The organism is Larkinella sp. C7 (genome assembly GCF_006149005.1).
In the GTDB taxonomy this organism is placed as follows: Bacteria; Bacteroidota; Bacteroidia; order Cytophagales; family Spirosomataceae; genus Larkinella.
The window spans coordinates 288357-346027 of record NZ_VBSL01000007.1; the positions used below are offsets into that span (position 1 = coordinate 288357).

Here is a 57671-nt window from a genome sequence, read left to right on the forward strand (position 1 = left end):
GAGAAAATTTCCAGTTCGTATGAGAACCTGCGCTACAATGCATTCAAGAAAAATCCAAACAACAAATAGAACCATGAAATCCGTATTCACCACCCTCCTGATGCTGTTCGGTAGCCTGGCGTGGGCCGCTCCCGAAAGTCTGAAAGCCGATTCGCTGGTCATTTTATTCGGCAACAAAACCCGGCTGGTTATCCACTCCAACGACAAAGAAGGAATCCGGCAGTTGTCCAATTACGACATCAATAAAATTATCCGTGACATGGGCATGAAGCTCGATTCTGCCAAAGCGGGGGAGACGTTCATTGTGATCGACGAAAACCGGGTGCAGCGGTATTTGCAGGATACGGTTTTGATTGTAACCCAGCGGGATGGCGAAGTGAGCGTAACGATCAAAGAATCGGACGATCGGCGTTATGAGCGTTCGGATAGCGACTCGGACTGGTCGAGCCGGAACCACAACCGTCGTCGGAAAAAAGACAATTGGGACATCGGAGCCGAGGGGGGCGGTATTGGGCTGAACAGCCTGGTTGAGAAGAGCGCCAACCCGAATTATCCCGCAGAAAGTTACCGACTACGGCCGTTAGGTTCCCGCTACATCAGCCTGGCGCTGAGCCAGATGCCGACCATTGCCCGGAGCCAGCACGTAGGTTTCAAACTCTATTACGGAATAGAAGTATCGTGGAATAACTACATGTTTGAAAACGATGTCATTGCCCAAAAAGGGGCTGATGGGATTGTTTTTTCGGATGCCGGGCGGGATTTAAAAAAAAGTAAGCTGACGGTTTGTTCCGTGAATCTGCCGGTGGTGCCACGGCTCAGTTTTTACAACAGCAGTGGCCGTAAGATGGGCCATCTGGGTTTCGGTGGATACGTAGGGTACCGGGTCGATAGCTATACGAAAATCAAAGAGCAGGATAACAACAAAGAGCGGCAACACTCGAACTTTTACCTGAATGATTTTCGCTACGGTCTTATTGCCCACATCGGCATTGCCCGTACGAACTTCTTTATCAAGTACGATCTGAATCCAATGTTCCAGGACAACAAAGGGCCAAACGTTCGGGCGTTGAGTTTCGGAATCGGTTTATAAGAATTTCTGAGGGGTAAAAACCGTCGTTGGCGCAGGCCAGTGGCGGTTTTTGTTTGTTACTAAATTGGTTCAGCTAAATTTATTTTAAGCGAATAGTTGACTTAGCAAAAAAAGCATGTAATTTTGCAACTCCGTTGGCAGAAGTGCTGGTTGAGTGACATCAAAAAGTGCTTTTTAAGGACTGAAAGGGGAGTTTCCAGAGTGGCCAAATGGATCAGACTGTAAATCTGCTGGCGTACGCCTTCGGAGGTTCGAATCCTCCACTCCCCACCAAGTAAAAGTGAAGTTAGTTTATAGTTTTGAGTTTATCGTTTCCGGTTGAAACGGCGAGCACTAAAATTAAAAACGAAAAAAAGCGGGAGTAGCTCATTTGGTAGAGCGGTAGCCTTCCAAGCTTCAGGTGGCCGGTTCGAGCCCGGTCTCCCGCTCCAGATAATGAATAGTGTATAATGAACATGACGAGTCAATCATTTTCATTCTGCATTATTCATTTTTCTTAGTTTTGCGTATACAAAAGCCGTTGTAGCTCAGTGGTAGAGCACTTCCTTGGTAAGGAAGAGGTCAGGGGTTCAAATCCCCTCAACGGCTCAGAAACGGCAAATTTCAATCAATTAAAAATAACCAGTTCAATTTAAGCTTTTCCAACAATGGCTAAAGAAAATTTTGACCGTTCCAAGCCGCACGTCAATATTGGTACGATTGGTCACGTTGACCACGGTAAAACAACCCTGACCGCTGCCATCACGAAAGTGTTGTCAGAAAAAGGTTTGGCCGAAAAACGCGACTTCTCGTCCATCGACAACGCACCGGAAGAAAGAGAGCGTGGTATTACGATCAATACCTCGCACGTAGAATATTCGACGGCAAACCGTCACTATGCACACGTTGACTGCCCAGGCCACGCTGACTATGTGAAAAACATGGTTACGGGTGCTGCTCAGATGGACGGTGCCATTCTTGTTGTGGCTGCTACCGACGGCCCAATGCCCCAGACCCGCGAGCACATCCTGCTGGCTCGTCAGGTAGGTGTACCTCAGTTGGTTGTTTTCATGAACAAAGTGGATATGGTCGACGATCCGGAACTTCTGGAACTCGTTGAAATGGAAATCCGCGAACTGCTGAGCTTCTACGAATACGACGGTGACAACATTCCGGTGATCCAGGGTTCTGCTTTGGGTGGTCTGAATGGCGACGCCAAATGGGTTGCTACCATCGAAGATCTGATGTCTAACGTTGACAGCTACATTCCGCTGCCTCCACGTCAGACCGAACTTCCGTTCCTGATGCCGGTGGAAGACGTGTTCTCCATCACGGGTCGTGGTACGGTTGCTACAGGTCGGATCGAACGCGGAATTATCAACTCTGGCGAGCAGGTTGAGATTCTGGGTATGGGTGCCGAAAACATGAAATCAGTTGTTACGGGTGTTGAAATGTTCCGGAAAATTCTGGACCGTGGCGAAGCCGGTGACAACGTAGGTTTGCTGTTGCGTGGTATTGAAAAAACCGATATCCGCCGTGGTATGGTTATTTGCAAGCCAGGCTCCGTAAAACCACACGCTAAATTTAAAGCGGAGGTTTACGTTCTGTCGAAAGAAGAAGGTGGTCGTCACACGCCATTCTTTAACAAATACCGTCCACAGTTCTACTTCCGTACCACGGACGTAACCGGTGAGATCTCTCTGCCTGCAAACGTTGAGATGGTTATGCCCGGTGATAACATCACGATTGAAGTGGTTCTGATCAACAAAATCGCCATGGAGAAAGGTCTTCGTTTCGCTATTCGCGAAGGTGGCCGGACGGTTGGTGCAGGTCAGGTAACGGAAATCCTCGACTAATACAAGGCTATTGAAACAAGTGCATTTCTTTCGGGGAATGCACTTGTTTTTTCTGAATATTTAGTAACTTTGCAGTCCGTTTCGGCGGGCAAACCGGAACAAAGAGAAAAGAGCTAAGATAAAAGGCCTGATTCGCATCTTTTGTCTTACTTCTTTTCTCTTTCTTCTAACTAAACACGGGTGTAGTTCAAGGGTAGAATAGCGGTCTCCAAAACCGTTGATGGGAGTTCGAATCTCTCCACCCGTGCCAATCACATCACAGATGGACAAGGTTACCTCATTTCTGAAAGACTCCCTGGAGGAGGTTCAGCACAATGTTACATGGCCAAAGTTTGGCGATTTGCAAGCCAGCTCAACATTGGTCTTGATTGCATCGCTGATTTTTGCACTGCTGGTAGGAGGCATCGATTTCTTGTTTGAAAACGCGCTGAATCTTTTTTATCAGTCGTTTTGATGCCAGGTCATAATTGTCTCTGTGTGATTCGGAGTTGGTAATCATTCAGCAACAATTACAATTCGTAACGAATTCACGATGGAAAGCGGAATCAAATGGTATGTCGTCCGGGCCATTTCTGGCCAGGAAAAGAAAGTCAAGTCTTATCTGGAAAATGAGATTGCCAGACAAGGGTTGGGTGACTTTGTTCCTCAGATTCTGATTCCGTCTGAAAAAGTATACGAAATGCGGAACGGAAAAAAGCGGGTTCGTGAGAAAACGTTCTTTCCGGGCTATATTTTAATTTCAGCCGATCTCTCCAACGGTGAAGTTTCCCACTTGATTACCAGCATGCCTGGTGTTCTGGGTTTTCTGGGAAACGCCAACGGTCCGACCAAAATACCGGTTCCGTTGCGGCAGGCTGAGGTAAACCGTATTTTAGGGAAAGTCGATGAGGTGACTCAGGAAGTAACGACACCTACGGTATCGTTTATTAAAGGAGAGTCGGTAAAAGTGGTTGATGGCCCGTTCAGCGGCTTCATCGGAACCGTCGAAGAAGTGTTCGACGAACGGAAGAAACTGAATGTGGTAGTCAAAATTTTCGGTAGAAATACCCCTGTAGAGCTGAGTTACGCACAAGTAGAAAAGGAAAATTAACTGGCTATGCCCGAGACCATGCCGTCGTATGCTTCCCACTGGACGGACAGTCATTCGCAGGGCTTAGCGTAACAAACCAGAAGCAATGGCAAAAGAAGTAGTTGGCTACGTGAAATTGCAGGTGAAGGGTGGTGCTGCCAATCCCTCTCCTCCGATCGGACCAGCGTTGGGTTCCAAGGGTTTGAACATCATGGAATTCTGCAAGCAGTTCAACGGACGGACGCAGGATAAGGCAGGCATGGTCCTTCCAGTACTGATCACGTACTACAAAGACAAATCGTTTGAATTTGTCATCAAAACACCGCCTGCACCCATCCTGTTGATGGAGGCTGCCAAAGTAAAAACCGCTTCGGCTCAGCCGAACCGGAACAAAGTTGGCTCAGTAACCTGGGATCAAGTTCGGCAGATTGCTGAAACGAAAATGCCGGATCTGAACGCCTTTACCATCGAATCAGCGATGAAGATGATTGCCGGTACCGCCCGGAGTATGGGCATCACGGTATCGGGGAAAGCTCCCTGGGACAATTAATTTCAGCAGTCAAATTCAGAGAAGATAATGGGAAAATTGACTAAAAAACAAAAGGATGCTCTGAGCAAATACGAAGTTGCGAAAGAGTACTCATTGGCGCAGGCTGCCGAGATTTTAAAGACAATCTCGTATACGAAGTTTGACGCTTCGGTGGACATCGACGTTCGTTTGGGCGTTGACCCCCGGAAAGCAGATCAAATGGTACGGGGTGTGGCTACACTGCCCCACGGTACGGGTAAAACCGTTCGTGTGCTGGTATTGTGCACACCGGATAAAGAAGCTGAAGCGAAAGAAGCGGGTGCTGATTTCGTTGGGCTGGACGAGTATATTACCAAAATCGAACAAGGCTGGACGGACGTTGACGTAATCATCACGATGCCGAACGTCATGGCTAAAGTTGGTAAACTGGGCCGGGTTCTGGGACCGCGCGGATTGATGCCAAACCCGAAATCGGGCACGGTGACGCCGGAAGTAGGCAAGGCGGTTCGTGAAGTGAAAGCCGGTAAAATCGACTTCAAAGTCGATAAATTCGGAATCATTCACGCCGGTATTGGTAAAGTGTCGTTCGACCCGGACAAACTGGCCGAAAACGCACAGGAAATTATTGCAACCCTGCTGCGCCTGAAGCCTTCGTCCTCAAAAGGTACGTATGTAAGAACGATTCATTTGTCAAGCACGATGAGTCCGAGTGTAGTAATTGATAAAACGACGGTATCAGGACTGTAACATGACACGGGAAGAAAAAGGAGCGATTATTGAGGAACTGAGCGAGAAGTTCAAGACGGTTCCCTACTTCTATATCACCGATGCCAGTGGCATGTCGGTTGCCGAAGTAAACAAACTGCGTCGGATGTGTTTCGACCAGGGTATCGAATACCGGGTTATCAAAAACACACTGATCCGGAAAGCACTGGAAACGCTGGAAACCGATTATGCTTCCTTCGATGAGGCTGTATTAACGGGATTCTCCGGCGTAATGTTCCACGCAGAATCGGGTAAAGTTCCAGCCAAGCTGATCAAACAATACCGCAAAGAAGCCGGTAATGATAAGCTGAAACTGAAAGGGGCATCGGTGGATTACAGCCTGTTTATTGGTCACGACCAACTGGAGACGCTGTTGACGCTGAAGACCAAGAACGAACTCATCGGCGACGTTATCGCCTTGCTGCAATCACCTGCCAAGAATGTTATTTCTGGTCTGCAGAGTGGTGGCAACAAACTGGCCGGTATCCTCAAAACACTGTCGGAGCGGGAAGCCGCCTGACGCAATACAATGCTCACGGACTAACGGCTAATCGCCCCGGTCCCTGGGTACAGTTTTAAATCAATTTTGTAACAATCTAATCAAGAATACGAAAATGGCAGATTTGAAAGCGTTCGCGGAGCAGCTTGTCAACCTGACGGTAAAAGAAGTTAACGAACTGGCTGCTATTCTGAAAGACGAATACGGCATCGAACCAGCAGCAGCAGCACCAGTAATGGTAGCCGGTGGTGGTGGCGGTGAAGAAGTGGCGGCCGCTCCTGAGAAAACGTCTTTTGACGTGATCCTGAAAGCAGCAGGCGCCAGCAAACTGGCCGTTGTGAAATTGGTGAAAGACCTGACCGGTCTGGGCCTGAAAGAAGCCAAGGAATTGGTTGATACAGCTCCAAAACCAGTAAAAGAAGGTGTTGCGAAAGACGAAGCCGAAGCGCTGCGCAAGCAACTGGAAGAAGCCGGAGCAGAAGTTGAAGTGAAATAACCCTGCTTGGGGCATCACATTCTCCCCCGGGAATAGGCCTGGCATCTGTCAGGTCTTTTCCTGTTTGGGGAGTTTTGCGCTGTACACACGGGAAAGCAAACTATTTTCCTGTATATTACGTTGTCCGTTTACGCCCTTTTGTATACCAAAAGTAAGCGGACGAGTCAATCTCGATCACTATAACTAAACGCAACGAAGTCTTGGCTACGAAAACAACCACGCGTATAAGCTTTGCGAAAATCAAACCAGTGATCGAATATCCGGATTTTTTGGATGTTCAGATACAATCTTTCCAAGATTTTTTTCAGTTAGACACCCCTTCTGATAATCGTTCGAAAGAAGGTTTGTTTAAAGTTTTTCAAGAAAATTTTCCGATTTCTGACTCCCGCGAAAATTTCGTGCTGGAGTTTATCGATTATTCGGTGGATCCCCCGAAATATTCGGTCGATGAGTGTATCGACCGGGGTCTGACGTATTCGGTGCCTTTGAAAGCCAAGTTAAGGCTTTCCTGTAACGATGCGGATAACGAAGACTTCGAGACCATTGAGCAGGAAGTATTTTTAGGAAATATTCCGTACATGACCGCGAAAGGTTCGTTTGTCATCAACGGGGCCGAGCGGGTAATTGTTTCTCAATTGCACCGTTCACCGGGCGTGTTCTTCTCCATGAGCAAGCACACCAACGGAACGAAATTGTATTCAGCACGGATCATTCCGTTCAAAGGATCGTGGATTGAATTCTCGACCGACGTCAACAATGTTATGTATGCTTATATCGACCGGAAAAAGAAATTTCCGGTAACGACGTTGCTGCGTGCCATTGGCTTTGGTTCAGATAAGGAAATCCTGGATTTGTTCGGATTGTCTGAAGAGATACCGGCAACACCGGCAAACCTGAAAAAAGTAGTAGGCCGTCGGCTAGCTGCACGGGTTTTGCGGACGTGGACGGAAGATTTTGTGGATGAAGATACGGGAGAAGTGGTGTCAATCAGCCGGAATGAGGTATTGATGGAGCGTGATTCGGTTATTGCGGCCGATCACATCGACACCATTACCGATTCAGGACAGAAGTCGATCATCCTGCACAAGGAGGATATGAACGTCGCTGATTACAACATCATCTACAACACCCTGCAGAAAGATAGCTCCAACTCGGAGAAAGAAGCGGTTGAGCAAATCTACCGTCAACTTCGGAACACCGAGGCTCCGGATGAGCAAACCGCCCGTGAAATCATCCAGAGTTTGTTCTTCTCGGACAAACGCTATGACTTAGGCGATGTTGGCCGCTACCGGATCAATAAAAAACTGGGTCTGGACGTAGCGCCCGATACGAAGGTCTTGACGACGGAAGATATCGTTTCCATCGTGAAATACCTGATCGGTCTGATCAACTCCAAAGCCGTTGTCGATGATATTGACCACCTGAGCAACCGGCGCGTCCGGACGGTCGGTGAGCAATTGTATGCCCAATTTGGCGTCGGTCTGGCGCGGATGGCACGGACGATCAAGGAACGGATGAATGTTCGGGATAACGAAGATTTCAAACCGGTCGATTTGATCAACGCCCGGACCTTGTCCTCGGTCATCAACTCGTTCTTTGGTACGAACCAGTTGTCGCAGTTCATGGACCAGACGAACCCGCTGGCCGAAGTAACGCACAAGCGTCGGATGTCGGCACTCGGACCCGGTGGACTGTCGCGCGAGCGGGCCGGTTTTGAAGTACGTGACGTTCACTACACGCACTACGGTCGTCTGTGTACGATTGAAACGCCGGAAGGACCGAACATCGGTTTGATCTCGTCGCTTTGCGTCTACGCAAAGGTGAACAGCATGGGCTTTATCGAAACGCCTTACCGCATTATTGACAGCGGTAAAGTCGTGCCCGATATCCCGGTGAAATACCTGACTGCCGAAGAAGAAGATACGCATTATATCGCCCAGGCGAATACGCAGGTCGATCCGAAAGGGGTGCTGACGGGAGACCGGATCAAGTCACGTTTTGAAGGTGACTTCCCCATCTCGGAACCGTCGAGCATTACCTATATGGATATTGCGCCGAACCAGATTGTTTCGGTGGCTGCTTCGATGATTCCGTTCCTGGAACACGATGATGCCAACCGGGCCTTGATGGGATCGAACATGCAACGGCAGGCCGTTCCGCTGCTCCGCCCGCAGGCTCCGATCGTCGGAACCGGTCTGGAAGGACGCGTCGCGATTGATTCCCGCGCTTTGGTTATTGCCGAAGAAAACGGCGTGATCGAGTTCGTGGATTCGACCAAAATTGTGGTTCGCTACGATTTGGCCGACGATCAGCGGTTGATCAGCTTTGACGACGATCTGAAGACCTACAACCTGATTAAATTCCGCCGGACGAACCAGGATACCTGCATCAACCTGCGGCCGATGGTTCTGAAAGGTCAGAAAGTGAAAAAAGGCGAACCGCTTTGCGAAGGATACGCAACTGAAGGTGGTGAGCTGGCGCTGGGCCGGAACATGAAGGTGGCCTTCATGCCCTGGCAGGGTTACAACTTTGAGGATGCGATTGTGATTTCGGAGCGCGTTGTTCGCGAAGACATCTTTACGTCGATCCACATTGAAGAGTTCGAACTGGAAGTACGTGATACCAAACGTGGTGAAGAGGAACTGACGGCTGAAATTCCGAACGTTTCGGAAGAAACTGTGAAGAACCTCGACGAAAACGGGATTGTTCGCGTCGGTACGGAAGTGAAGGAAGGCGATATTCTGATTGGTAAAATTACACCAAAAGGAGAAAGCGATCCGACGCCGGAAGAAAAACTGCTCCGGGCCATTTTTGGTGACAAAGCCGGTGACGTGAAGGATGCTTCCAAAAAAGCACCGCCGTCGCTGAAAGGTGTCGTCATTGATACGAAGCTATTCTCGCGTCCGAACAAAGACGAACGCTCGAAACACAAGGATGAGATCAAGGCGTTGATGAAACGGTATAGCCGGGAGTTGATCGGTGTGCGCGAGCGCATGATCAACAAGATGTCGACGTTGCTGGAAGGGAAGACTTCGCAGGGAATCAACCACAAATTCGGCGATAACATCACGAGCAAGGGCGTTAAGTTTACCCGGAAGAACATCACGGATAACCTGTTCCCGGACAAAAACCCGTATCGTGACGAAAGCAGCTATTCCGTTCCGGAAGAAGTAAACCTGCTGGGTGACCTGTTGATCGAAGGATGGACAGATGATCCGCATACGAACAAGTTGCTGACCCAGATGGTTAAAAATTACAATAACCGTCGGAACGAAATCACCGGACGCTTCAAGCGCGAACGCTTTACGCTCGAAGTGGGTGACGAACTGCCGGCCGGTATTGTGAAGCTGGCGAAAGTTTATGTTGCCAAGAAGCGCAAGCTGAAAGTGGGTGACAAGATGGCCGGTCGTCACGGGAACAAAGGGGTTGTAGCCCGGATCGTTCGGGATGAAGACATGCCGTTCCTGGCTGACGGATCGCCGGTCGACATCGTTCTGAACCCCCTGGGTGTACCTTCCCGGATGAACCTGGGTCAGATATACGAAACCGTACTCGGTTGGGCCGGTTTGAAATTGGGTCGCAAATACGCTACGCCCATTTTCGACGGAGCAACGGAAGATCAGGTAGTTTCGGAACTGAATGATGCCGGGCTGCCTTCGTTTGGCCGTACGTATCTCCACGACGGGTTGTCGGGCGAACGTTTCGATCAGAAGGTTACCGTGGGTGTTATTTACATGCTGAAACTGGGTCACTTAGTGGATGATAAAATGCACGCCCGTTCGATTGGGCCGTACTCACTCATTACGCAACAGCCATTGGGTGGTAAGGCACAGTTTGGAGGTCAGCGGTTTGGTGAAATGGAGGTTTGGGCGCTCGAAGCATTCGGGGCATCGCACATTCTCCAGGAAATCCTGACCGTCAAATCCGATGATGTCGTGGGCCGGGCTAAAGCATACGAAGCAATCGTGAAAGGCGAAAATCTGCCGAAACCGAATATTCCGGAATCGTTCAACGTGTTGGTACACGAGCTGCGCGGTCTGGCCCTTGAGGTGACGATGGATTAATAAAAATGGTTTACCGGTCGGTTCAATCGAATCGACCGGTAGGACCAATTGGCTGAACGGATTTTTCGGTGTGACACCAAAACTCATAAATTCCTGAAAAAAACTACAAGTACACGGTTGAACATCCTCAATCTACGTGCTTGTTTTTTATGCATATGCGCTTTTACATTGCCAAAACCGGTTTTCTTTCTCTTCCTAAAAAGCGCAGGATGATTTACGATCGACTACATATCGAGTATACCATGTGCGGGCAATCACGCCGGTGAATGATAGTTGCGTAAAAATTGTTAAATCTAGTGGTGGTTAGCTTTTAAAAAATCCATACAAGTATGTCCTTTAAGAAGAACAAAAAACTCAACAGCGACTTTTCCAGGGTGCTGATAAGCCTGGCTTCGCCTGAGTCCATTTTGGAGAGTTCGTACGGGGAAGTGACCCAACCTGAAACGATCAACTACCGGACTTACAAGCCTGAGATGGGCGGTTTGTTCTGTGAGCGGATCTTCGGGCCGGTCAAAGACTGGGAATGCCATTGCGGGAAGTACAAACGGATTCGCTACAAGGGCATTATTTGCGATCGCTGTGGGGTGGAAGTAACGGAGAAAAAAGTGCGCCGGGAACGGATGGGACACATCGAACTGGTGGTTCCGGTGGCTCACATCTGGTACTTCCGGAGTCTTCCGAATAAAATTGGATACCTGCTCGGTCTTTCTACCAAGAAGCTCGATCAGATTATCTATTATGAACGGTACGTTGTCGTTCAAACCGGTATCAAAGGGGAAGACGGTATTCAGGAACTTGACTTCTTGACAGAAGACGAATACCTGGATATTGTTGATAAACTGCCGAGTGGCAACCAGCTTTTGCCGGATTCTGATCCACAGAAGTTTATTGCTAAAATGGGGGCTGAAGCCCTCGAAATGCTGCTGTCACGGGTGAAGTTGGACGAACTGTCGTACAACCTGCGCCACGCTGCGGCAACAGATACATCGCAACAACGGAAAGCAGAAGCCCTGAAGCGACTGAAAGTCGTTGAAGCCTTCCGGGATGCCAACACCCGCGTTGAAAACCGCCCCGAGTGGATGGTGATTCGCATGGTGCCGGTGATTCCGCCGGAATTGCGTCCGCTGGTGCCTTTGGATGGTGGTCGTTTTGCTACGTCTGACTTGAACGACCTATACCGCCGGGTGATTATCCGGAACAACCGTCTGAAGCGTCTGATCGAAATCAAGGCGCCGGAGGTGATTCTGCGGAACGAAAAGCGGATGTTGCAGGAAGCAGTCGACTCCTTGTTCGACAACTCCCGGAAAGTCAATGCGGTTCGTTCAGAAGGAAACCGGGCGCTGAAGTCGCTGTCGGACATGCTGAAAGGAAAGCAGGGTCGTTTCCGTCAGAACTTGCTCGGTAAGCGGGTCGATTATTCGGGTCGTTCAGTAATCGTCGTTGGACCAGAACTGAAACTGCACGAATGCGGTCTGCCGAAAGACATGGCGGCTGAACTCTTCAAACCGTTTATTATTCGGAAACTGATCGAGCGCGGTATTGTAAAAACCGTAAAATCAGCGAAGAAAATTGTTGACCGGAAAGATCCGATTATCTGGGACATTCTGGAAAACGTATTGAAAGGTCACCCCGTTCTGTTGAACCGGGCTCCAACGCTGCACCGCCTGGGTATTCAGGCTTTCCAGCCGAAACTGATTGAAGGAAAAGCAATCCAGTTGCACCCACTCGTCTGTACGGCTTTCAATGCTGACTTTGACGGTGACCAGATGGCCGTTCACGTTCCGCTGGGACAGGAAGCCATTCTGGAAGCTTCGATGCTGATGCTGGCGTCGCACAACATTCTGAACCCGGCCAACGGCGCGCCCATTACGGTACCGTCGCAGGACATGGTTTTGGGTTTATACTATGTGACGAAAGGCCGCAAGAGCACGCCCGAATATCCGATCATCGGCGAAGGCATGACGTTCTACGGGGCGGAAGAGGTGATTATTGCCATCAACGAAGGCAAAGTCTCGAAGCACGCCAATGTGAATGTCCGGACGAAAGTTCGGAATGAAAAAGGCGAGCTGGAAACGAAAATTATCGATACCGTAGCCGGTCGGGTGTTGTTCAACCAGTCTGTGCCGGAAGAAGTGGGTTATATCAATGAACTGCTGACGAAGAAAAAACTGCAGCAGATCATTTCGTATATCTTCAAGATTTCAGGTGGTTCGAAAACCGCTCAGTTCCTGGACGATATTAAAGAACTCGGTTTCCAGATGGCCTTCAAAGGCGGTTTGTCGATCGGTTTGAGCGACGTGAAGGTTCCTGATGCGAAGGAAAAACTGATTGGTGAAGCCAAACAGGAGGTTGAGTCGGTCTGGAACAACTACCTGATGGGTCTGATTACGGAAAACGAACGGTACAACCAGGTGATCGACATCTGGACGCGCGTCAACAGCCGGATCACCGAAACCCTGATGAAGCAGCTGGAAGCTGATCAGCAAGGATTCAACTCGATCTTTATGATGATGCACTCCGGCGCCCGGGGTTCACGCGAACAGATTCGTCAGTTGGGCGGTATGCGGGGTTTGATGGCCAAGCCACAGAAGAACCTGCAAGGTTCAGTCGGTGAAATCATCGAAAACCCGATCCTGTCGAACTTTAAAGAAGGTCTGGACGTACTCGAGTACTTTATCTCGACGCACGGTGCGCGGAAAGGTTTGGCTGACACCGCTTTGAAAACAGCGGATGCCGGTTACCTGACCCGTCGTTTGCACGACGTTGCGCAGGATGTGATTATCACGGAAGACGATTGCGGTACGCTGCGCGGTCTCCAGATTTCGGCTTTGAAAGACAACGAGGACATCGTTGAGCCATTGTCAGAGCGGATTTTGGGTCGGGTTACGGTACACGATGTTTATAACCCGTTGACGAAAGAACTGATTGTGGCGGGTGGTAGCGAAATCAACGAAGAAATCGCGGCTGCTATCGACGAAACCAGTATCGAAACCGTTGAAATCCGGTCGGTGTTGACGTGCGAAGCCAAGAAAGGCGTTTGCGCGAAATGCTACGGTCGCAACCTGGCAACGGGTCGCATGGTCGACATTGGTGAAGCGGTTGGTGTCATTGCCTCGCAGTCCATCGGGGAACCAGGTACGCAGTTGACGCTTCGGACCTTCCACGTTGGGGGTACGGCTTCAAACATCGCAGTCGATGCGTCCATCCGGGCGAAATTCGACGGGATGGTTCAGTTTGAAGAAATGCGGACTGTTGAATCGGTCGATAACGAAGGAAACCCGATTACGGTCGTGATGGGTCGTTCCGGTGAAGTGAAAATTGTCGATCCGGCTAATCCGAATCTGGTGTTGATCAGCAATAACGTGCCTTATGGTGCTTTCATGCGGGTTAAAGAAAACCAACTGGTGAAGAAGGGAGACGAACTTTGCGCCTGGGATCCATACAACGCCGTTATCTTGTCCGAAATAACCGGTAAACTGGAATTCGAAGCCATCGAAGAAGCCATTACCTATCGCGAAGAGTTTGACGAACAAACGGGCTTCCAGGAAATGGTGATCATCGAAAGTCGGGATAAGACCAAAAACCCGGCAATCATGGTGAAAGGAACCAGTATTTTGCTGGAAGATACGACCGAGAAAAGCTATAACCTGCCGGTTAGTGCCCGTCTGGTTGTGAAAAACGGTCAGTCGATCAAAGCCGGTCAGCCGGTGGCGAAAATTCCGCGTAACGTCGGTAAAACCCGCGACATCACGGGTGGTCTGCCCCGGGTAACGGAATTGTTCGAAGCGCGTAACCCGTCGAACCCGGCGGTTGTGAGCGAGATCGACGGTGTTGTTACCTACGGTACGATCAAACGCGGTAACCGCGAAATCTATATCGAGTCGAAAGACGGAACGAAGAAAAAATACTTGGTGCCGTTGTCGAAACACATTCTGGTGCAGGACAATGACTTCGTTCGGGCGGGCGATCCGCTGTCGGATGGTGCCATTACGCCGTCGGATATTCTGTCGATCAAAGGGCCAACCGCGGTTCAGGAATACCTGGTGAATGAAATTCAGGAGGTATACCGCCTGCAGGGTGTGAAGATCAACGATAAGCACATCGAAGCGATCGTTCGTCAGATGATGCAGAAAGTGGAAATCATGGACGCTGGTGACACGATCTTCCTGGATATGCAATCGGTTGACAAATGGAGCTTCCGGACCGAAAATGACAAAATCATGAACATGAAAGTTGTCATGGATCCGGGTGATTCTGAAACCCTGAAAGCCGGTCAGATCATTTCCGTACGTCGTCTGCGCGATGAGAATTCGAGCCTGAAACGTCGGGATCTGAAACTGGTCGATGTTCGCGATGCCATGCCGGCGGTTTCACAACCGACCCTGCAGGGGATCACACAGGCGTCGTTGGGTACGGAAAGCTTCCTGTCGGCTGCTTCGTTCCAGGAAACGACCAAAGTGTTGAGCGAAGCGTCGATCCGTGGAAAAGCCGATTACCTCGAAGGCTTGAAGGAAAACGTGTTGGTGGGTCACCTAATCCCGGCTGGTACGGGAACCCGGCGGTATGCCAACATCATTGTCAATTCGAAAGAAGAATACGAATCGTTCGTTGAAACGCGTGAGAAATTTACGCGCAGCAAAAAACGCGAGACGGTTTAGTTTCGATCCATATGTGAAAGGTAAACAGGGTCAGGCCATTCGGTCTGGCCCTGTTTTTGTATAGATCAATGCCGACTCAATCCAGAATCACACGCAATCTGATACCGCATAGTCAATAAGTTGTTGGTCAGGTGGATAAAAAATACCCACAGTTTTTTTGAACTACGAAAAACCGCAGAGAGTTCTTTATCTTTGATTCTTACACCGAATGACTATGGAAAACCAGTTACCTGATCAGGACGCACAGATCAACATCGAATTAACGGAAGAAATTGCAGAAGGAATCTACGCCAATCTCGCCATGATTGCTCACTCCAACAGTGAGTTCATCATCGATTTCATTCGTCTGATGCCCGGTATTCCCAAAGCCAAGGTAAAGTCCCGGATCATTCTGACCCCCGAACATGCCAAGCGGTTATTGACGGCGCTGAAAGATAACATCCGGAAATTTGAAGATACCTACGGCGATATCAACGGGGCAGAGGACGCGTTTCGGTTTCCGACCCAGTTTGGCGGCCCGATCGGCGAAGCCTAATCCGGTAATGGACAAGAAATTACTGAAATTAATTCGCCAGTCACTTTGGTTTTCCAGCCGATTTAGCTAATTTTGCACTCCTATTTTTCCAGAGGACTGTAGTAATACCAATTCTGATACAATGCCTACGATACAACAATTAGTACGCAAGGGCCGTGAAAAGCTGACTTTTAAATCAAAGTCGCCGGCATTGGACTCTTGCCCACAACGCCGTGGTGTGTGTACGCGTGTGTACACAACCACCCCCAAAAAGCCAAACTCGGCTTTGCGTAAAGTAGCCCGTGTGCGTCTGTCACATGGCAAAGAAGTTAACGCCTATATTCCGGGCGAAGGCCACAACCTGCAGGAGCACTCGATTGTGCTGGTACGGGGTGGTCGGGTGAAAGACCTTCCGGGTGTGCGTTATCACATCGTTCGTGGAGCACTTGATACGGCTGGCGTAAGCGGTCGGAAACAAGCCCGCTCGAAATACGGTACGAAACGTCCGAAACCAGGTCAGGTCGCTGCACCGACGAAGGGAGCTCCCGCTAAAAAGAAAAAATAATAGCTCCCGGATTTAATTGACTGAGCGTTGCCAAAGATGCACAACGTTTAGAGTAAGATTTATCATCTGAAGATCATGAGAAAAGCAAAACCAAAGAAAAGATACGTTTTACCCGATCCTAAATACAAGGAGACGCTGGTAACGAAATTTGTCAATAACCTCATGTACGAAGGTAAAAAGAGCCTTTCGTACTCCATTTTCTACGACGCACTGGCGCTGGTTGAGAAAAAAACCAACGACAACGGCTTAGACGTTTGGAAAAAGGCGTTGAACAACGTAATGCCTTCAGTTGAGGTGAAAAGCCGCCGGGTAGGTGGTGCCACATTCCAGGTTCCGACGGAAGTACGTCCTGATCGTAAAGTATCAGTAGGCATGAAATGGCTGATCAAGTATGCCCGTTCACGTGGTGAAAAAACCATGGTCGATCGTTTGGCAGCGGAAATCGTAGCAGCAGCAAAAGGTGAAGGCGCTGCCGTCAAGAAAAAGGATGACACCCACCGGATGGCCGAAGCCAACAAGGCATTCTCCCACTTCCGGTTCTAATCCGAACCAGATTCGTATTGAAAAAGCCTCCCATTCGGGAGGCTTTTTTCGTTTAAAAGGCCATCATAAACTCGTTCAGGTTCGCTTCCTGCGGGAGGTTCAATCGTTTTCGCAAGCGATACCGTTTCAGTTCGACACTCCGGACGGTGATGTTGAGCAATTTAGCCACTTCCTTGCTGGACAGATTCATCCGAAGATAAGCCGCCAGCCGCATGTCGTCGGGTGTCAAACCGTCATACTGGCTCAATAACCGCTTGAAGAACTGTTCGTGAACTTTGTTGAAGTTCTTCTCAAAAACCTTCCAGTCGTGCCGACTGGAAATATTGGAATCGATCAGTTTGACGAGCTGGTTGATGTGTCCCGTTGCCTGATCGATGGTTTGCCGTTGCTGTACCTCCTCTTTCAGCTTTTCAACTTCTCCTTTTAATTTGAGCAACAGGTCATTTTTGTGAATCAGATTCATGGTGGTGTTGGCCAACTCCTCCGATTTGCCGATGACGTCCTGCTCCAGCTTTTCTTTCTGCACCTGCATCAGTTGCTGCCGGTGCTTTTCCTGTTCCCGGGTCAGTTTTTCCTCCATTTGCTGCCGGACTTTGGTCTGATGAGCCGCCACCTGTCGCCGGTGAACGTAGAAGCTTCCACCAATCAAACCACATCCAATCAGAAAGTAAGTCAGATAAGCCCAAGCGCTCTGGTACCAGGGCGGCAAAATCTCAAACGGAAACGAAGTAACGGAACCGTCCGAGGTAGAACGCACCTGAAATTCGTAGGTACCCGGCCTCAGACTGGCATACTCTTTTTCGGCCATTGGGCTGAAATCTGACCAGTCCTCATCCAATCCGGCCAGACGGTAGCTGAATAAAGGTTCCTGAATGGATTCGGGCTGACTAAACTGGAAGATCAGGTGATTTTCGTTGGCTTTCAAAACCGGTGAAAAGGAGGGCAATAGAGAGGCACTACGAAAGGTAAAATACCGGCTGTTAGTTCCATTCAGAACGGCCAACTGCCGGATCAAGGGCTTGCTGTTTAGTTGTTGATTACTTACCGTTGATAACTCCTGCCGGGGCAAAAGCGCATACCCTTTCTCGAAGCAGAGCAGGTAATACACCGAATCCAGCGGGACAATGTTCTCATAATCGTCCATCCAGGCAAAATGGCTAATGGAAAACTCCGCTTTCAAGCCATCCGGGTTGGCAACCAGGAGACTGCCATCCTGCCGTAAGAAGAGTTGTTCATCTTTCCAGCCACCAAAAATTCGCCGGATCGTTCCTGAAACCCCAAACTGCTCTTTCAAACCGGCCTCTTTGGAGTAGGAAGCCACCCAGTTGAGGTGACTTATTTTTCGTAAATCCGCTGATAATTGAACCGAATACACGCCATTATGGGCGTGACGCAGCCAGATTTGTCCCTCCGCATCTTCCCAAACCTCCCGAATCGGTTCGCTAAACCCTGCGATCGAATGACTGAATTGCCATTTGCCATCCGGAGCACGGCGATAAACACACAAGCCGGTGTACGTTCCCTGTAGCGCAAAACCGGGTCGTGAAGACAAGGCTTGTAAACTCCAGCCACCAGTCTGCTTAAAGAGGGCTTCCCAACCTCCGGAAGGTGTTATTCGGAACGTACCGGCATTGTGGCCACAAAGCAATTGCCCGTCGAGTACGGTCAAATCCCAGACCTGCCCCTGCGAGCCCTCCACCAGATGATAAACCGGTAAACCGGATGTGGGGAAATCGCACCAGTAAACACCATGATTGGTGCCTAAGTACAGCTTTTTATGGTGAAGAACTGCATCATACGGCGTTCCTAACTGACCGTTTGGATCAGTGAAATATTTCAGCGGGTAACTAAAGGCAATGGCATCGATGCCGTCATCGAGTCCGGCCCAGACGTTTCCTTTGAGATCGAGGGCCAGCGAGAGGACGGTGTTGTTTTGCAGCCCCTCCCGCTGATTGACGGAATACAAAATGGCACCGGTGGTATCGGTTATAATCATCCCATTGAGAATGGTACCGAAAGCATACCGGCCATCCGACAACGCCAGTCCTTTATTGCATTGATACCGCTGCAAAAACTGGCTGGCGGGGTGATTCGATCGCGAAAGCTGTCCGTTTTCGTAAAGGAATAAACCGTGATCGCGGGTGCCGATCAGCAGCCCTCTCTGCCCGTACGGGAGGATCGCATGAACGGCAGTAGAACCCAATGGCTCCGTATTGGGAAGGGAAACGAATTTCCCGTTCACCAGTTCATACAAACCGTTTCCGATGGATTGAAGATAATAACGGTCACGAACTCCGTAGAGAAAAAGCACATTGCCCGGTAAACGCACTTCTGAAACCCGCCCATTACGGTATAAAAAACCAGTGGAGAAAGACTGGAAAAATACGAAGTCCGCGCCAGTGACAATATTCCAGATTTCCTCTTTCGGGAAAAGCTTGCCGGGGATCAGCCCGCTGAGTGAACGATACTGAAGTATGCCCGCAGCATTAGCCTGCCAATAGCCAATTTCTCCCAAACCGCCGGTATAAATGCGTCCTTTTGGATCGATAGCAACCGACCGAACAATCTGCCGTTTCGGCAATCGATGGGTTTGCCAACGTGTTCCGTCGTATTCCAGCAAGCCCTTGGAGTTAGCGGCATACAGGAAACCGGTAACCTTATCCTGACAAAGCGACCAGTTTTGATTGTAGGCCTGATATTCCTGTTTCGGAAAATTTCGGATGTAAGGGGCCAAGAACAAATTCCAGGAAGTAGGGGCCGCCATCAAATTGGGCACTAGAAGTAACCAGATTGGAAAGTAGATAGACCTCTTTATTCGTTGAAAACGCCTAAACATGATGGGTGCGCACAGGTAATGTAAAAAATTATTAAAAATGCAAATTGTTCATTTACAGTGTTTTATTATGTATCAATAGGCCATTTTTGAGAACAAAACTATATTTATAGTTAAAATGATGTAGTAGTGATGTACTCACTTCTAACATAATCTGGTTACAGTTCGTTTACCTTTGAGCTAAGAATAAGCAAACAATTTATCAGAAAAATTATGGAGAGGGGTTTACTCGGTTTAATTATACTCTTGCTGTTCTCCGCCACGGCCTGGGCGCAGCAACGAGTCAACGGGAAAGTGACAGCGATCGACGGTTCGGTATTACCGGGCGTCAGTGTTCAGATCAAGAATACAACGAAAGGAGCCAATACCGACGCCAATGGGCAGTACAGCATGGAGGCTAATCAAGGGGATGTGCTGGTTTTCAGTTTTATTGGCATGAAGCCGACTGAACGCACGGTGAACGGCCCAACTGTAGACGCACAGTTAGAAGAAGATGTAACTACGCTGACCGAAGTGGTAGCGGTCGGATACGGTGTGCAGCGGAAGGCGGATGTGACCGGGTCTATTTCCACCGTGAAAGCCCAGGATATTGCCAGCCGTCCGGTAGCCAATGCGACGCAGGCCTTGCAGGGCAAAGCGGCCGGAGTGTTGATTACCACCAACCAGGGACTGCCGGGCGCAGCACCGAACGTCCGGATTCGGGGGGTTGGCACAGTGGGAAACAGCAATCCGCTGTATGTGGTCGATGGGATGTTTGTCGATGACATCCGGTTTTTGAATCCCTCCGACATTCAAACCATCGATGTGCTAAAAGATGCGTCCTCGCTGGCCATTTACGGGGTTCGGGGCGCGAATGGAGTGGTTTTGGTAACGACGAAAAGCGGTAAATCCGGTCGTACCGTGTTCAATTACGAAGGCTTTGGCGGGGTGACGCAGCTTAGTAAAAAGCTCGATATGACCAATGCCAGCGAGTTTGCCACGCTGGTGAACGAAGTGGCCGTCAGTGAAGGCGGGGCCATTAAGTTTCCGAATCCGAATTCATTGGGTGCCGGAACGGACTGGTTCGATTATATTTTCCGCAACGGCAGTGTCCAGAGTCACCAGATTACGGCTTCGGGCGGCAACGAGCGGGTCACCTTCAACGTCAGTGGCAGCTATTACGACGAAAAGGGAATTGTTGACAAATCGGCGTATAACCGCCTGACTTTCCGGTTAAACAATACCTACAAACTGACAGGAAATTTCCGGCTTGGGAACAATCTGGCGTTCTCACGGGCGCAGTCCAATAACATCCCGGGGGGGATTGTTCAAACGGCTTACAATGCCGACCCGACCATCACGCCGGTCAATGCCGACGGCACCTACGGTTTTTCGAGCGTTAGCACGGTAGCGAATCCGGCAGCCGTATTGGCGTATCAAACCGACGACATTGCCAAAAGCGGCCAACTAGTTGGAAATATTTACGGCGAACTCGACTTCCTGAAATCGTTTACCGTGCGCTCCAGCTTCGGGGTGGATTTGGGCCTCAACAACAGCAGCGTTTACCTGCCCCAGTATCTGGTGTCGGCCAGTCAGCGGAATGACCAGAGCAAACTGACCCGCGAGTATGGACTCAATACGACCTGGTTGTGGGAAAACACGCTGACATTCAATCGGACGTTCAACAAGATCCACAACGTAAACGTGCTGGTGGGAGCGACGGCGCAGAACAGCCGCGCCGATGTGTTGCAGGGCATCCGTTTTAACGTACCGGGGTATAACAACAACGTAAAATTCCTGTCGCTGGGTAGCACCGTCGGTGCCCAAACAACCGACAATCCCGACAACCGCAGCTATGAATTTACCTACGCATCGTACCTGTTTCGGGTCAATTACAGTTTGCTGGATCGGTATCTACTGACCGTGAGTCTCCGGCGGGATGGTTCGTCGCGCTTTCCGACCGAAAGCCGGTGGGCCACTTTTCCGGCCGTTGGCCTGGGCTGGCGGATCATCGACGAACCCTTCATGATGGACCAGCAGTTGTTCAGCAACCTGAAATTGCGGGTCAGCTACGGCAAGCTGGGGAACACCAACATTCCCAACTATCTGTATTATTCCCGCATCAGCAGTGGACTGAACGCCATTTTTGGATCCGGGCAAACGCTGCAACAGGGCGCCACGCTCCAAAGCACCAACACATCGAACCTGCTCTGGGAAACCGTTACCCAAACGGATATTGGCCTGGAAATGGGATTCCTGAATAACCGGCTGACGGCTGAAATCGATTACTACAACCGGAATACCTCCGACATGATCCTGAATGTCAACATCGGGAATGGCCGTCAGGTGCAGGCCAATGCCGCCAGTGCTTACAACCGGGGTTTTGAATTCACGACGGGCTGGAATGATACCGCGGGCGACTTGAAGTACAGCCTGAATGCCAATCTCACCACGGTGCAGAACGAAGTAACGAATCTGGGCAATGGTGGTATTCCGATCATTGGCGGTAGCCTCGGCAACGGTCGGACGGCTACGCTGACGGATGTCGGACGACCCATCGGTTCCTTCTTCGGTTATAACAGAGTGGGCATTTTCCAGACGGCGGACGAAGTACGGGGCAGCGCCCAACCGAATGCCAAACCGGGTGATTTGCGGTATGAGGATATTAACGGGGATGGCGTAATCAATGGCGATGACCGCGTTTACCTGGGAACACCAATTCCGAAAATGTTCTGGGGCTTCAACACCAACTTTGCCTTTAAAGGCATCGATCTGGGGGTCGATTTGCAGGGTACCCACGGCAATAAAATTTACAATGGTCGGCGGGCGGTGCGTTTCGGCAACGAAAACTACGAACGGATCGCCCTGGAACGCTGGACGGCCCAAAATCCATCGACGACCCAGCCGCGCCTGACCAACGGCGGACCCAACTACGATGTATCGAATTACTTCATCGAAAGCGGTTCCTTCGTCCGGATTCGGAACATTCAGATTGGCTACACCCTGCCGTCGACCTTGCTGCGCTCGCTGGGTGTGCGTTCCATCCGGGCGTACGTCAATGCCCTGAACCCGGTTACGTTCACCAATTACTCGGGTTTCTCACCGGAAGTAGGCGGTAATGATGCCAGCACCCTGAGTCGCGGGGTTGACCTGGACGTTGTACCGGTCTATCGCACGACGACGGTTGGTTTACAAATTGGATTTTAATTTTTAACGGGCAAGAATCATGATTTCCATATCGAAACAATTTTTGAGAATTGCGCTGGCGGGTTCCCTCATGCTGACGGGACAGGCGTGTAGTGAAGAATTCCTGGACAGAAAACCGCAGGGCGAACTGATTACCGAAGATTTTTTCAACAGCCAGGAAGGCGCTGTGCAGGCTACCAATGCCATTTACTGGCAACTTCGCCAGTGGCCAACCCACGTTTTTGCATTCATCGCTATTTCCAGCATGACGTCGGATGATGCTGATAAAGGGAGCGAACCGGGCGACGCGAGTTTCCTGAGCGAATTCGATCTGTTTACCGTTACGTCGACTAACGGCGGTTTGAACGATTTCTGGAGCGGTCAATATCTGGGTATTGCCAAAGCCAATCAGGTGATTGAGCGGGTTCCGGCCATCGAAATGGATGAAACGCTCAAGGCGCGGCTGATTGCGGAAGCCAAAATGTTACGGGCTTACTTTTACTTCAATCTGGTACGGACCTTCGGTGGTGTTCCGCTGATTACGCAGTTGCAGGACGACGATGCGCCAGCCGTGCCGCGTGCCAGCCGTCAGGACATTTACCAGCAGATTGAAAAGGATTTGAATGACGCAATCACGGTTTTACCGGAAAAATCGGAATACGCAGCCACTGAACTGGGTCGGGTCACCAAAGGAGCTGCGAAAGGGTGGCTGGCGAAGGTTTCGATGTATCAGGGAAAGTGGAGTGAAGTGCTCCGGCTGACGAATGAAATCATGCAATCGGGACAGTATGACCTCAAAACGCCTTACGAAGTGATCTTCACCGAAGCCGGTGAGAACACCTCCGAGTCGCTGTTTGAAGTACAGAATGCGGCCTTGCCCCAGGGCGGAGGAGGGTCGCAGTATGCCGAGGTTCAGAGCGTCCGGGGGCAGTTTGGCTGGGGTTTCAATGTGCCATCCGAAGATCTGGTGAAAGCCTATGAAACCGGTGATCCGCGAAAAGCGGCTACGATTATCGAGCGGGGCGAAACGATGCCCGATGGGGTCGTTATCATCCAGAATGCGACGAATCCGTACTACAACCAAAAGGCGTACGTGGCGCAGAACGAAACCCGATCGCCCAACGGTATGGGGGATTCCAACAAGAACATTCGCTTGCTGCGGTATGCCGACATTGTGTTGATGAACGCCGAAGCGGCTAACGAACTGGGGCAGTCACAACAGGCCGTAACGTCGCTGAATGCGGTTCGGGCGCGGGCGCGGGGCAGCAATGCCGCCCTGTTGCCGAATGTCGTTTTTGCCAGTAAAGAACAACTGAAAACCACAATCTGGAAAGAACGCCGGGTGGAACTGGCCATGGAACACGACCGCTTCTGGGATCTGGTACGGCAGGGCCGGGACGGCTCGGTCTTGCGGGCGCTCAACAAGCAATTTGTCGACGGCAAGAGCGAATTGATGCCCATTCCACAGCCGCAAATCGACGCCAGCGGGGGCGTATTAACCCAGAATCCCGGTTATTAATTTATTGATGATGGGAACGCGGCCCGGCCGCGTTCCCATCCAGTATAGCCCAAGCATGAGAATCGTAAAACTACTCCTTTTCTTTTCCCCGATTCTGGGCTGGTTGACCACCTGCTCGGCGCAGTCTGTGAAAGAAGCCATTCATCCCGTTGCCAACGAATACAGCGAGTACCTCGAAACCGTTCAAAAAGCCACGTTCCAGTATTTCTGGGATTTTGCCCACCCGGTTTCCGGCCTGGCTCCCGAACGAACGGCTACACCCAATATCGTCACAACGGGCGGCACCGGTTTTGGAATTATGGCCATCGTCGTAGCCGCCGACCGCCGTTGGATAACCCGCGCCGAGGCCGTGCAGCAATTGCAAAAGATAACCGGTTTTCTGGAAAAAGCCGACCGGTTCCACGGTGCCTGGCCGCACTGGCTCGATGGTAATTCGGGGAAAGTGATTCCTTTTTCGGAGCATGACAATGGTGGTGATTTGGTCGAAACGGCTTTTCTGGTCAACGGCCTGCTGAGCGCCCGGGGGTATTTCGATGGGACTGCCGCTGCGGAAAAAGACCTCCGGCAACGAATCGATAAACTCTGGCGGGACGTGGAGTGGGACTGGTACGTTCGCGATGGTAAACTGCTCTGGCATTGGTCGCCCAACCACGAATGGCGCATGAATCATCCCCTGCGCGGCCATGACGAAACCCTGATTACGTATGTGCTGGCGCTCGGTTCGCCGACGCACGCCATCAAACCGGAAGTCTACCAGAATACGTATAAGCAAAGCGACCATTATACCAACGGGCAGACCTATTTTGGCTATAAACTGCCGCTCGGTTTTCCGATGGGCGGACCGCTGTTCTTCACCCATTATTCCTTTCTGAGCCTCGACCCGCGGCTGATGCAGGATGAACAGACCAATTACTGGGAGCAGAACCGGAACCACACGCTCATCAACCGGGCCCACTGCTTGCAACCGCGGCAGGCCATGTTTGGCTACGGGCCGGGCAACTGGGGACTGACCGCCAGTGACGACTACAATTTCTATGACGCCCATTCGCCGACGAACGACAACGGCACCATTAGCCCGACGGCGGCTTTGTCGTCCTTTCCCTACACGCCCTATTATTCGATGCAGGTGTTGCGGAATCTCTACTTGCGGGAAGGAAACCGGTTTTTTGGCCCATACGGTTTTTACGATGCCTACAACAAAGGATTGAACTGGTATTCCAACCAGTATCTGGCCATCGATCAGGGGCCGATCGTGGTTATGATGGAAAATTACCGCTCGGGTTTGCTCTGGAAACTGGGCGAGAAAACGCCGGAACTCTGGACGGGATTGACCAAAATGGGAATCAAAAAACCGGTTTATCCGACGGGTTTCTTCGCCTACGCCCCCGATTTTCGCACGGGTTATATCGACCTCTGGAAACACCCCGACCGGGGCGCGTATGTGCTGGACTTTGCCGTAAAAGGCACTGGGGCCGTTACATTGACGGTTTTTGACGAAGCTGGTCGGGCGGTGCGGAAACTGATCGAGGCTAAAACCTACCCGGAAGGAATGCAGCAATTGACCTTCCAATTTCCGGATGGGAAGTATGAATTTGAGTTGGTGCAGGGCGCGGACAAGCAGCGTGTTAAGATTTCACTTCATCAAAGTGTTGATAATCAATAGGACGGTAACCCTGTCAGGATTGAAGAAACCGCGGACAGGGTTAGAAGAGCGAATAAATGAACGGTGCCAGCGCCGAACCCGTTGTCAAAACCGTCAAGGCACTCAGAAGGAGCAACAGAATCAGCAATGGATAGAGCCAGTACCGCTTGCGGGTGCGCATGAAAAGCCAGAACTCGCGTAGAAATTCCATGGTCGGGTTAGTTTTTGATCGCCTGAAGTTGGGCTTTTAATTGCAGGGCTACAGCATTCCGGGGATCGGTGCGCAGGGATTTTGCCACGTATTTAGCCGCTCCGTCGGCATTGGCAAATTTCAGGTATCCGGCAGCTAGCTGATTGCTCAGTGTTACGTTCGTAGTGTCCGTTAAATACCGGTTTTTGACCGCTACCAGTTGTTCCACAAACATTTGCAATTCGGTCAGGCTGAATTGCGTTTCGTTGTGGGCGGCTGCGTAGCGGAGATAGACCAGGGCTTCGTCGGGCCGATCCAATTTTAGCAGCGTAATAAACAGACTCTGCGCCGTCGGGAAGGTTTGTTCCAAGCCAAAAGCCTTTTTCAGATGCCAAACTGCCTGCGCAGGCTGGTTCTGATTCAGGTATAACTTCCCGGCCTGTGCATAAAAACCGGGTTCATTTGGATATTCCAGCAGCAGAGCTTCCGTGACTTGCAAAACTCCCTGCGGATTGTTCACTTTCCGGTAGTGCGCCAGCAGTCGATCCATCGCGTCGCGCCAGGAAATTTGCTTCACGACCAAAGCCCCCGCCAGTTGTTCTTCCACGGTTTTGGCGCGTTTTTCTTCGGGCGGCATCGGTTCATTAAATGGCCAGCCTTCTTTTAGAATCAGCATTTCAAAAACGCCTTTCAGTGAATCGACGGGCGTAATCGGCATTTGTTGGCGGAGTTGAGACAACGACATCTCGTTTTTCCAGTCGGCGGCAATGAGCCGCCTTTTTTTCAGGGCTTCGTAAAACGCGTCGGACAGCAACGCATAGCCGTACAAATTGGGGTGAACATGTTCCAGCAAGGTCTCGTGTCCCAGAATGCCGTTCGGAGAATACCGTTCAAAAACCGCCCGGGTGTCCACTTCCGTCACGTTCGGGTACTGGGCCGTCAGCTCCTGAATGACCTGATTGATGGCTTGTGGCCCCCGAAACCGCAGCAAATCCAGTTCTTTCGCCTGAACAAAACGGTGTTTTGCGGCCTTAAAGTCGCCTTTTGCATAAGCTTGTTGTGCCTGTTTAAATTGCTCCTGCGCCGATTGAGCGGTATTTCCTGGCGCGCTGATGAACGGTTTTAGGTCCTTTTCGTTACTGACCAGATTGCTGATCAATACCGGAATGTGATGCGCCGAGAAGAGCTGACAGAGCCCGTTCAGGTTGGCTTTAAATTGTTCAATACCCTGGTGATACGCTTCCGATCCGTACGGAATTTGCTGGTTGGCGGCCATGCGTTTCATCAGGTTTTCGCGCAAATCTACGTTTTCACCCGAAACGGTTTTTCGAATACCGCCGAGTATTCGGTTCAGGAGTTGCATCAGCCGGAATTCCCGGAGTTTCAACACCAGACGCACGAGAGCAGGATGATCGCCCAGCGAACTGGTCGAGCCGACGCCCATCGCGCCGTAATATTCGTTGTGGCCGGTATAAATCAAAACCGCATCCGGTTCATAATCAATTAATTGTTTGCTAAATCCGAAAACCGTGTAGGAATTGACGGCCGTCAGCGAAAGGTTGATAATTTCAAAGTTTCGGTTCGGAAAGGTGTGCATCAGCCGGTAGTGCAGCCAGCGGTGGAACGAGCCGTTGTGGAAATACGGATAGCCAATCGTAGTCGATTCACCCAGAATAAAAATCCGGAACGTGCCATCCGCTTTTCGCTGTCGGAAAGGTTCGAAATTGCCAACGGTCGCGTTGGCGGTTTCGGTAAAATACCGCTCCGACGCGTGTTGATTCATGATCAAAAAACCGTTGTGTTGCGGGTCTTCCACAAACAAGCGGTAATCCTGGCCGTACCCGAACAGCCGGAGGAAGCCTTCAGCCAATCCCAGCAGTAGCACGGGCAACAGCACCGCAAGTCCTTTAAACAGCCACAACCGCTTCTTCATCCATCAATCCGGTTACCGTTTGGCCGTCAAATGATAATTCCCAACTTCTTTGCCATCGTCCAGCAACATGCTCAGATGCAGGTCTTTCCGGTCGGCTTTCAGTTTCATGATCGTTCGGGTGCCGTCTTTCGAACCCCCGCCGATGATGATTGGGTAATGGTGCTGATGGGCCACCGGCTCGTGAACCCCGTATTTGTGGGTATGACCGCTGATGCAAAGATCGATCTTGTGTTTGTTGAATAAGGGTGTAAAGACTTTCTGGCAGTGCATCGGGCCGTGCCAGTTGTTGTGGTGAAACGTTGGGATGTGCATGAAAACCACCCGAAATTTGGCTTTTTTGAACGCCGGACTCTGCATCACCTGCTCGACCCAACGCCCCTGTTCCTGCCGGTAGGCGTCAAAATCGACAATTCCCGCGTAAACCGGTTCGCTATCCGGTTTGTCTTCCCCAGTGTCGATCACGGTAAAATGAACCGGCCCCCAGGTATAACTGTAATAGCACTTACCGCCCGGATTGGAAAAATACTGTGGTAATTCGCTGCGGTATTTGCCCCGCGTTTCGTGGTTGCCCCGCACAAAGAGAAACGGAGTTTCTTTGGCAAAACCGGCCGAACAGGGCGTCAGCAGGTGGTCGATGAGCTGTTGCTCGTCGGTCTGGTAATCGAACAGGTCGCCGTTCAGGAACACAAAATCGAACGGGTCATTGCCTTTTAGACCCAACAGGTGCGTAATGGTTTCGGGCCGGTCGTGAACGTCGTTCAGCACCAGACAACTGACCGCATCGGACTGTTCGTTAGGCGTTTTAAAACGCAACAGGCTGCTTTCAATCGTCTGGCCGTAGGTGAGTTTATACGGTTTGAAATCCGTAATTTCTTTGGAATACACCCGGTATTGGTACGTCGTCCCCGGTTTTAAACCCCGGAGCGTAATGCCATTGATCCGGTTGTAGGCGTCGACCAAACCATCCGTCACGCTGTGCGCTTTCTGGCCCAGCGAATCGGTTTCGCCATACTCGACCCAACTGTACGACGGCAGATTGGCGATCCACCGCACCGTCATCGAACCCGGCCCCGCGTATTGCAAATATGGTTCCGTCAGAAAAACGTGCCCTTTGTCTGGATTGGGCGACACCACCTGTGGATTTTTCGTCAGAACCGTTTCGGGCAAAACCGTAGCGAGTGCGCCTAGACCGGTGGCCGATTTCAGGAACGTTCGGCGGTTGGAGGAGTGGTTGGAATTGTTCATAATAGAGGAGACACTCGTTTGACCGTATTCCGTGAGCTACCCCGGAGGGGTTTACTGTTAATAGTCCAACCAGGTAATCGTTTTGAGCCCCGGTAGGGGCGTTCTAATGTCTGTTTTGGAATTTAGAACGCTCCTCCGGAGCTTAAATACTATTCAGGATTTTTGACTATTAACAGTAAACCCCTTCCGGGGTAGCTCGCGGAATACTTTCAAAAGAGGGGTCCTTTCAAAAAGAAATTTGGCCTGTCAACTTACTCTTTTTACGGCCGGATGATGGTGCCGTCAATTTTCCGGACCTGCCAGTTCGATTTCGTGCCGATGGGGTATTTAGCCGCTTCCTTCTCGTTGATGTCGACGCCCAGACCCGGCACTTCGTTGACCGACATATAGCCTTTGTTCATCGTGGGACAACCACTGAAAACCTCTTTCATTTTGTCCGAAAACTGCACCGCTTCCTGAATTCCGAAGTTCCAGACTGCCAGGTCAATGTGCGCATGAGCCGCGTGACCGACCGGCGACACGTCGCCCGGGCCGTGCCAGGCCGTCCGAACGTTGAACCATTCGCCCAGCCGCGCCACTTTCATGGCGGGTGTAATACCGCCGATCTGCGAAACGTGAATCCGGATGAAATCGAACCACTGGTTCACCATCGGCTCTTTGAATTCGTTGATGTTGTTGAACAGCTCACCCATCGCAATCGGCACCGACGTCGCCTGACGCAGTTGCGCAAACCACTTCATGTTTTCGGGCGAAAACGGATCTTCGATGAAAAACGGACGGTATTCTTCCACCTGCTTGATCATGTTGATGGCGTCGATGGGTTGCACCCGCTCGTGGATGTCGTGCAGCAATTCAATTTCGTCACCGCACTGTTTCCGAACGACCTCGAACATTTTCGGAACCGATTTCAGGTACATCCGCTCGTTCATGTAATTGTCGGTGGCACCGCCAAAACCGGCGGCTTTGAAATCGGGCGTTGCCGAATTGGCCCCAACCGCCCCGTAGCCACCCTGCTGAATGCGGATGTACTGAAATCCCTGCTCCATGAATTTTTTCACGCTGTCGGCAGCCGCTTCGGGCGTGTTGCCGCCCGCGTGGGTATAACACGGAATCGCAAACCGCGCTTTTCCGCCCAGCAACTGGTACACCGGCATGTTGGCCCGTTTGCCTTTGATGTCCCACAACGCCTGATCGAGTCCCGAAAGGGCGTTGTTCAGAACCGGGCCGTTGCGCCAGTAGGAGCTGACATAAGCCGCCTGCCACATGTCTTCGATGTTATCCACATCTTTTCCCACACAGAATTCATTCAGGTACGTATTGATGGCGACGATGACCACGGCCGCCCGCTGGGTGAACGTCGCGCAGCCCAAACCGTATAAACCGGGTTCGGTCGTTTCGACTTTGACGACGATGAGGTTGGAACCCTGCGGGGCTGTGGCGATGGCTTTCACCGATTTGATTTTGACCGGCGCCATCGCTTTGGCGTAGGAAGGTGTGCCTTGCCGTTCGCGGGCTTCGGCGGTCGACATTCCCCCAAACAAGCCCAGCAAACCGGCTGAGGAACCGAAACCTATTTTTTTCAACGTCTCGCGACGGCTGTTCATTTCGGCGAAGTTTTCGTTTTTTTCCATGGGTACAGATAAGGGTTTAGATGCAAGTTGTGAATAGGTTTAAGGCAAGGCAAAAGCAATGTACGAACCACCCGGTTTATGGCCGTTTTTGACCCCGCCGGCGGCAATGACCACGTATTGTTTCTGGCCGACCTGGTACGTGATCGGCGTGGCAAAGCCACCCGCCGGAAGCTGGTATTCCCAGACGACTTTGCCGGTTTTTTTATCAAAAGCCCGGATTCGTTCGTCTTTGGTACCGGCAATAAAGACCAGACCCCCTGCCGTAACGATCGGTCCGCCGTAATTTTCGGTACCCGTAATCGGCACGCCTTTTTTCGTTAACTCCGGAAATTCGCCCAGCGGAACCCGCCACAGGTATTCACCGGTATTCAAATCGATGGCGTTTAGCGTTCCCCAGGGCGGTTTGACGGCCGGATAACCGTCTGGATCAAAAAACCGGGTGTAGCCATTGTTGATGTAAGGCGGAATATAGGGGAAATCTACTTTTTCGTTGGTTCCGGTCAAAACCGGTGCGTTGTGCTGATCCTGACTTTCGGCCGGTTTGGGTTCCGGCGTTTTGGTATCGGCATTGAGCAAATAGCGGACGAGCGTGAAACGGTCCTGATCGGAAAGGTGCTGGAACGAGGGCATCCGACCCCGGCCGGATCGTAAAACCGCATTGATTTCCTGACCCGAAAGCCGCTTGCCCAGATCGATCAGGCTGGGATATTCCTGTCCGCTGCCTTTGCGGTCGGGACCGTGGCAAGCCATGCAATTGGCCTGATACAGCGTTTTTCCTTTCGAAGCAATCTCGGCATTTCGGGCCGCCAGATCCGACATTCTCAAATCCCAGACCATTTCGTTCGAATTCTGGTACAGAATTCCCTGTGGATCGCTGGCGTTTCCACCCCATTCGGCGCCACCCCCAATGCCGAAAAACAGCGTTCCTTCCAGGCTGGGCGGCATGAATTTGTCACCGGAACGGGTTTTCAGAAACTTCGCTTTGACGAACGCATGCGCTTCGGGGGTCCGATTGGTAATGTCGGCTTCGGTGAAAACCTGCCGGGCGAAAGGGGCGGGTTTCGTCGGAAATTTTTGCGTCGGCCACGGAACCTCGCCGGGCAGGGCGGGCGAAGTCGGAACCTGCCGTTCTTCCACCGGGAAAAGCGACTCGCCGGTATCGCGGTTCAGGACGTACACCAGACCGTCTTTGGTCGTCTGGGCTACGGCATCGACGGTTTTTCCGTTGTGCTTCACCGTCACCAGGTTGGGCGGACAGGGCAGATCGCGGTCCCACAGGTCGTGGTGAATCGTCTGGTAAAACCACTGCATGTTGCCGGTTTCGGCATTTAGTGCCAGAATGCAATCGGAGTAGAGATTCTGCCCGGCCCGAATACCGCCGTAGAAATCGACCGAAGGCGAACCCGTTCCGAAATACACCGTGCCGCGCTTTTCGTCGAGCACCATGCCGGCCCAGTTGTTGGCCCCACCAATGCGTTTGTAGGCGTCCTTGGGCCAGGTTTCGTAGCCTTTTTCGCCCGGTTGCGGAATGGTGTGAAAAACCCACCGCACTTTTCCCGTCCGGATGTCGAAGCCCCGAACGTGGCCCGGTGCCGCGTCTCCCTGTTCCGAAACCGCCGACCCCAGCACCAGAATGTCTTTGTAAATAACGCCCGGCGTCGTGGAGGTCACCGACAGTTTGCTCAGATCCCGTTTCGATTCGTCTTGCAGGCCTTCCCGCAAATCGACTTCGCCGTTTTGGCCAAAACCGGCAACGGGTTCGCCCGTCAGTGCATTGAGCGCATACAGCGTAGAACCGGCGGAATACAGAATGCGTTTGTCGGTGCCCGGTCCGCCGTCGCGGCTTTCCCAATACATAACGCCCCGGCTCTGGTTAAACCGGGGTGATTTGTTTTTGAACGGATCGAAAAGCCAGCGTTGTTTGCCCGTTCCGGCATCGACCGCAAAAACCTTGAGCATGGGCGTCAGACCATAGAGAATCCCGTTAATGACAATGGGCTGGCATTGAATTTCGAGCGGTCTTCCGGCTTGGCCATCGGCACCAGCCGCGTCGAAGGTCCAGGCTACTTTGAGGTTTTTTACGTTTTGAAGATTAATCTGGCTCAGAGATGAATAGCGGTTTCCGGCCTTATTGCCACCATAATAGGGCCAGTCCTGGTTCGTTGGCGGGTTGGTGTCGCTCCCTTCCCAATTTGGAGCTTTGGCCGAAATGCCCAAAATCAATAGCCCCAGCACTGTACTTTGTAGCGCATACTTCATGATGGTATCCAGAAAAAAGATGGATTAGTGAGTCGATGCGGTTTTGGGCAGTGTATAAAAGTCGTACGAAATTTTCCACCTGAACGTCTGACCCGGATCGGCTTTGATTTTGATGTAAGGCTCGGGACACACCGTGGTGTGAATCGACCAGAAGGCCAGTTGTACAATGGGCTGATCGCCGACTACCCGGACGCCGGACCCGGTTCTGGTGTTTTCAACGCGGAAATCATAGTCTTTGGCCGTGTCGCCAAAACCGGTCAGGTAGCAATGCGTGCTTTCGCCTTTGGGTAACGCCTTTAGGTACGTAAACCGGTTGCCCTGCACATCGGCGAAGGTGCCGATTCCCCGTGTCGGTTTAACCTGCAAGGCAAATGGAAACGTGACCGAAATGTCCGGCCCGGTTTGCTGATTGTCGAGCATGAAAAAGTTGTGGTCATACACCGTCGTTTCAATGGTTTTCTTTCCGGTATTTTTCAGGCGGTGTTCCAGAACCAGCACCGGTTTGCCTTTTAAAAGCTTCACGGTTTTCTGGTAGCGATACGAATACCCCGCAGCATCGGTCAGTTCGTGGGTAAAAACGACTTCATCGTGACCAGTTTTGACGGCCCATTTTCCGGGATTGACCGTGGCGTACGGCGTCGCAAACCGGTAGGGCGAGTCCTTTGCTTTGCGCAGCGAACCGACGCCAATCTTCAGGAAATCGTCCCCCGGTTTGGCTTCGTCGTAGCCAATGGGCGTAAATTCTTCGACCGGGCCGCTGATGGCGTCGTGCCCTTTCGGATCGTATTTCTCGAACCACTGACCAAAAAAAGAATGCTCTTTATAGTCCAGGCTGGCAATCACGCCCGACCAGTCGAACCGGACACCCTGATAATACCCGTTGACCGAATCGGGCAGATACAGTTTCGCCCGGATGATCCCGTTGGTTATTTCCGCCTGCGGAAACGGTGGCAGGAGGGTGGTACTGGTGAAACTGAGGAGAATGGCGAAAAAAACGACGATTTTTTTCATAAGCAAAACTAACCCCAATAGATTCTGTTGTGCCGCCGAATGACCCCGGCGGGGTGTCCTGTTAATAGCAATAGCGGATCGATCGATTGTTTTAAGCTCCGGAGGAGCGTCCTGAAATCCCAAACCGCTATCCAGGACGCTCCTCCGGAGCTTGTATAAAATCATAATTCGGATGGCTATTAACAGGACACCCCGCCGGGGTCATTCGGCGGCACAATAGAGCTGTTAGGGTTGAATGAATTGATCAATACCCGGGATTTTGCTTCATATTGATGTTCGAGTTGATCTCGTCGATGGGAATGGGCTGCGCGTAATCGGTGGCTTCCCACTGAATGGTTCCGCCCCGAATGCGCTGGTAATAAGCCGCTTCCTGTGCCCCCAACTGCCAGCGACGAACATCGATCCACCAGTGGCCTTCGCCGAACAATTCTGCCCAGCGTTCGTACTTGAGCGGATCGGATTTAAGAACCGCATCGGTGGCTTTCGTGGCATCGGTCAGGCTTTTGTAATCGACCGGCGACGCGGTATTGACCGGATAGCCGTAAGCCCGCCGTTTTACCTTGTTGACGTATTCCAGCGCCGTGGCATTGTCACCGGTACGCATGAGCGTTTCGGCATACAGAAGATACACGTCGGCTAACCGCAGCAGCAGAATGTTGTTGCCATTGGCCATGTTGACTTCGGTTTCGGTAGCGTCGACCGTCAGGTATTTCCGGAAACTCCAGGCTTCCATGTCCATTTCGCTGATGTCGAGGAAGTGCGAAATTGGTCGTTTTTTGCCGCTTACAGTCATGCTATCCACGTAAGGCTGCCAGCATGACACCCACAGGCGCGGGTCCACGGTTTTGTTCTGCCGCGCCAGCACCGAGCGGGTGATATACGCCGGATCGACGTTGGTGGCCAGCGGTTGCGTGGTACCGGCTTTGAAGTAATGGCCTTCGTTAAAGCCAAACCGGGTGAGATTTTTGGCGTGCGGAAACACGTTCGACCAGGCCGAAGCCGCGGGCAGGTTGTTGTCGCTCACGTAGGTGGGGGCCAAAACCATTCCAATGCTCGATCCCATTGAGGTTTCCGTGTTGCCACGGGCGGTCATATCCACGTTCAGGTTCATTTCCAGCAACGATTCGGAATTGAATTCGTTTTTGCCGTTGAACATGGTTTTGTAGACATCAAACGAAACGAGCGACTTGCCACTGTTGGTGATCACATCCGCCAGCGAGGTTTTTGCGTTGGTCCAGTCCTGGGTGTAGACGTAGGCTTTGCCGAGGGCTGCCTTAACCGCCCAGCCGCTGATTTTGTGTTTATCGTTCGCGCCCGTCCAGGTTTTGCCGGCCAGCAGCGTCTCCGCAGCTTTCAGATCGCTGATGATAAAATCCCAGACCTGCTTCACCGTGGCCCGTTCGACCTGCGTCTGATCGAGGCTGGTCGACGCTTCGGTGATGATGGGAACGCCCAGTTTGTCGCCACCCTGGCCGTCGATGATCATGGCTTCTCCCCAGATCGTGATCAGGTACTGATAATACCAGGCGCGGAGGAAAAGGGCCTGACCTTTCATCAGGTCAATAGCCGCTTTATCGGTTTGCGAAGTTGCTTTGGGGCGGTATTTTTCAATGTTGACCAGCAGCGTATTGGCCCGCTGAACGCCTTTCCAGGTGTCCCGCCAGGTTTCCGACAGAAAACCGTCGTTGGGCTGTGAGTTGTTCTGCCCGAGCTGAATCCAGGTTGGTGTTCCCTGCCAGCTCAGGTCGGCCGTATGGTCCCACATGTAATAGGCTTTCCCGTAAATGTTGTGGCCGAACAGGCCCGCGGAGTGCTGTGTCCCGTAGACACCGGTCAGCAATTGTTCCAGATCCGTCACCGAACCGGGGTAATTGTTGGTGGAAAGCGCACCGGGATTGGTCACATCGATAAAATCTTCTTTACAGCCGGCCAAACCGAGCAGGGCCGTAAAGAGGGTTATTTTCAGAAATGGCTTCATCGTATGAAACATAGTTGTATCAACTGAGTAAGGTCTGGAGAATTAGAAACTGGCATCGATGCCCATCGACAGGAGCGTGGTGCGCGGATACGAATAGATCGCATCGATTCCGCGTCCGGTCGTTCCGTTGCGTCCCATCACCTCGGGGTCCAGGCCCGAATACTTCGTCAGCGTCATCAGGTTTTGCCCCTGCATGTAAATGCGGATGCTGCCCATTTTGATCTTGTTGGTGATCACCGACGGCAGCGTATAACCAACCTGGAGATTGCGCAATTTCAGATAGGCACCGTTTTCCACGTAATAGTCCGAGATGCGGGTATAGTTGGAATTCGGATCGCGAACGTAGTTGCCGGAAGCATCCTGGTAGCCAACGCGCGGCCGGTCGGTCAGGCCATTTCCGTTGAAGAAAGAGGTCTGGAAAATATCGCCCGTGGTGTTGTAGTCTCCCACAAAAAACTGCGTGTAGTAGCGGTTGGCATTGTAAATGTCCAGCCCCTGCACACCCTGAAACAGAGCCGACACGTCGAATCCCTTCCAGCCCAGATTCAGGGTTAAACCGTAGGTCATTTTGGGCCAGGGGTTACCAATGTAGGTTTTATCGTCGATGGTGATTCTTCCGTCGCCGTTCACATCCCTGAACTTCAGGTCACCGGCACCGGTTCCGGCGGCCTGATACACCACGCCCGTGGTGGGTTTACCGGCTGCTGCTGCTTTTTCCCGGGCTTGCTGGTTCAGCGTAGCCACTTCTGCATCTGTTTGGAAAATCCCTTCCGTGATATACCCGAAATACTGACTCATGGCGTAACCGGCCTGCGTCCGGGCAATGGTACTTTCGAGGTAATCACCCCCGGCACCGTCGTTGATCGGGTTGTTGTTCGTCCCGCTCAGTTGCTTGACGAGGTTTTTGTTGAAAGCGGCATTGGCGGCAACGCTGTAGGTAAAAGCCCCCACTTTGCCCCGGTAATCGATGGCGAGTTCAAGCCCTTTGTTGCTCATCTGGCCGATGTTGGTATACACCGTAGAGGCAGCAAAACCCGCTGACCGGGGAACCGGCACCTGGTAAATCATATCCTGGGTCTGGCGGCTATACCAGTCGATGGTTACGTTCAGGCGGTTGTTGAACAGCCCGATGTCGGCACCGATGTCCGTCTGTTTTACTTCCTCCCACTTGATGTTTTCGTTGGGTAACTGGGCGGTCAGCGCATAGCCCTTGGAACGGCTGCCGTCCGGCAGACCGTGGATGTTCGTGCCACCCGTTCCGCCGTAAGATGCCTGATAGGTAAACTGCGGGATGTTGCTGGTGCTGCCCAATTTGCCGTAACTGGCGCGGAGCTTGAGGTTCGAGATGGCCGGGATATTCCGCATGAACGCTTCTTCGGTCACTTTCCAGCCTACCGAAAACGACGGGAATACCCCCCAGCGGTTGGCGGGACCAAACCGGTCAGAACCATCCCGGCGGACGTTGGCCGTCAGCAGGTATTTCCCGGCATAGGTGTAATTGATCCGGCCGAACTGCGACAAAAGACGGGTTTGGGGATATTCGCCACCACTGGCGCGGTAGGTGCTGGGGTCGGTGCTCAGACCCAGGTTATACGTAACGATTTGAAACCCCTGTGCTTCGGCCGACAGGTTGCTCAGATCCTGCTGATAGGCTTCATAACCTGCCATTGCTTTAAACTCGTGCTGACCAATGGTTTTGTCGTAGGTCAACACGAAGTTTCCCGTCAGGTTGCGTTGGTTCGTTTGCGTTCGGGTCAGGTAAGCGAGCGAGTTCCGGACCACCCCAAAGTCGTGGGCTTCGCGGAACGTGTAGTCGCGGCCACTGAAAATGGAGGCACCGAATGTCGAGCGAAAATTCAACCCATTGACGATTTCCCAATCAAGGTACATATTGCCTTCAAGGGCATATTGATCGCTGAGCCGGTGATGGATCGCTTCCCAGCCGACCAGGTTTGGCCCCGTAAAAAACGAACCGGTTTTGGCCCAGCCGCCGAACGGATTGGTTTCGTCGCGGACGGCAACCAGCGGAGCCGAGCGAAACGGGTAGGTCGTGCTTTGCGCCGGATTGGTGCTCGTTCGCCAGGCAAACAGCGTTTCGCCGATTTTCAGGCGTTTGTTGATCTTAAAATCGGCATTCGACCGAATCCCCCAGCGTTGAAACGAGTTATCGATGATCGTGCCGTCTTCGCGCTGGTAGTTGGCCGAGAGGTAGTAATTGGCTTTGGCGGAGGCTCCCGCCATCGAAAGCGAGTAACTCTGTTCTTTCCCGTTTTGATAAATTTCGTCGGCCCAGTCGGTATTGGGTAAGGTCGCCGGATCACCATATCCGCTCGTGTTGACGCCGAAGGCTTGTTTGGCCTTGATATAATCCGCCGTGTTCAGCATCTGATACAGATTCCGGGGTTGCCGAACGCCGTAATACGCATTGAAGTTGATGCTCATTTTGTCCATTTTGGTGCCGCGCTTCGTCGTCACCAGCACCACGCCCCCCGCAGCCTGCGCGCCGTAAATGGCAGCCGCACTGGCGTCTTTCAACACTTCGATGGATTCGACATCCTGGAGGTTGAAGTTATTGCCCGCGCCCATCCGAATCCCATCCACGATATACAGAGGAGCCATACCGCCAATGGAGCCAATGCCACGGATGACAATATCGGAACCACCGCCCGGTGTGCCATCTGGTCTCGTTACCTGCACCCCGGCAGCCCGGCCCTGCAAAGCTTCGTTGACGCTCCGGACGGGCAGGTTTTTGATTTCCTCCGCCTTGACCGACGAGACCGACCCGGTTAGATCCGACCGTTTTTGGGTACCGTAACCGACCACGACCACTTCGCTGAGGTTCTTTGTGTCGGTTAATAGGCTGACGTTTACCTCCGTACGGTTTCCAACGGCAATTTCCTGGGAAGTATAGCCCACAAAACTGAACACCAGAACCGCATCGCCCGTCTGCATGGTCAGGCGGTATTGTCCATTGCCGTCCGTTGTGGTTCCGCGGGTGGTGCCTTTCACCACCACGCTGACGCCCGGTAGCCGCACACCGGCTTCGTCCGAAACCGTTCCGGATACGTTCTGATCGACCGCTGCGGCATCGTGGTTGCGCAACAGCTCATCCGCCGACGGAACCGGCAGGGGTTCCAGGTTCAGAATGATCTGCCGTCCTTTTACATAATACGTCAGGCTCAGCGGTTTCAGTAATTTGTCCAGAATCTCGCTCAGCGGTTGGTTGCTGGCATTGAACGATAAGCGCTGATTCAACTGAACCAGGGCTGAGCGGTAGGCAAAACGGACGTCGGCCTGTTTTCCCAACTGGTTCAAAACCGCCTTCATCGGGAGGTTGGTGGCCTGGATCGTGACACGCTGATCCATGATTCGCTGGGCTTCCACGGGGCGGGCCAAAGCGAGCCCGGTGAAGATCGCGGCCAGGAGTAACTGATAGAAAGTCAATTTCATAAAGCTACGCAACAGGCTAAGCGGTTGTCGAAGTTTTTTCATACTTTTGCTTGTTTTTTGGCTGTTTGGGATTTCGAATAGACAAAAAATACCCTTCTTCATCCTGGATGAGGTTGCTTAAAAAGGGGTCTGTTAGGGTCAGTGATGCTGGAACCATCATTGACCTTTTTTGTGAAAGGGGGTTACTCAATCATAGGCAAATGGGATTAGGGATAGAGATGGGGTCCGCGTAAAACGTATTAAAATGTATAGGGTTTAGGAATAGTTACTTCAATGGCATCCTTTGCTGGTGATCACAATCTGGCCGTCAAGCACTTCATATGACGCGCCGATGGTCTGGCAAATGACATCCAGCCGTTCCAGCAAATTTTCTTCGTTAAAGGTCAGGTTCACGAGACAGTTGGCCAGCGCTTCCTCATCGAAAAGCAGTTTGATGCCGTACGTACGCTCGATGCTGGCAAACACTTTGTCCACCGGCGCATCTTCAAACACCTGCTCGCGATTAGGCCGGTTGGCGATCAATGCCGCCGGTTTTGCCACCAGGGCTTTTACCAGCTTGTTCTCTTCCAGATTATACGTCATCTGTTGATTCGGTGTCAGCACCACTCCTTCGACGCGCCGGAGACCGGATTGCTGCGCCTGTTCGTAATCTTTCTGTGAATAGACCGAAACCCGACCGGTTTTTACCATTACCGTTACGTCTTTTTCGCTCGTGTATGCCCGAACCAAAAAGCTGGTTCCCAGTACTTTGGTGACCGTTTGGTTGGCATAAATCAAAAACGGTTTGGCCGGATTTTTCATCACGTCGAAAAACGCTTCACCGCTGAGGTACACCGTACGGGTTGTGTTGTCGAAACGTTCGGGATAACTCAGGCGGCTGTTGGGATTCAGCGTTACGACGCTGCCATCGCTGAGCAGAATATTGATCGCTTTGGAGCCGGTATTGACCTTTTCCTGCAGCGGTATGGTGACGGTTTTAGTTAGGTATTCGTAGGGGGCGGCCGCCGGTTTGGGGGCTCGGTTCACATAAAGCCAGGTGCTGAGGCTGATCAGCAAAACGGAAGCCGCCACCGCCCACCGCCACCACGGCCGTTGCCCCAGCGGCAGAACCGGCACGTCCAGTTCCGCATCCCGGTGTTCGACGGCCTTGCCAACCAGCCGGTTCAGCTCGTCCGCCAGCCGGTTTTCGGTGGCATTGTCGCGGTAGTGATCATCCAGCGCGCGAACCAGTTCCTGGGCCTGCCGAACCACGTCGGCGCGGTCGGGATTCTGGGCCAGCCAGCGGTTCCAGAAAAGGGCGGCTTGCGGAGACGACTCCGCCGTCCACTGCCGGAAGGACGCATCGAACAGGAAGTCTTCAGCTTCGTACGTTCTGTAATTAATCATTGAGAAAATAGTATTCTAAGGCTTCTACTTGCATAGTGCCGGAGAGGGAGGAGCAATACCCAAAAAAAAGTAAAATTATTTTGGGGAAGAGTTCAATAATGGACTGGCTACGCGTTTAGCGGTGAAGCGATTGGTCTTACGCAGGAAACATCAAAAAAACGTCGGGTAATCCATTGCCTAGTCATGAAATGCCCCATCCCTCAGGGACTCATCCGTCCGGTAGGCGGACACGGTTGCTACAACATGGACCCTCCCTCCGGGAAGGGTGGCAAAACCGGGCTCCGTAGAAGGAGCTTTCATTTACGATAACCGGATCATTCCCAGCAAAACCACGAGCAGGCTGGACGACCACTGGTGGCGGAGTTCCTTGAAGGTTCGGTGAAGCAGGTTGGCGACGCTTTGGCGCTCCAGCCCCATGATCAGGGCGATTTCGTGGTTTTCCAGATTCTGGTAAAACCGCAGGTAGAGCACTTCCTGCTGGCGTTTGGAGAGGGAAGCCATGAGCTGGCGTAACAGGCGGGTTTGCTCCGTCTGGCTTTCGTCATCGATAATTTTCTGTTCGATGGAATCGGAAAACGGCATCTGGGCAGGCTCCGGTTCGTCGAGCTGAACCGACGGATGGTGGGGAAGAGCTTTTAAAAGCTTATAACGCAGGGCTTTCAGCAAATACGTTTTGACAAAAACCGCATCGCTGACCGTAGCCCGCCGGTCCCACAATTCCAGCAACAAATCCTGGATGGTATCCCAAACCAGTTCCGAATCCGCAGTCAGCCGTGAACCGTAGTTATACAAGCTACGGTAATGCCCCTGAGCCAGTTCGCCGAAAGCCAGTTCGTCGCCGGCTTTGAAGCGTTGCCATAGCTCCTGGGGGGCAAGATTTTTATACTCAGCGGCTGTAAAGCGTTCCAATGGATGATGACCGTCAAGGACTAACTTTAATTGTACCAAATGTAGTGTTATTTTAACAGAGATGGTATTTTGTGGGTGAAATCTATAATTAAAAGAATTTAAAATATGGCAGTCAGTGGAGCAGCTAAAGCGCAGAACAAGGGCTGACATCCGGAAAAAGAACCAAAAATGGAGCGTCGGCTTTCAATAAATCGGCAGTTCGCTAACTTTGATGGAATATTGCTTTCAGGGACTCCCGGTTTCGGCAACGGTATTGATCAAACGAATAGCCACACCATGAATAACCGTTTCAAAATATGGCTCAAGCGCGTCGGCTGGCTGGGCTTTCTTTTCTTTCTCATTAAAGGCCTGCTCTGGCTGATCATCCCTTATTTAATTGCAAAAGGCGTTTTTTCAAAGTAAAAAAGAATCAAGAACGAATATCACTATAACATAATCACTTTCTGCACGGTTTATTGAAGAAGGAAATTGGCCGGATTATTGACATCGTCTCTATTATTTTTTTTGTACAAATATGACTCCACGTTCAACATTCGGCGTCTAAAGTACGTATTGAATAGGAAGCAAAGGCAGAAAACAGGGTAGGCGGTTGGTTATCCGGTGACTGATTCAAGGAATGTGAAAAAATTTCTGACGTTTTTTTCTCTTGCCATACTGGCACTGATTTTTCTGGTAATCGGGTTCCTCGTTGTAATCGGTACGACAACCTGGGGCCAGGAGTTTGTGACGCGTCAGGTCAACAACTACCTGGCCGGAAAAATCAAAAGCCCTTTTCGAATTGGCCGGATTACCTACGAAATTCCGGATTACGTTGCGTTGGAAGATGTGTTGTTTATTACTCCCCAAGGTGATACCCTTCTGGCGGGCCAGAAACTTCGGGTCGATCTCGACATGATGGGCCTGCTAAAAAACCGGATTGCGCTCAACCAGATCGAACTGGAGAAGGTTAACGTGAACCTGAACCGCACACTGCCCGATACGGCTTTCAATTTTCAATACATCATCGACGCCTTCGACACCGGCGGACCACCCCAGCCGGTCGACACCACGGCGGCCCCGCTGGACATCAGTTTGTCCGGTATTACGCTGAAAGACGTTCGGATTCGCTACAAGGATGATGTGGTGGGCGCGGAGGTCGGCGCTTATGTCGATACGCTGCGGGCGAATTTTGACAAAACAAACGTAGACAAATCCCAATACCATCTTCGTGATGTCAGCATAGACGGTTTGGTGGCCACTACACGGCTTTATCCGGCAATTCCTACCCCGGAAACGCCTGACACATCAGCACCGGGTGATACGATGGACCTCAAATTGGGCAATTGGAAACTGACCCGGGTGCGGTGGGATGTTAAAGTGGAAGAGGCTGATTTCCAGACCAAAGGTTCGGTCGGGCGGCTGGCGATGAACGCCGATTATCTGTATCTGGACGGGCAGCGCATCGGCATCAAATCCCTGGAGCTTGAAAATTCGGATATTTCTGCCATCCTGACCAAACCTACCGGAAAAACGACTCCGCCCACGTCGACAACGGCAACCACTGCCGACGATTCGGGCGGCTGGCGGGCCAGCATCGGGCGGGTGGCACTGGCTAAAAACCGCATCCGGTTCGACGATCAAAACCAGCCTAAACAGAAAACCGGTCTGGATTATGGCCACCTCGATTTGCAGGATTTATCGCTGACGGCGCAGACGCTGCAATACAGCCCGCAGGTCATTTCCGGGAAGTTTCGCGGGGGCCGTTTCCGGGATCAAAGCGGATTTGCGCTCCAGCGACTCGATGCTGACGTGGTTTACAGCGATACGCTGACGTCGATCAACCGGCTTCTGGTTCAAACGCCCCAGACACTCATCAGGGATCAACTCATTCTGCGGTATGATTCCATCGGGCAACTCAGCCGTCCGCAGGAAGCCGGGCGTGTAGGGATTCGGGTCAATCTGAAACAAAGTCGGCTGGCGGTGGCGGATATTTTGCAACTGGCGCCTTTTCTGGCGACCACCGCGCCCTTTGCCGGAAACCGTCAGGCGGTTATTCGGGTCAACACCTTGATGCGGGGAACGCTGGCCAATCTGAGCATTCCGACGTTTGAACTCGATATGTTGTCGGGAACCCGCCTGCGGGCCAGCGGCCGACTGCGCAACGTGACCGATGTCAACCGGATGGCGATGGACATCAATTTGACCGAAGGCTCAACGCAGCTTCGCGATATTCAGCAGTTGGTACCGAAAGGAACGTTGCCGGATTCGTTCAATATTCCGCCGAAGCTTCGGTTAACGGGCCGGTTTCAGGGCGAACTCAATAATTTGAACATCAACTCCGCGCTGCAAACCGATTGGGGTAATGTCGATTTCGACGGAAACGTGCGGGGGTTTGTGGCCGGGAAAAATCAGGCTTACAAGGGCACCCTGGCCCTGGCGAATTTTGAAGCCGGTCGCTGGCTGGATCAGCAGGCAATGCTCGGCAGCATTACGGCCGATGCGACCGTCGATGGGCAGGGAATCGACGTCAAAACCATGCGAACCACGTTCCGGCTCAATGTCCGGCAGGCCCAACTGAACGGGTATAATTACCAGAATTTTGCGGCTGAAGGCGAACTGGACAAGGGTATCCTGACGGCCAAAAGCACGCTGGATGATCCGAACGCCAAGCTGGCTCTGAATTCAGTGGTCGGTTTGCTGGAAGAATATCCCAGCGTGAAAGGCGGTTTGGTGATTGAAAAGCTGGACGTGACGGCACTGAAGTTTTACAAAGATCCGCTCAGCGTCGAAGGCCGGATGCGGTTTGATTTTGCGTCCACCGATCCGGTCAATCCGGTGGGCATACTGACGGCCCGGGAAACGGTTGTGCGTTTCAATGGCAAAACCTATCCGCTGGATTCGTTCTACGTCAAAGCGGCACCGGAAGGCGTTCGGAAAATTGTGGAAGCCAAACTTCCCTTCGCGACTCTGAAGCTCGACGGTCAGTTTGACTACACCCGCCTGTACGATATTGTCGTGGGGGAATTCAGCAAATACATCAAACTACCCGACCTGACCTACAAGCCGGTGAATCCGCCTTATGGTTTTAATATCGATATGACGGTCAACCAGCACCCGTTGCTGACGGCTTTCGTGCCCGCATTGACCAAAATGGACCCCGTTACCCTGAAAGCATACATTGACAATACGAAAGACACCACCCTGTCGGCTTTGCTGAAAACCGGCACAATCGAGTACGACACCATGCGGTTTCAAACCGTAACGATGGGACTTCAGGCGGTCAATGACCGTTTGCTGATCCAGAGCCAGGTCAATGCGGTTCACACGGCTCAGGTCGATCTGAACGTGACCCGATTTAACGGGGAAGCCATCAAAAACCGCCTGCACTTCGATATTATTTCGGAAGATTCGACGGGCCGGGCCTGGTATGCACTGTCAGGAAATCTGGGCGTTGCCGACCGCGCCTATCAGTTCCGGTTCAATCCGGACGGGATGATGACCAACTACCAGCGCTGGACGAGCGACACGACGGGTTATATTCAATACAGCGAGGACGGTATTCTAGCTGATAAATTTCTGCTCCAAACCGGTTCCCAGAAAATTCTGGTCAACAGCATCGTTCCGCAACCCAATGCGCCCCTGGAGGTGAAAGTGGAGAACATCGATCTGACGAACATGGCGAAACTGGCCAATCAGGACACCACGCTGGCGGGTGGTTTGCTGAATGGCGACGTCATCCTGCGGAATGTGATGACCAATCTGTCGTTTACCGGGAATGTAACCGTCGATAGCCTGAAGGTGATGGCAAAACCGCTGGGAAATCTGACCGCCAGTTTTGAAAACACGACGGATCAGCGGATTTCGACCGACATTGCCCTGACGGGTTCGGGAAATAGGGCGCGGGTAACGGGATTTTACAAGGCGTCGGACCCGGCGAATGCCCTGGATTTCAAAATCAACCTGGAACAGTTGAGCGCACAGACGATCGAAGCGTTCAGCTTTGGTCAGTTGCGGCAGACGTCGGGCCGCTTGCGCGGGCAGGTCGATGTGTCCGGTTCGACAGACCAGCCCCGGATGAACGGTTCGATGTCGTTCGATTCACTGGCTTTCAACGTAGCGTATCTGAATGCTACGTATAAAATCGATAAGGAAACCATTCGTTTCAACGAGAAGGTGATCACGTTCCAGGATTTTAGCGTTCGGGACGCGTTGAACCGCAGCCTGACGACCAACGGGACCATAACGCTCCGGAAACTGCCGGATGTGGCCTATAACCTGCGCATCAATGCCACGAAATTTCAGGTGTTAAACGCGACCCGGAAGGACAACGATCTGGCATACGGAAACGCGGCCATCAGCGCCGACCTCACCGTTCGCGGGAGCGGCACCAGCCCCACCATCGGCGGCTCGATCAAGCTGGAGGATGACAGCAAGGTGACGATGGTGCTGCCTGATCAGACGGCGTCGGCAAACGAAGCCCGCGAGATTGTTACCTTTATCGATCACAATGACACCCTGGCGTTGCGGAAATACCTGGTGGTGGCCCGGCCCGACACGGCCCTGCGCAGCCGGGCGTTCAAGGAGTTGAGCAACGCCCAGATCGATCTGAGCCTGGAAGCCAACGAAACCTCCGAAATAACCGTCATTGTCGATGAACTGAACGGCGACAACCTGCGCATCAAAGGGAATGCCCGGCTGAACGTCGGCGTGAGCCAGAGCGGGGCGATTTCGTTGCTCGGTCGGTATGATGTAACCGAAGGAGAATATTCGTTGACGTATCAGGTCCTCAAACGCAAATTCTCCATTCAGAAAGGAAGTTACATCACCTGGACCGGCGACCCGCTCCGGGCTGAACTTGACATTACGGCGGTTTATCAGACCACGGCGGTCCCTTCAAACCTGATTGCCAACGAAACCAGCGAGCAACTTCGGACGGCTTCCAAACAGAAAATACCGTTCAATGTCCTGCTGAAAATGAAAGGCCGTCTGGCGGCCCCCGACATCAGTTTCGACATTGTGATGCCGGAGGAAGATTTTCTGGCTTCCCGCACGGTGATTGACGCGGTCAATTCCAAGCTGACGCAATTGCGGAACGATCCGTCGCAGTTGAACAAGCAGGTTTTCGGGCTAATGGTATTGGGGAGTTTTATTGCCGAAACATCTTCCAGTTCATCCGGTGGCGGCATCAATACCGAAGAAATCGCCCGGAACAGCGTTAGCAAGATTCTTTCGGATCAGTTGGAGCGGTTTGCTTCCAGTCTGCTGAAAGGCTTCGATGTCGATTTCAACCTGCTTTCGTCGAGCCAGTCGGCGGCTGCTAATAACCAGGTGGGTTCCCGGACGGATCTGAATGTGGGCGTTTCCCGCAGTTTTCTGCAAGGCCGTCTGACGGTTTCGGTGGGTCGGAATTTTGTGCTGGAAAACAATACTGGAATTAACCGGAATCCGAACGAGGTGTTTGATAACCTGTCGCTGAACTACAACATTACCCGCGATGGCCGCTACATGATGCGGGGGTATCGCAAGAGTGATTACCAGGCGGTTTTGGAAGGGTATGTGATTGAAACCGGTATTGGCTTTGTCATCACCGTCGATTACAACCTGCTGAGTGAAATCTTTAAAAAACCGGAGGAAAAAGTGAATCAATGAGAAATGGTCTAGCATACATATCGTTTTTTCTGATTCTGACGGGTTGCCACGTCGCCAGGCATATTCCGCCCGGCGAGAAACTCTACGTCGATACGGAAATCAAGGTTCAGGTGGATTCGACCGTTTCCAAAACCGAAAAAGAGCAGATTGAAACGGCGCTGGCTGAAATGGCACGTCCGGCACCCAACAAGCGGTTGTTCGGCTATCCGTATAAGGTCGGCTTGTATTACGTGATGGGCGAACCCAAAAAAGAGAAGGGATTCCGGGCGTGGTTTCGACGTAAACTTGGTGAACCGCCGGTTTTTGCGAGTGCCAATGCGCTATCGTCCAACTCCGCCAACTGGATGTCTTTCCTGGAAAATGAAGGCTATTTCCGATCGACGGTTTCGGGTAGTTTGAAAGAGGAAGGTTATCAGGCCACGGGGGTTTATCAGGTGCAGGTGCAGCCACGCTATCACATCGACTCGGTCGCATTCCTGATGGATTCGACGTCATTGCGGAAACCGATGGTGGAAGTCAGAAAACGCAGTTTGCTCCGGAAAGACAATCCATACCGGTTTGAGTTGATCAAGCTGGAACGCGAACGGATTACGCAGGCTTTGCAGCGTCAGGGTTTTTTCTACTTTCAGCCCGACTACCTCGCGGTTTTGGCCGACAGCGCTTTGGGAAAACACCGCACCCGTCTCTATCTGGCCATTAAGCCCGAAACGCCCCCGGCGGCTTTGCTACCGTACTCTGTGCGGGATATTTACGTGTATCCCAACTACAGCCTGTCTTCGGACACTCCCCAAAAGGATACGTCAGAAACGCAGGCTGTCAAATTTGGAAAACTGAATATTGTCGATCCCGATGAAATCTATAATCCGAAGTTATTTCGGGATATTATCGCCTTACAGCCGGGACGACGCTACAACAGCCGGGCGCAGGATCAAACGTTGTCGCGGTTCATCAATGTAGGTTCGTTCAAATTTGTCCGCAACCGGTTTGAACCGGATCAGCAGGGCGACTCGGCAGTGCTGGACGTACATTATTACCTGACACCTTATCCCAAGAAATCGGCCCGTCTGGAGATTGCCGGCACCAGCCGCTCCAATAACCTGGTGGGCTCCCAGCTTTCGCTGAACTGGCGGAACCGGAACGTATTTGGCCGGTCTGATTTATTCACCATCAGTGCCAGTGCCGGGATTGAATTTCAGGTGGGCGCGCGCGGACAGGGCGTTGCCAATTACCGATACGGTATTCAGAACAGCCTGACGTTTCCCCGCTTGGTTACGCCAATTCCCATTAAATATTACCAGCGTGGGCAGGCTTTGCCCCAGACGATTGTTTCGTTGGGGTACGATTTGATCGTTCGGGGAGAATTGTATCACTTGAATTCCTTTCTGGCGACGTTTGGCTATTCGTGGCGGAGCAGTCCGCGAACCGAGCATATTTTTCAGCCCATCAGCGTTAACTACGTGCTGCCTTCCAACTTTACCGAAAAATTCTTTGCACTGGAAGACGACCCCAGCACCCGGCAACAGTATATCAATATTTTGCGTTCCGAACAGCTCATTCTGAGCACACTGTATACCTACAATCTGAGCTCATCGCCCCGGACCAATTCAGCCTATACGTATCGGTTGAGTGTGAATGTCGAACCCGCCGGTAATCTGGCCTCGTGGCTGACCCGCAAAACGAATGAAGAGGGACGGGAAGCTATTTTTAACGTTCCGTATTCACAATTTTTCCGGATGGATGTCGACAGTCGGCATTTTTTCAAAGTATCGAAAAACATGACCTGGGCCAACCGGTTTTTCGGTGGGTTTGGTGTGCCCTACGGTAATTCGGATGAGCTACCTTTTGTGAAACAATACTTTGTGGGGGGAGCCAACAGTTTGCGGGCCTTCCGTCCCCGGGCGGTTGGCCCCGGGATTTTCACCCGAAACCTGGATGGTACGGTACAGCTTCAGGACGGTGGGGGTGACATCAAACTGGAATTCAATACTGAACTTCGCCCCAAATTCAATAAATACCTCCAGGGGGCTTTGTTTTTGGACGTTGGTAACGTCTGGATGTATTCCGACAATACGTTCTATGGAACCGGAACGCAGTTCAAACCTGATTTTTACAAACAACTGGCTGTCGGCACGGGAGTGGGTCTCCGGGTGGATGTGTCATATTTTGTCGTCCGGTTTGACCTGGCGTTTCCGTTGCGCAAACCCTGGTTGCCGGAAGGGCAGCAGTGGGTTGCCGACGAAATTGCTCCCGGCAACCGAGCCTGGCGCCGGGAGAATTTGATCCTGAATGTTGCCGTTGGGTATCCGTTTTAACCCTGGCGTTCATTTGTCAGAGTTCTGTTGTGGAATGAAAGGTTCCATCGCTGTTGAACAGAACCCGCCAAATCCGAGCATTCGTTGCATCCAGCAGGATGACCCGCAAGGACTTGTTCGCTTCGTCGTTGGCGTCCGTCAAAACCGTGTGGATGCTGCTTCCGGGAAAGGTTTCGCTCAGATGCGTGCGGGTTGTTGCCGACAATGAGTCCGGACTGAGCAGCGCGCCCTGTTCAACTACGAGTCCGCTCGTTTGGAGGAGAGCGACTTTCGCAGTGGCTCCTTCCGTGAAACGGGCCTCCCAAATTCGATCCTGAAGACGATTCCAAGTCACCGACTGGGCGCTGGGAAACGCCGTTTTGAAGCCACTGTAAGCCCCCAGTGATACCCCCGAACGAGCAGCCTCATTAATTAAGTCGGCACCGGCTTTGTCCTGGCAATTGAAACTGATGGTAGCTAGAGCCAGGAGGCTGAAAAGGATTTTTAACCGGGAAATGAATGAATTGCATTTCATGTTTCGAAGTGTTTAAGTGAAAAAACTAACGGATTGCTTATGATTCGCTTGCTGCCCCAAACTTCTTCGAGGGGCAGCAAGCGAAAGTCATGTAGTGAAGGGCCGACCTGATTATTCGTCCAGATCCTGGAGCCGGTGAACCCGGTGACGGTAGAAAAACCGGTAGATGATGGGAAAAACCAGCAGCGTCAAAACGGTGGCGGTTATCAACCCGCCGATGACGACAATCGCCAGCGGTTTCTGGGTTTCCGATCCAATTCCGGTGGAAAGTGCGGCTGGCAGCAGCCCGATGGCTGCCATCAGTGCCGTCATAACGACGGGGCGTATGCGCGACTGAACCCCGTCCCGAATGGCCTCGTCCAGCGACATTCGGGCCAGTAGATTTTTGTTGAAGACCGAGATCAGAATCACCCCATTTTGCACGCAGATTCCAAAAAGAGCGATGAAGCCAACCCCCGCCGAAATGCCGAAATTCATGCTCGTCGCGTGGAGCGCCAGAATACCGCCAATCAGGGCAAACGGAACATTGAGCAACACCAGACCCGCATCTTTGGTGTTGCCGAAGGTGATGAATAAGATCACGAAAATGGCCGCCAGACTGATCGGAACAACCTGCGCCAGCCGCTCGGTGGCCCGCACCTGGTTTTCAAATTCCCCAACCCATTCCATCGAGTAGTCTTTGCCGGGGTTGATGGCCGCATTGACTTTTTTCTGGGCTTCGGCAATCGTGCTGCCCAAATCACGCCCTCGCACCGAAAACTTGACGCCGATAAATCGCTGATTGATATCGCGATAGATAAAGGCCGGACCGGTTTGCTTCTTGAGCGAAGCGATTTCCCGCAGCGGAATCAGACCGCCTTTCAGGGTCGGCACCATCAGACTCATGATGTCTTCTTCGCTCTGGCGGTATTCGTCCTGATACCGGACCCGAATGTCGAACCGGCGTTCACCTTCGTACAGAACCGATGCGGTTTTTCCACCAATCGCCATCTCGATCACCGCCTGCGCATCCGCCGTGGTAACGCCGTACAACGCCATTTTGTGGTCGTGAAACAACACGCTGATCTCCGGTTGGCCGACGTTTCGGATCACGCCCAGATCCCGGACGCCTTCAACATCTTTCATGGCGTTCAGAACCTGATCGGCGTATTTTTCCAGCTTGTAAATATCCGGCCCGAAGATTTTTACGCCGTTGCTGGCTTTGTAACCAGCGACGGCTTCGGCCACGTTGTCGATAATGGGCTGCGAATAATTGTAGACAATGCCCGGATAATTCCGCAGTTTTCGGTCCATTTCATCGGTCAGTTCTTCCACCGACAGCTTGCGTTTCCAGTTGTCTTTGGGGGCCAGATCGACCTGAAACTGGCAGAAGTAAAAACCGTTCGGATCGGTACCGTCGTTGGACCGACCCACCTGCGAAAGCACCTGATTGACTTCCGGAAACGTCTTCAGATCGCGACGGATCTGCCCGGCCATCTCCACGCTTTCGGGCAGCGACAGACTCATGGGCAACTCGGCCGTAACCCACAGTGCGCCCTCGTTCAGTTGCGGCAAAAACTCTGTTCCGAGAAACCGGGCGGAGAAAAAGGTGCCGCCCATCAGCAGCAAAGCGACCACGATGCTAAACTTCTTACGAACGTAGCACCAGCCAAAACCCGCCATGACGATGCGGTTGAAGAAATTGACGATGGGGTTGTTCTTTTCGCGGACGTTCTTCTTCAGCAAAATGGAACACAAAACCGGCACCAGCGTCAGCGTAAACAGCAACGCACCCAACAAAGCAAAACCGAGCGTCCAGGCCAGCGGTGAGAACATTTTGCCCTCGACTTTCTGGAAAGCGAAAATGGGCAGCAGGGCCGTGATGATGATGAGTTTGGAGAAGAAAACGGCCTTGCCCAGTTCGCCACCGGTTTTTTTGATGAGCCCTAATTTGGCCAGTTTGTTGAATCGGGCCATGCCGACTTTGTGCGCCTGATGATCGAGGGTGACAAAAATTCCCTCGACCATCACCACGGCCCCGTCGATGATGATCCCGAAATCGACCGCTCCCATCGAGAGTAGATTGGCGGACATTCCCCTCAATTTCAGACACATAAACGCAAACAGCAACGCCAGCGGAATGATGATCGAAACGATGAGCGTGGTTCGCCAGTCGGCCATGAACAGAAAAACCATCACCGTCACCAGCACGATGCCTTCGGTCAGGTTGTGCAGAACCGTGTGCGTGCAGAACTCGATCAGGTTGTCGCGGTCGTAAAACGTCACCAGCTTGACGTCCGGTGGCAAGACCCGTGTATTCAACTGCTCGATTTTGGCCTTCACGCGCCCCAGCACTTCACTGGGATTTTCGCCCTTCCGCATCACCACGATGCCTTGCACGACGTCGTCATCGGCATCCAATCCTACCTGGCCTACGCGTGGCAACTGCGATTCGGCCACCTCCGCGACGTTTTTGACCAAAACCGGGTTGCCGTTCAGTTCCTCGATAATGATGTTGCCGATGTCCTGAATGGACGTTAACAGGCCAATGCCGCGAACCACATACGCCTGGCCGCTTTTTTCGATGACATCGCCCCCGACGTTGATGTTACTGCGGGTAACGGCCTGGTACACTTCCAATGGTGTCAGATCGTATTTGGCCAGTTGCGTCGGGTTGACGCGCAGTTCGTAGATTTTCTGCCGACCACCAAACGCCACGACATCGGCCACGCCCGGAACACTCCGCAACTGCCGGTCGATCACCCAGTTGTGAACCGTCAGCAGTTCGCGGCTATCCCGTTTGTCGCTTTTCAGTGTGAAGCGGTAAATTTCACCCGTTGGGCCATAAGGCGGCTGCACATCCGGCTCGACGCCCTCGGGCAATGCGATGTTACGGAGTTGATTGTTAACCTGTTGTCGGGCGAAGAAGTCTTCGACCTCATCTTCAAAAATGATTTTGATGACCGACAACCCAAACATCGTGACGGAGCGGACGTTGGTTTTTTTCTGCACCGAATTCATGGCTACTTCGATGGGAACGGTCACGAAACGTTCGATTTCTTCAGCGCTCCGGCCGTTCCATTCGGTCACCACAATAATCTGCGTATTGGTGACATCGGGGAACGCTTCCAGGGGCGTGTTGAGGTAACTGAACACCCCGGCGATGACCAGACCGGCGGTCATGAAAAAGATAAAAAACCGGTTTTTTAGCGAAAAACCGACTATATTCCGAATGAACTGGTTCATGAGTTAGTTGTTCAGGGCGTTGTAAATCAGGATCTGATTCTTGGAAACCACGGTTTCGCCGGGCTTCAGACCCGCGTCGAGGTAGGTGATGGCCCGTAGCGTTTTATGGACAGACACCTCCCGGACCTCCATATCGCTCCGGTTGCGATAGACGACGACGTAATTTTTCGAGCGGTCGAAAATAACCGCATCGGTCGGCACGGTTGCCAGTTGCTGGCCCGTCTCCAGCGTCAGCCGGATGGTCGCGTGCATCTGCGGTTTCAGCTTGTAATCCGGATTGGCCAGCCGAATCCGCACGCTCATGGCTTTGGTGTTGGCATCGAGTACGCTGTAGATTTTATCCACTTTGCCCCGAAAAACCGCATCGGGATAACTCAGCGTTTCGATCTGGGCCGCCATCCCGGTTTTGACCCGGCCAATGTCGCTTTCATTGACGTTCGCCATCACCCAGACGTCCTTGATGTCGCCAATGGTGAAGAGATTGTCTGCGTTATCGGCCCGGAGTTGCAGGCCGGGATTGACGTTTTTCTCGATGATGAACCCGGAAATGGGGGCTTTTACCGTGTAGTTACTGGTTTTACCCAGGCCATAAATCTGGAAGACTTCCTGCAGCCGGGCCAGTTCGGCTTCGGCCTGGCTGACTTCGTTTTGTGCCTGAACCACATCACGCTGGGCGTTCAATTTGCTTTCGTTCAGGTCCTGAGCAATGCGCAGGTTTTTCTGGGCGACCAGCAATCCCGACTGGGCCTGGATCATCTGCCGTTCCAGATCGGCCACTTCGCCGGATCGGATCAGCGCCAGCGTTTGCCCTTTCCGAACGTAATCGCCCAATTCAACCGGCACGGTTTCCACGTTGCCACCCACCAGCGGAAACACCTTGATGACCTTGTTTTCGTCGGCCACAACGCGGCCCACCAGCGTCAATTCGTTTCGAACGGGCTGGTTTACAACCGAGTCAAGCCGAATGCGTTTCAGCATCGTATCCGATAGCATGAAGGCTTTCGTTTCTTCGGCAACCGGTGGCGTATCGCAACTGAATAGTCCCATCCCTGCCGCCAGCAGCAAGGTGATGATGATGATTTTGTTCATTTGATTAGTTTGACAGGTTGGTACCCATGATGTAGTTAAATTCCTCGTAAGCCGCCATACGATCGGTTTTCAGGCGGTTTAGATCCCGGATGTTTTCCGTATAGGCTTCGAAGAGATCGACAAATTCGAGGAGGGGGATATTTCGCTTCATGAAATTGGCGAGCACGCCCTTGTTCAGCTCTTCGAATTGTTCCGCAAAACGACCTTCAACCGACCGGATCATCTGATCGGCGTTGCGGATTTTTTGCCAAACCGCCGTCACCTCGTTTTCCACCTGAATCGTCTTCTGCTGTTGCAGTTGTTGCTGGTATCCGATCTGGCTTTTGGCCGCCCGAATGGCGCCCTGGTTGCGGTTGAACAGCGGCAGATCCATCGAGACCGACAACCCGGTGTAATTCTGGATGTAATTGGACGACTGGTCGTAGACGCCACCGACACGCACATCCGGTCTGGCCAGCGCTTTTTGCAGATTGTAGTTGAGCTGGGCCTGCCGGGTTAGCGATTCGCTGATGCGAACATCCGGGCGGTTTTGGAGAGCCAGCGTCCGGAGTGAATCCAACGGGAGTTCCGGCATCTGAAACCGTGCCAGAGCGGCCTCATCGGCCAGCGCCTGGATGGGTTGATTCGTTGAAAGCAGGGTTTGCAAAAACTGCTGTTGATCCAGGAGTTGGGATCGTATTTCGGTACGGTCTTTCGAAAGCTGAAAGAGCAGGGACTTGAGCCGCAGGAGTTCCAGCAGCGAAACGTTGTTACGCTGGTACTGCTCCTCAAACGCATTGACCGTATTTTGCAAAATCGCAAGCTGCTGGTCATATTGCCGCAGGGTGTTCTGCTGGAAGTACATTTCGTAGAACCGGGTATGCAACTCGAAACGGAGTGCCCGGAGCAGATCGCGAAATCCCAGCTCAGTCAGGTGCGCCGACTCCTGCGCCAGGGCAATCCGTTTGTTGCGTTTGCCGACGGTGTAGAGCAGTTGCTCGATGGCGACGAATTTTTGCCCCTGCCTACCAACGTCCAGTGCCCGGCGCCGTTCGGGGTTGTAGGCATTGATTTCTGCCGTAATCGTAGGATTGTCGAACAAACCCGCCTGGATTACCTCGGCCTGAGCGGCTTCAATCTGGTAACGCCCGGCCAGTGCGAGCAGATTTCTCCCAACGAACAGGCTATCAGCCTGCCGGAGATGGACGGACAACGTGTCTTGGGCCCGGGCCACCCCGCTCAAAAGCAGGACCGCCAGGGTCACATAGTTGATCATGATCTGAAGTTATCGTAAGAAAAGAATGGCAGGGCCGCGCAGTTGCAGGACCGGCGAAATGCACAGCGACCGATTACGAACAACCGACGCAGCAAGACAGCGGATGAAGACAACCGGCGGATGCGAAAAACAGAAGAAACAAACGGGCAACGGACTACAGGAAACCGGTCATTTCTTCACACAAAAGGGGAATTAGGCCTGTTGGGGCGGGGGAGAATCGATCTCAGGAGAGTGAGACGAATAGAAGGAAGCCGTGAAGAAATACTTCCTGGGAATCAGTAAGGAAAAACTAATGGGTATTTTCTGTAGCGGGACCATCACCGTGGGAGCAGTCCAGTCATAAACCGTCTTGACGAGTTTAACGGCAATCGGGTGATCTGGATCGTCCCGTTCAGGAACGGCATTGGGAATGGCCAGAACTTTTTCAAGCAGAACCTCGCCAATACTTTCCATTTTGTTGACCGATAGATCTTCTGCACCCATATTCTGACTGGTAGATAGGGTGAGATGATCCGGGGCATCGATGCTGAAGTTGAGGACATTGATGGCCATCAACAGACAGAAAAGCCGGTGCAGAAAAGGAAGCCGACGCAGGTTTTTCATGTAATCTATGCGGCAAAGATACGGTAAATTGCCGAATATTAACCCATTGTCCTCAAAATGGCGCTGGTAAAGGGTAATGAAAAGGTTATAAAATAGCTAATCGCCGGGAAAGGTAGACAATAGGGAGTAGATCAACGAGGGTCAGTTTTTTCCTGACCCTCGTCAGTGTTTATTCCTCCCGGCCTTCCTTGCGGTTGGCGTCGGCCATCCGGACGATTTTTGGTGTAAATTTGGCCAGAACTTCTACCAGATCACGTTGGGCCTCGATAACGGTTTCGATGTTTTTGTATACCATCGGCGCTTCGTCCAGATCGCCACCGATCAGTTGGATATCGGCTTCTTTCAACGCCTTGTTCCATTGGGAGCGCGTCAGGGTATTGAAGGCCTGCGTTCGTGACATCAACCGTCCCGCTCCGTGCGAGGCCGAATTCAGCGAATCTGCATGACCCCTTCCGCGAACCACAAAACCGGGTTGGGTCATCGATCCCGGAATGATGCCCAGCACATTGGCCCCGGCGGGTGTTGCTCCTTTCCGGTGCACAATGACGTCACGACCGTCGGCGAGTTGTTCTTTCCACGCAAAATTGTGGTGGTTTTCGACCATCGTCAGCGGTTTTTCACCCAGTGCCTTCGCCAGTTTGCGGTGAATTTCGTGGTGATTGGCGGAAGCATACGCACCGGCCAGATTCATCGCAATCCAGTATTCCTGCCCTTCCTCCGTGTTCAGGTCCAGCCAGGCCAGATGCGCTGCCTGCTTCGGCAACCGGGTTTTCTGCATCGCCAGTTTGGAATAGTAATTGGCGACGTTTCCGCCAAAACCGCGTGAGCCGGAATGGGAAAGCAAGGCCAGGTATTCGCCCGGTGGCAGGTTCAGTTGGTCATCCGGTTCATAGACCTCCACGACGCCCCATTCTACAAAGTGATTTCCGGTGCCGGAGCTTCCCAATTGCCGGTATGCCTTGTCTTTCAGATCGCGGATCACCTTGGTGGCCTGCCATTCCGGCAAATCCATAACGGTTTCGTCGATTTTGTCGCGGGTTTCGCCCCCCATTCCGAATTTGGTTTTTTCTACCAGCGCTTTTTGCAGGAGATCGGGTTGGCGTTTCAGGAAAGACTTAGGCAGATCGAAGACCGACAGACACATCCGGCAGGCAATGTCGACACCCACCGCAAAGGGAATAACGGTATTGGCTTCCGTCGCCAGAACGCCCCCGATCGGCAGTCCGTAGCCCTGGTGCGCATCCGGCATCAATGCTCCGGCTATGGA

Annotated in this window: 37 protein-coding genes and 4 tRNA genes (2 of these 41 cut by a window edge); 24 read left to right on the forward strand and 17 right to left on the reverse strand. The window is 52.1% G+C overall.

Annotated elements, in window-relative coordinates:
- From FH871_RS19505 to rpsG, 18 genes are all read left to right on the forward strand, one after another.
- On the forward strand, window positions 1-69 hold the final stretch of the coding sequence (locus FH871_RS19505; RefSeq protein ID WP_138993069.1) for a hypothetical protein. It extends 774 nt beyond the left edge of the window; only the last 69 of its 843 coding nucleotides appear in the window; its start codon lies beyond the left edge, outside the window; its stop codon occupies window positions 67-69.
- Window positions 70-73: 4 nt separating this feature from the next.
- On the forward strand, window positions 74-1090 hold the full coding sequence (locus FH871_RS19510; protein WP_229317400.1) for an outer membrane beta-barrel protein: 1017 nt from the start codon (window positions 74-76) through the stop codon (window positions 1088-1090).
- A gap of 187 nt (window positions 1091-1277) precedes the next feature.
- Window positions 1278-1363: transfer RNA gene (locus tag FH871_RS19515), tRNA-Tyr, on the forward strand.
- An 82-nt stretch (window positions 1364-1445) separates the two neighbouring features.
- Window positions 1446-1521 (forward strand) — tRNA-Gly (locus tag FH871_RS19520).
- A gap of 85 nt (window positions 1522-1606) precedes the next feature.
- Window positions 1607-1678: transfer RNA gene (locus tag FH871_RS19525), tRNA-Thr, on the forward strand.
- A 59-nt stretch (window positions 1679-1737) separates the two neighbouring features.
- Complete coding sequence (gene tuf / locus FH871_RS19530) at window positions 1738-2925, forward strand: elongation factor Tu (RefSeq protein ID WP_114406419.1); 1188 nt, start codon at window positions 1738-1740, stop codon at window positions 2923-2925.
- Window positions 2926-3101: 176 nt separating this feature from the next.
- Window positions 3102-3175: transfer RNA gene (locus FH871_RS19535), tRNA-Trp, on the forward strand.
- A gap of 12 nt (window positions 3176-3187) precedes the next feature.
- Window positions 3188-3379, forward strand: coding sequence for a preprotein translocase subunit SecE (gene secE / locus FH871_RS19540; RefSeq protein WP_114406418.1), 192 nt, complete (start codon window positions 3188-3190; stop codon window positions 3377-3379).
- A gap of 78 nt (window positions 3380-3457) precedes the next feature.
- Window positions 3458-4015, forward strand: a complete 558-nt coding sequence (gene nusG / locus FH871_RS19545; protein WP_138993071.1) for a transcription termination/antitermination protein NusG — start codon at window positions 3458-3460, stop codon at window positions 4013-4015.
- Between the two features lie 85 nt (window positions 4016-4100).
- Window positions 4101-4544, forward strand: a complete 444-nt coding sequence (gene rplK, locus FH871_RS19550; RefSeq protein ID WP_114406416.1) for a 50S ribosomal protein L11 — start codon at window positions 4101-4103, stop codon at window positions 4542-4544.
- Between the two features lie 27 nt (window positions 4545-4571).
- Window positions 4572-5270: a 50S ribosomal protein L1 gene (rplA, locus tag FH871_RS19555; RefSeq protein WP_114406415.1), complete on the forward strand. Its 699-nt coding sequence runs from the start codon at window positions 4572-4574 to the stop codon at window positions 5268-5270.
- 1 nt (window position 5271) lies between these two features.
- Window positions 5272-5808 (forward strand): 50S ribosomal protein L10, encoded by a 537-nt coding sequence (gene rplJ / locus FH871_RS19560; RefSeq protein ID WP_114406414.1) that lies wholly within the window; start codon window positions 5272-5274, stop codon window positions 5806-5808.
- 94 nt (window positions 5809-5902) lie between these two features.
- Window positions 5903-6283 carry a 50S ribosomal protein L7/L12 gene (gene rplL / locus FH871_RS19565; RefSeq protein ID WP_114406413.1) on the forward strand — a complete coding sequence of 127 codons (381 nt, stop codon included), beginning with the start codon at window positions 5903-5905 and terminating at the stop codon, window positions 6281-6283.
- Window positions 6284-6483: 200 nt separating this feature from the next.
- On the forward strand, window positions 6484-10347 hold the full coding sequence (gene rpoB / locus FH871_RS19570; protein ID WP_138993072.1) for a DNA-directed RNA polymerase subunit beta: 3864 nt from the start codon (window positions 6484-6486) through the stop codon (window positions 10345-10347).
- Between the two features lie 329 nt (window positions 10348-10676).
- Entirely contained in the window at window positions 10677-15005 is a 4329-nt protein-coding gene (gene rpoC, locus FH871_RS19575) for a DNA-directed RNA polymerase subunit beta' (protein ID WP_138993073.1), read from the forward strand.
- A 214-nt stretch (window positions 15006-15219) separates the two neighbouring features.
- A complete protein-coding gene (locus FH871_RS19580; RefSeq protein ID WP_114406410.1) occupies window positions 15220-15540 on the forward strand; it encodes a DUF3467 domain-containing protein in 321 nt (106 codons plus the stop codon).
- A gap of 121 nt (window positions 15541-15661) precedes the next feature.
- On the forward strand, window positions 15662-16084 hold the full coding sequence (rpsL, locus tag FH871_RS19585) for a 30S ribosomal protein S12 (RefSeq protein WP_114406409.1): 423 nt from the start codon (window positions 15662-15664) through the stop codon (window positions 16082-16084).
- Window positions 16085-16159: 75 nt separating this feature from the next.
- Window positions 16160-16627, forward strand: coding sequence for a 30S ribosomal protein S7 (rpsG, locus tag FH871_RS19590; RefSeq protein WP_114406408.1), 468 nt, complete (start codon window positions 16160-16162; stop codon window positions 16625-16627).
- Between the two features lie 52 nt (window positions 16628-16679).
- Here rpsG and FH871_RS19595 read toward each other — a convergent pair whose 3' ends face one another.
- Entirely contained in the window at window positions 16680-19361 is a 2682-nt protein-coding gene (locus tag FH871_RS19595; protein WP_171062890.1) for a triple tyrosine motif-containing protein, read from the reverse strand.
- Window positions 19362-19673: 312 nt separating this feature from the next.
- On the opposite strand from FH871_RS19595, the gene FH871_RS19600 reads away from it, so the two are divergent.
- From FH871_RS19600 to FH871_RS19610, 3 genes are read left to right on the forward strand one after another with little or no spacing between them, the layout of a single operon-like run.
- A complete protein-coding gene (locus tag FH871_RS19600; protein ID WP_138993075.1) occupies window positions 19674-22646 on the forward strand; it encodes a TonB-dependent receptor in 2973 nt (990 codons plus the stop codon).
- 19 nt (window positions 22647-22665) lie between these two features.
- A complete protein-coding gene (locus FH871_RS19605) occupies window positions 22666-24144 on the forward strand; it encodes a RagB/SusD family nutrient uptake outer membrane protein (protein WP_138993076.1) in 1479 nt (492 codons plus the stop codon).
- Window positions 24145-24199: 55 nt separating this feature from the next.
- Complete coding sequence (locus FH871_RS19610; protein WP_138993077.1) at window positions 24200-25807, forward strand: glucoamylase family protein; 1608 nt, start codon at window positions 24200-24202, stop codon at window positions 25805-25807.
- A 40-nt stretch (window positions 25808-25847) separates the two neighbouring features.
- Here the strand turns inward: FH871_RS19610 and FH871_RS33200 are convergent, their stop codons facing one another.
- The 10 genes from FH871_RS33200 to FH871_RS19655 form a co-directional block, all read right to left on the reverse strand.
- Window positions 25848-25997: a DUF5989 family protein gene (locus FH871_RS33200; RefSeq protein ID WP_171062891.1), complete on the reverse strand. Its 150-nt coding sequence runs from the start codon at window positions 25995-25997 to the stop codon at window positions 25848-25850.
- A gap of 7 nt (window positions 25998-26004) precedes the next feature.
- The gene (locus FH871_RS19615; RefSeq protein WP_212768248.1) at window positions 26005-27909 is read right to left on the reverse strand and encodes a hypothetical protein; all 1905 of its coding nucleotides are present in this window, start codon (window positions 27907-27909) and stop codon (window positions 26005-26007) included.
- Window positions 27910-27921: 12 nt separating this feature from the next.
- The gene (locus FH871_RS19620) at window positions 27922-29154 is read right to left on the reverse strand and encodes a metallophosphoesterase family protein (protein ID WP_138993078.1); all 1233 of its coding nucleotides are present in this window, start codon (window positions 29152-29154) and stop codon (window positions 27922-27924) included.
- 260 nt (window positions 29155-29414) lie between these two features.
- Window positions 29415-30785: an enolase C-terminal domain-like protein gene (locus FH871_RS19625; RefSeq protein WP_229317402.1), complete on the reverse strand. Its 1371-nt coding sequence runs from the start codon at window positions 30783-30785 to the stop codon at window positions 29415-29417.
- A gap of 39 nt (window positions 30786-30824) precedes the next feature.
- The gene (locus tag FH871_RS19630) at window positions 30825-33044 is read right to left on the reverse strand and encodes a pyrroloquinoline quinone-dependent dehydrogenase (protein WP_138993079.1); all 2220 of its coding nucleotides are present in this window, start codon (window positions 33042-33044) and stop codon (window positions 30825-30827) included.
- Between the two features lie 24 nt (window positions 33045-33068).
- A complete protein-coding gene (locus tag FH871_RS19635) occupies window positions 33069-34055 on the reverse strand; it encodes a hypothetical protein (RefSeq protein WP_138993080.1) in 987 nt (328 codons plus the stop codon).
- A gap of 244 nt (window positions 34056-34299) precedes the next feature.
- The gene (locus FH871_RS19640; protein ID WP_138993081.1) at window positions 34300-36033 is read right to left on the reverse strand and encodes a RagB/SusD family nutrient uptake outer membrane protein; all 1734 of its coding nucleotides are present in this window, start codon (window positions 36031-36033) and stop codon (window positions 34300-34302) included.
- Between the two features lie 42 nt (window positions 36034-36075).
- A complete protein-coding gene (locus FH871_RS19645) occupies window positions 36076-39525 on the reverse strand; it encodes a TonB-dependent receptor (RefSeq protein ID WP_138993082.1) in 3450 nt (1149 codons plus the stop codon).
- A 228-nt stretch (window positions 39526-39753) separates the two neighbouring features.
- Window positions 39754-40869 carry a FecR family protein gene (locus FH871_RS19650; protein WP_138993083.1) on the reverse strand — a complete coding sequence of 372 codons (1116 nt, stop codon included), beginning with the start codon at window positions 40867-40869 and terminating at the stop codon, window positions 39754-39756.
- A gap of 300 nt (window positions 40870-41169) precedes the next feature.
- Window positions 41170-41778, reverse strand: a complete 609-nt coding sequence (locus tag FH871_RS19655) for an RNA polymerase sigma factor (RefSeq protein ID WP_229317405.1) — start codon at window positions 41776-41778, stop codon at window positions 41170-41172.
- Between the two features lie 168 nt (window positions 41779-41946).
- On the opposite strand from FH871_RS19655, the gene FH871_RS19660 reads away from it, so the two are divergent.
- From FH871_RS19660 to FH871_RS19670, 3 genes are all read left to right on the forward strand, one after another.
- Complete coding sequence (locus FH871_RS19660; protein WP_138993085.1) at window positions 41947-42180, forward strand: hypothetical protein; 234 nt, start codon at window positions 41947-41949, stop codon at window positions 42178-42180.
- Window positions 42181-42396: 216 nt separating this feature from the next.
- Window positions 42397-47406: a translocation/assembly module TamB domain-containing protein gene (locus FH871_RS19665; RefSeq protein ID WP_229317407.1), complete on the forward strand. Its 5010-nt coding sequence runs from the start codon at window positions 42397-42399 to the stop codon at window positions 47404-47406.
- Window positions 47403-49718, forward strand: a complete 2316-nt coding sequence (locus tag FH871_RS19670; RefSeq protein ID WP_138993086.1) for a BamA/TamA family outer membrane protein — start codon at window positions 47403-47405, stop codon at window positions 49716-49718. Before FH871_RS19665 ends, FH871_RS19670 begins: the two co-directional genes overlap by 4 nt.
- Window positions 49719-49734: 16 nt before the next feature.
- On the opposite strand, the gene FH871_RS19675 is transcribed toward FH871_RS19670, so the two are convergent.
- The 6 genes from FH871_RS19675 to FH871_RS19700 all read right to left on the reverse strand — a co-directional run.
- Window positions 49735-50232, reverse strand: coding sequence for a hypothetical protein (locus FH871_RS19675; RefSeq protein ID WP_138993087.1), 498 nt, complete (start codon window positions 50230-50232; stop codon window positions 49735-49737).
- A gap of 111 nt (window positions 50233-50343) precedes the next feature.
- Window positions 50344-53457 carry an efflux RND transporter permease subunit gene (locus FH871_RS19680; protein ID WP_138993088.1) on the reverse strand — a complete coding sequence of 1038 codons (3114 nt, stop codon included), beginning with the start codon at window positions 53455-53457 and terminating at the stop codon, window positions 50344-50346.
- Window positions 53458-53460: 3 nt separating this feature from the next.
- Window positions 53461-54504 carry an efflux RND transporter periplasmic adaptor subunit gene (locus FH871_RS19685; RefSeq protein ID WP_229317416.1) on the reverse strand — a complete coding sequence of 348 codons (1044 nt, stop codon included), beginning with the start codon at window positions 54502-54504 and terminating at the stop codon, window positions 53461-53463.
- A gap of 46 nt (window positions 54505-54550) precedes the next feature.
- Complete coding sequence (locus FH871_RS19690; RefSeq protein ID WP_138993090.1) at window positions 54551-55801, reverse strand: TolC family protein; 1251 nt, start codon at window positions 55799-55801, stop codon at window positions 54551-54553.
- 192 nt (window positions 55802-55993) lie between these two features.
- Entirely contained in the window at window positions 55994-56404 is a 411-nt protein-coding gene (locus tag FH871_RS19695) for a hypothetical protein (RefSeq protein ID WP_138993091.1), read from the reverse strand.
- Window positions 56405-56573: 169 nt separating this feature from the next.
- On the reverse strand, window positions 56574-57671 hold the 3' portion of the coding sequence (locus FH871_RS19700; protein WP_138993092.1) for an RtcB family protein. 429 nt of this gene lie beyond the right edge of the window; only the last 1098 of its 1527 coding nucleotides appear in the window; its start codon lies beyond the right edge, outside the window — the gene reads right to left on this strand; its stop codon occupies window positions 56574-56576.

What these genes read in the sequence shown, in the direction of transcription:
- FH871_RS19605 (WP_138993076.1), top strand. Translation starts at nt 22,666, where the DNA reads ATGATTTCCATATCGAAACAATTTTTGAGAATTGCGCTGGCGGGTTCC.
- FH871_RS19620 (WP_138993078.1), bottom strand. Translation starts at nt 29,154, where the DNA reads ATGAACAATTCCAACCACTCCTCCAACCGCCGAACGTTCCTGAAATCG.
- FH871_RS19650 (WP_138993083.1), bottom strand. Translation starts at nt 40,869, where the DNA reads ATGATTAATTACAGAACGTACGAAGCTGAAGACTTCCTGTTCGATGCG.
- FH871_RS19685 (WP_229317416.1), bottom strand. Translation starts at nt 54,504, where the DNA reads ATGGGACTATTCAGTTGCGATACGCCACCGGTTGCCGAAGAAACGAAA.
- FH871_RS19635 (WP_138993080.1), bottom strand. Translation starts at nt 34,055, where the DNA reads ATGAAAAAAATCGTCGTTTTTTTCGCCATTCTCCTCAGTTTCACCAGT.
- rplA (WP_114406415.1), top strand. Translation starts at nt 4,572, where the DNA reads ATGGGAAAATTGACTAAAAAACAAAAGGATGCTCTGAGCAAATACGAA.
- rplK (WP_114406416.1), top strand. Translation starts at nt 4,101, where the DNA reads ATGGCAAAAGAAGTAGTTGGCTACGTGAAATTGCAGGTGAAGGGTGGT.
- rpsL (WP_114406409.1), top strand. Translation starts at nt 15,662, where the DNA reads ATGCCTACGATACAACAATTAGTACGCAAGGGCCGTGAAAAGCTGACT.
- FH871_RS19670 (WP_138993086.1), top strand. Translation starts at nt 47,403, where the DNA reads ATGAGAAATGGTCTAGCATACATATCGTTTTTTCTGATTCTGACGGGT.
- FH871_RS19680 (WP_138993088.1), bottom strand. Translation starts at nt 53,457, where the DNA reads ATGAACCAGTTCATTCGGAATATAGTCGGTTTTTCGCTAAAAAACCGG.
- rplJ (WP_114406414.1), top strand. Translation starts at nt 5,272, where the DNA reads ATGACACGGGAAGAAAAAGGAGCGATTATTGAGGAACTGAGCGAGAAG.
- FH871_RS19600 (WP_138993075.1), top strand. Translation starts at nt 19,674, where the DNA reads ATGGAGAGGGGTTTACTCGGTTTAATTATACTCTTGCTGTTCTCCGCC.
- nusG (WP_138993071.1), top strand. Translation starts at nt 3,458, where the DNA reads ATGGAAAGCGGAATCAAATGGTATGTCGTCCGGGCCATTTCTGGCCAG.
- FH871_RS19690 (WP_138993090.1), bottom strand. Translation starts at nt 55,801, where the DNA reads ATGATCAACTATGTGACCCTGGCGGTCCTGCTTTTGAGCGGGGTGGCC.
- FH871_RS19640 (WP_138993081.1), bottom strand. Translation starts at nt 36,033, where the DNA reads ATGAAGCCATTTCTGAAAATAACCCTCTTTACGGCCCTGCTCGGTTTG.
- FH871_RS19660 (WP_138993085.1), top strand. Translation starts at nt 41,947, where the DNA reads ATGGAGCGTCGGCTTTCAATAAATCGGCAGTTCGCTAACTTTGATGGA.
- FH871_RS19625 (WP_229317402.1), bottom strand. Translation starts at nt 30,785, where the DNA reads ATGGAAAAAAACGAAAACTTCGCCGAAATGAACAGCCGTCGCGAGACG.
- FH871_RS19610 (WP_138993077.1), top strand. Translation starts at nt 24,200, where the DNA reads ATGAGAATCGTAAAACTACTCCTTTTCTTTTCCCCGATTCTGGGCTGG.
- rpoC (WP_138993073.1), top strand. Translation starts at nt 10,677, where the DNA reads ATGTCCTTTAAGAAGAACAAAAAACTCAACAGCGACTTTTCCAGGGTG.
- FH871_RS19645 (WP_138993082.1), bottom strand. Translation starts at nt 39,525, where the DNA reads ATGAAAAAACTTCGACAACCGCTTAGCCTGTTGCGTAGCTTTATGAAA.
- secE (WP_114406418.1), top strand. Translation starts at nt 3,188, where the DNA reads ATGGACAAGGTTACCTCATTTCTGAAAGACTCCCTGGAGGAGGTTCAG.
- FH871_RS19630 (WP_138993079.1), bottom strand. Translation starts at nt 33,044, where the DNA reads ATGAAGTATGCGCTACAAAGTACAGTGCTGGGGCTATTGATTTTGGGC.
- FH871_RS19615 (WP_212768248.1), bottom strand. Translation starts at nt 27,909, where the DNA reads ATGAAGAAGCGGTTGTGGCTGTTTAAAGGACTTGCGGTGCTGTTGCCC.
- rpsG (WP_114406408.1), top strand. Translation starts at nt 16,160, where the DNA reads ATGAGAAAAGCAAAACCAAAGAAAAGATACGTTTTACCCGATCCTAAA.
- tuf (WP_114406419.1), top strand. Translation starts at nt 1,738, where the DNA reads ATGGCTAAAGAAAATTTTGACCGTTCCAAGCCGCACGTCAATATTGGT.
- rplL (WP_114406413.1), top strand. Translation starts at nt 5,903, where the DNA reads ATGGCAGATTTGAAAGCGTTCGCGGAGCAGCTTGTCAACCTGACGGTA.
- FH871_RS19695 (WP_138993091.1), bottom strand. Translation starts at nt 56,404, where the DNA reads ATGAAAAACCTGCGTCGGCTTCCTTTTCTGCACCGGCTTTTCTGTCTG.
- FH871_RS33200 (WP_171062891.1), bottom strand. Translation starts at nt 25,997, where the DNA reads ATGGAATTTCTACGCGAGTTCTGGCTTTTCATGCGCACCCGCAAGCGG.
- FH871_RS19675 (WP_138993087.1), bottom strand. Translation starts at nt 50,232, where the DNA reads ATGAAATGCAATTCATTCATTTCCCGGTTAAAAATCCTTTTCAGCCTC.
- FH871_RS19510 (WP_229317400.1), top strand. Translation starts at nt 74, where the DNA reads ATGAAATCCGTATTCACCACCCTCCTGATGCTGTTCGGTAGCCTGGCG.
- FH871_RS19580 (WP_114406410.1), top strand. Translation starts at nt 15,220, where the DNA reads ATGGAAAACCAGTTACCTGATCAGGACGCACAGATCAACATCGAATTA.